The sequence below is a fragment of the Streptomyces sp. NPDC088246 genome (genome assembly GCF_044741025.1).
In the GTDB taxonomy this organism is placed as follows: Bacteria; Actinomycetota; Actinomycetes; order Streptomycetales; family Streptomycetaceae; genus Streptomyces.
In genome coordinates, this window is record NZ_JBIURV010000039.1 from 1 (window position 1) to 55,771 (window position 55,771).

The 55,771-nt window shown below is 69.9% G+C and carries 35 protein-coding genes and 4 pseudogenes; 16 read left to right on the top strand and 23 right to left on the bottom strand.

Annotation, left to right across the window (positions count from 1 at the left end; genetic code table 11):
- The 10 genes and pseudogenes from ACIPEK_RS35690 to eccD form a co-directional block, all read right to left on the bottom strand.
- Positions 1 to 12,551 (bottom strand): annotated as a pseudogene (locus ACIPEK_RS35690) (hypothetical protein); the annotation flags it as partial.
- Positions 12,552 to 12,584: 33 nt separating this feature from the next.
- Entirely contained in the window at positions 12,585 to 12,896 is a 312-nt protein-coding gene (locus ACIPEK_RS35695) for a hypothetical protein (protein ID WP_402004948.1), read from the bottom strand.
- The gene (locus tag ACIPEK_RS35700) at positions 12,889 to 13,347 is read right to left on the bottom strand and encodes a YbaB/EbfC family nucleoid-associated protein (RefSeq protein WP_402004950.1); all 459 of its coding nucleotides are present in this window, start codon (positions 13,345 to 13,347) and stop codon (positions 12,889 to 12,891) included. Before ACIPEK_RS35700 ends, ACIPEK_RS35695 begins: the two co-directional genes overlap by 8 nt.
- Positions 13,347 to 13,928: a type VII secretion system-associated protein gene (locus tag ACIPEK_RS35705; protein WP_402004953.1), complete on the bottom strand. Its 582-nt coding sequence runs from the start codon at positions 13,926 to 13,928 to the stop codon at positions 13,347 to 13,349. The genes ACIPEK_RS35700 and ACIPEK_RS35705 overlap by 1 nt, the downstream gene beginning before the upstream one ends.
- 53 nt (positions 13,929 to 13,981) lie before the next feature.
- Entirely contained in the window at positions 13,982 to 16,156 is a 2,175-nt protein-coding gene (locus tag ACIPEK_RS35710; protein ID WP_402004957.1) for a hypothetical protein, read from the bottom strand.
- A 4-nt stretch (positions 16,157 to 16,160) separates the two neighbouring features.
- Complete coding sequence (locus tag ACIPEK_RS35715) at positions 16,161 to 16,538, bottom strand: hypothetical protein (protein WP_402004960.1); 378 nt, start codon at positions 16,536 to 16,538, stop codon at positions 16,161 to 16,163.
- Between the two features lie 34 nt (positions 16,539 to 16,572).
- Positions 16,573 to 16,872, bottom strand: a complete 300-nt coding sequence (locus ACIPEK_RS35720; protein ID WP_402004963.1) for a hypothetical protein — start codon at positions 16,870 to 16,872, stop codon at positions 16,573 to 16,575.
- A gap of 66 nt (positions 16,873 to 16,938) precedes the next feature.
- Positions 16,939 to 17,286 carry a hypothetical protein gene (locus ACIPEK_RS35725; protein WP_402004966.1) on the bottom strand — a complete coding sequence of 116 codons (348 nt, stop codon included), beginning with the start codon at positions 17,284 to 17,286 and terminating at the stop codon, positions 16,939 to 16,941.
- A gap of 261 nt (positions 17,287 to 17,547) precedes the next feature.
- On the bottom strand, positions 17,548 to 18,993 hold the full coding sequence (gene eccB, locus ACIPEK_RS35730) for a type VII secretion protein EccB (RefSeq protein ID WP_402004969.1): 1,446 nt from the start codon (positions 18,991 to 18,993) through the stop codon (positions 17,548 to 17,550).
- 117 nt (positions 18,994 to 19,110) lie between these two features.
- Positions 19,111 to 20,493 (bottom strand): type VII secretion integral membrane protein EccD, encoded by a 1,383-nt coding sequence (gene eccD / locus ACIPEK_RS35735; protein ID WP_402004972.1) that lies wholly within the window; start codon positions 20,491 to 20,493, stop codon positions 19,111 to 19,113.
- Positions 20,494 to 20,770: 277 nt separating this feature from the next.
- Between eccD and eccCa the strand changes: the two genes are divergently transcribed.
- A complete protein-coding gene (eccCa, locus tag ACIPEK_RS35740) occupies positions 20,771 to 24,700 on the top strand; it encodes a type VII secretion protein EccCa (RefSeq protein WP_402004975.1) in 3,930 nt (1,309 codons plus the stop codon).
- Between the two features lie 277 nt (positions 24,701 to 24,977).
- The gene (locus ACIPEK_RS35745; protein ID WP_402005040.1) at positions 24,978 to 25,901 is read left to right on the top strand and encodes an alpha/beta hydrolase; all 924 of its coding nucleotides are present in this window, start codon (positions 24,978 to 24,980) and stop codon (positions 25,899 to 25,901) included.
- A 93-nt stretch (positions 25,902 to 25,994) separates the two neighbouring features.
- Here the strand turns inward: ACIPEK_RS35745 and ACIPEK_RS35750 are convergent, their stop codons facing one another.
- The gene (locus ACIPEK_RS35750) at positions 25,995 to 27,278 is read right to left on the bottom strand and encodes a S8 family serine peptidase (protein WP_402004978.1); all 1,284 of its coding nucleotides are present in this window, start codon (positions 27,276 to 27,278) and stop codon (positions 25,995 to 25,997) included.
- Positions 27,279 to 27,494: 216 nt separating this feature from the next.
- Between ACIPEK_RS35750 and ACIPEK_RS35755 the strand changes: the two genes are divergently transcribed.
- From ACIPEK_RS35755 to ACIPEK_RS35780, 6 genes are all read left to right on the top strand, one after another.
- On the top strand, positions 27,495 to 30,794 hold the full coding sequence (locus ACIPEK_RS35755) for a right-handed parallel beta-helix repeat-containing protein (RefSeq protein WP_402005043.1): 3,300 nt from the start codon (positions 27,495 to 27,497) through the stop codon (positions 30,792 to 30,794).
- Positions 30,795 to 31,299: 505 nt separating this feature from the next.
- A complete protein-coding gene (locus tag ACIPEK_RS35760; protein ID WP_402004981.1) occupies positions 31,300 to 31,551 on the top strand; it encodes a hypothetical protein in 252 nt (83 codons plus the stop codon).
- Between the two features lie 83 nt (positions 31,552 to 31,634).
- Positions 31,635 to 31,982 (top strand): tail fiber domain-containing protein, encoded by a 348-nt coding sequence (locus tag ACIPEK_RS35765; protein ID WP_402004984.1) that lies wholly within the window; start codon positions 31,635 to 31,637, stop codon positions 31,980 to 31,982.
- Between the two features lie 1,028 nt (positions 31,983 to 33,010).
- Positions 33,011 to 34,000, top strand: a complete 990-nt coding sequence (locus ACIPEK_RS35770; protein ID WP_402004987.1) for an LD-carboxypeptidase — start codon at positions 33,011 to 33,013, stop codon at positions 33,998 to 34,000.
- Positions 34,001 to 34,077: 77 nt separating this feature from the next.
- Positions 34,078 to 34,374: a hypothetical protein gene (locus ACIPEK_RS35775; RefSeq protein ID WP_402005049.1), complete on the top strand. Its 297-nt coding sequence runs from the start codon at positions 34,078 to 34,080 to the stop codon at positions 34,372 to 34,374.
- On the top strand, positions 34,308 to 35,249 hold the full coding sequence (locus ACIPEK_RS35780; protein ID WP_402005046.1) for an IS630 family transposase: 942 nt from the start codon (positions 34,308 to 34,310) through the stop codon (positions 35,247 to 35,249). Before ACIPEK_RS35775 ends, ACIPEK_RS35780 begins: the two co-directional genes overlap by 67 nt.
- A 365-nt stretch (positions 35,250 to 35,614) precedes the next feature.
- Here the strand turns inward: ACIPEK_RS35780 and ACIPEK_RS35785 are convergent, their stop codons facing one another.
- Together ACIPEK_RS35785 and ACIPEK_RS35790 are read right to left on the bottom strand one after the other, a co-directional pair.
- A complete protein-coding gene (locus tag ACIPEK_RS35785; RefSeq protein ID WP_402004990.1) occupies positions 35,615 to 36,295 on the bottom strand; it encodes a sigma-70 family RNA polymerase sigma factor in 681 nt (226 codons plus the stop codon).
- A 135-nt stretch (positions 36,296 to 36,430) separates the two neighbouring features.
- Positions 36,431 to 37,222 (bottom strand): hypothetical protein, encoded by a 792-nt coding sequence (locus ACIPEK_RS35790; RefSeq protein ID WP_402004993.1) that lies wholly within the window; start codon positions 37,220 to 37,222, stop codon positions 36,431 to 36,433.
- A gap of 235 nt (positions 37,223 to 37,457) precedes the next feature.
- On the opposite strand from ACIPEK_RS35790, the gene ACIPEK_RS35795 reads away from it, so the two are divergent.
- Both ACIPEK_RS35795 and ACIPEK_RS35800 read left to right on the top strand, forming a co-directional pair.
- Positions 37,458 to 38,609, top strand: coding sequence for a nitrate/nitrite transporter (locus tag ACIPEK_RS35795; RefSeq protein WP_402004996.1), 1,152 nt, complete (start codon positions 37,458 to 37,460; stop codon positions 38,607 to 38,609).
- Positions 38,564 to 39,685, top strand: a complete 1,122-nt coding sequence (locus ACIPEK_RS35800; RefSeq protein ID WP_402004999.1) for a sugar ABC transporter permease — start codon at positions 38,564 to 38,566, stop codon at positions 39,683 to 39,685. Before ACIPEK_RS35795 ends, ACIPEK_RS35800 begins: the two co-directional genes overlap by 46 nt.
- A gap of 10 nt (positions 39,686 to 39,695) precedes the next feature.
- Here the strand turns inward: ACIPEK_RS35800 and ACIPEK_RS35805 are convergent, their stop codons facing one another.
- On the bottom strand, positions 39,696 to 40,826 hold the full coding sequence (locus ACIPEK_RS35805) for an acyl-CoA dehydrogenase family protein (protein WP_402005001.1): 1,131 nt from the start codon (positions 40,824 to 40,826) through the stop codon (positions 39,696 to 39,698).
- A 191-nt stretch (positions 40,827 to 41,017) separates the two neighbouring features.
- Between ACIPEK_RS35805 and ACIPEK_RS35810 the strand changes: the two genes are divergently transcribed.
- Together ACIPEK_RS35810 and ACIPEK_RS35815 are read left to right on the top strand one after the other, a co-directional pair.
- Positions 41,018 to 42,799: a CoA transferase gene (locus tag ACIPEK_RS35810; RefSeq protein WP_402005004.1), complete on the top strand. Its 1,782-nt coding sequence runs from the start codon at positions 41,018 to 41,020 to the stop codon at positions 42,797 to 42,799.
- The gene (locus ACIPEK_RS35815; protein ID WP_402005007.1) at positions 42,796 to 44,475 is read left to right on the top strand and encodes a class I adenylate-forming enzyme family protein; all 1,680 of its coding nucleotides are present in this window, start codon (positions 42,796 to 42,798) and stop codon (positions 44,473 to 44,475) included. Before ACIPEK_RS35810 ends, ACIPEK_RS35815 begins: the two co-directional genes overlap by 4 nt.
- 114 nt (positions 44,476 to 44,589) lie before the next feature.
- On the opposite strand, the gene ACIPEK_RS35820 is transcribed toward ACIPEK_RS35815, so the two are convergent.
- Genes ACIPEK_RS35820 through ACIPEK_RS35830 form a run of 3 tightly spaced genes read right to left on the bottom strand, consistent with a single transcriptional unit; the run spans position 44,590 to position 46,852 of the window.
- Positions 44,590 to 45,396: an ABC transporter substrate-binding protein gene (locus ACIPEK_RS35820; RefSeq protein WP_402005010.1), complete on the bottom strand. Its 807-nt coding sequence runs from the start codon at positions 45,394 to 45,396 to the stop codon at positions 44,590 to 44,592.
- Positions 45,354 to 46,220 carry a metal ABC transporter permease gene (locus ACIPEK_RS35825; protein ID WP_402005013.1) on the bottom strand — a complete coding sequence of 289 codons (867 nt, stop codon included), beginning with the start codon at positions 46,218 to 46,220 and terminating at the stop codon, positions 45,354 to 45,356. Before ACIPEK_RS35825 ends, ACIPEK_RS35820 begins: the two co-directional genes overlap by 43 nt.
- On the bottom strand, positions 46,217 to 46,852 hold the full coding sequence (locus ACIPEK_RS35830) for an ATP-binding cassette domain-containing protein (RefSeq protein ID WP_402005016.1): 636 nt from the start codon (positions 46,850 to 46,852) through the stop codon (positions 46,217 to 46,219). The genes ACIPEK_RS35825 and ACIPEK_RS35830 overlap by 4 nt, the downstream gene beginning before the upstream one ends.
- 549 nt (positions 46,853 to 47,401) lie before the next feature.
- Between ACIPEK_RS35830 and ACIPEK_RS35835 the strand changes: the two are divergent.
- Positions 47,402 to 47,637 (top strand): annotated as a pseudogene (locus tag ACIPEK_RS35835) (hypothetical protein).
- A gap of 1 nt (position 47,638) precedes the next feature.
- Here the strand turns inward: ACIPEK_RS35835 and ACIPEK_RS35840 are convergent.
- The 4 genes and pseudogenes from ACIPEK_RS35840 to ACIPEK_RS35855 form a co-directional block, all read right to left on the bottom strand.
- Positions 47,639 to 48,166 (bottom strand): copper chaperone PCu(A)C, encoded by a 528-nt coding sequence (locus ACIPEK_RS35840; RefSeq protein ID WP_402005019.1) that lies wholly within the window; start codon positions 48,164 to 48,166, stop codon positions 47,639 to 47,641.
- Entirely contained in the window at positions 48,163 to 50,460 is a 2,298-nt protein-coding gene (locus tag ACIPEK_RS35845; protein WP_402005022.1) for a heavy metal translocating P-type ATPase, read from the bottom strand. Before ACIPEK_RS35845 ends, ACIPEK_RS35840 begins: the two co-directional genes overlap by 4 nt.
- Positions 50,457 to 50,639, bottom strand: coding sequence for a hypothetical protein (locus ACIPEK_RS35850; protein WP_402005025.1), 183 nt, complete (start codon positions 50,637 to 50,639; stop codon positions 50,457 to 50,459). Before ACIPEK_RS35850 ends, ACIPEK_RS35845 begins: the two co-directional genes overlap by 4 nt.
- Positions 50,640 to 50,990: 351 nt before the next feature.
- Positions 50,991 to 51,098, bottom strand: a pseudogene (locus ACIPEK_RS35855) (tRNA (adenosine(37)-N6)-threonylcarbamoyltransferase complex transferase subunit TsaD); the annotation flags it as partial.
- A gap of 205 nt (positions 51,099 to 51,303) precedes the next feature.
- Between ACIPEK_RS35855 and ACIPEK_RS35860 the strand changes: the two are divergent.
- Together ACIPEK_RS35860 and ACIPEK_RS35865 are read left to right on the top strand one after the other, a co-directional pair.
- Positions 51,304 to 51,921, top strand: coding sequence for a TOPRIM nucleotidyl transferase/hydrolase domain-containing protein (locus ACIPEK_RS35860; protein ID WP_402005028.1), 618 nt, complete (start codon positions 51,304 to 51,306; stop codon positions 51,919 to 51,921).
- 207 nt (positions 51,922 to 52,128) lie between these two features.
- Positions 52,129 to 52,356, top strand: a pseudogene (locus tag ACIPEK_RS35865) (transposase); the annotation flags it as partial.
- Positions 52,357 to 52,643: 287 nt separating this feature from the next.
- Here ACIPEK_RS35865 and ACIPEK_RS35870 read toward each other — a convergent pair.
- Positions 52,644 to 54,176 (bottom strand): N,N-dimethylformamidase beta subunit family domain-containing protein, encoded by a 1,533-nt coding sequence (locus ACIPEK_RS35870; protein ID WP_402005031.1) that lies wholly within the window; start codon positions 54,174 to 54,176, stop codon positions 52,644 to 52,646.
- A gap of 238 nt (positions 54,177 to 54,414) precedes the next feature.
- Positions 54,415 to 54,975 carry a transposase gene (locus tag ACIPEK_RS35875; RefSeq protein ID WP_402005034.1) on the bottom strand — a complete coding sequence of 187 codons (561 nt, stop codon included), beginning with the start codon at positions 54,973 to 54,975 and terminating at the stop codon, positions 54,415 to 54,417.
- Between the two features lie 77 nt (positions 54,976 to 55,052).
- Between ACIPEK_RS35875 and ACIPEK_RS35880 the strand changes: the two genes are divergently transcribed.
- Positions 55,053 to 55,661 carry an SMI1/KNR4 family protein gene (locus tag ACIPEK_RS35880; protein WP_402005037.1) on the top strand — a complete coding sequence of 203 codons (609 nt, stop codon included), beginning with the start codon at positions 55,053 to 55,055 and terminating at the stop codon, positions 55,659 to 55,661.
- Positions 55,662 to 55,771 lie beyond the last annotated feature (110 nt).

Genomic DNA, 55,771 nt, shown 5'->3' on the forward strand with positions numbered 1-55,771 from the left:
TCTTCTGCCTTGGCCGCCCATGTCCGGAGGTTGGCGCGGGCACCGTCCGTCAGTTCGCCACCCAGCCAGACGAAATTCAGTTCCTTGGGGACCAGAGCCGACGGACCGAGACCGGCGCCCACGTAGTGGACCGGACCGGCAGGAGGCGCATCGCCAGCCGACACGGTCGCGGTGCTCTGGGACACAACCGTGTCGGCCGGCTGCTGCGTGATCTCCGAGTCGGCGTTGAGCAGCAGGTCGTCCGTCGCGAGAGGCACGGCGAGCCGGTACCGGTCGTCCGCCACGTGCAGCACCACGCCCGACCGCGTGTTCCCTGCCGTGTCCGTTCCAGGAGCGGCGAACGTCAGATGGTTCAGGTCCGGCAGGACGACGGTCACCGGGACCCCGAGGACACGGGCCGCGAGCAGCGCCGCCAGGTCGCCCGCGGAGTGGTTCCAGCCGGTGTCCTTGCGGTCGCCTATCTGCCCGTCGCCGGACCGCAGCAGTGTCGTACGGGCCAGCTCCAGGCGCTGGTCGGGGGTCAGCCCGGCGGCCACGGTGTCTGGGAGGCGGCTGCGCGAGGCGGCGTGTTCGGCGGCTTGTGCCTCGCTGAGCACGATTCCCGCGTCGGCCAGTTCCTGTGCGGTGAACCGCTCCTGGGGATCGATGGCGAGGAACTCCGCGAGTTCGTCGCGGTCCGCCATCAGACGGTCGGCGAGGCGTTGCCTCAAGTGCTCGACATCAGCGGCGGAAAGGCTTCTGCCCTGCGCGTGGAGCCCCAGCTCGGCGAGGAGCCCCGGGTGGGCACGCTCGACCCCGTCGAGGAGGGACCGGTGGAAACTCGTACCGAGGTCGAAGCGCGCGGGTCCGGTGGAGGGGGGCTCCAGGAGGTGAAGGACGCGGCCGTCCGGCGCCTTCAGGGCGACCGGCCGGCCCTCGGTGTCCTCGCCCTGGGTGGTGTACAGGTCGGGGGCGGACTTCGCGTCGGCCGGACGGACGTAGCCGTCGGGTTCCGGCGCGGGGTGCCAGGGGGTGACGACGCGGGGGGCGCTTCCTTCGGGCCGTGGCTCCAGAACCTGGCGCGTGGACGCGTCCACCGATTCGAAGTTCGTCTGGACCAGGGCGAGTTCCCGGTAGTCGGCCGTCAACTGTGCGACTGCACGGTCATACACCGACCGCGCGTTCTCCAGCTCGGTATCGACCGCGTCGAGCCGTCCCTCGGCCTCCGCCCGGTCCGTTGCCTTTCGGGCTCGGGCTTCCTGGAGTTCAGCGACCCTCAGGGGTGACCGCGCGGCCTGCACGGCCTCCAGCGACGACCGGTAAGCGGCGTCCGCCGTCCGCAGGCGCTGCGCCCAGCCCGCCGCCTTGGTCTGCTCCCGGCGTACGACGTCCGTGTCCGACAGCTCTCCGGCGTTGCCGAGCCAGAACTCCGTACGGGCGAGGACGTCCTCCCGTGTGACGAGGTGCGGCAGTCCGGTGAGGTCGGCGGCCGGGCCCGCGTGGGACACCGTGCTTTCCAGGGACACCGGCCCTTCGACGGCTTCGGCGAGCGGGGGGTAGCCGGCGACCGTAACAAGAGCCTGTTCGTCAGCTGCGGCCTTGGCCGGCTCGCTCCAGGTGACCGGCGGCGTATCGGAGGGGCGGGGACCGGTGATCGTGTAGTGCTCGACCGCCTTCCAGGCGGCCTCGGAGGCACCGGCGAGGCCCTGCTCGACGGTCGCGAGGTCGCGGCGATGGTTGGCCAGGTCCTGCTGGGCTTCGGCGTACCGGGAGCGGGCCGTGGCGAGCCTCTCCCGCGCCGCGGCCACGTCCGTGCCGGTGGGAGCCGGCGTCTCCAGGAGGCGCCGGAGCTCCGTGTGGAGGGAGGATGCCTCGCTGTCGAGTGCGCGCAGGCGCCGCTCGGCCGTCTCGACCTTCTTGGCGGCCGTGGTGTACTTCTTGGTCTGCTCCTTGACGGTGTCCGCAGCGGCCTCGACCTCGGGTGGCAGCAGTCCGTGCTCCCGGGCGACGTCGAACGACACCCACATCGTCACCCCGTCCTGCACCGTGTGCTCGACGGTGACCGGCGGTCGGGACCCGGGCCTGAGCATCGACGGGACGACCGGAAGGTCCGCGATGCGGTGCGATGCCTTCGCCGTCTGGAGTACGTGCAGGGGTGCCTGGATGAGTACGGCGCCGCCGGCGAAGGGCTTGAGCGTGGTCAGCGCGGAGGTGCGGCGGTCGGCGGCACCGCCCGCCGCGTCGGAGTCCGCCCAGCCCGGCACGGCGGCCGTGGTCTGGACCAGGGGCTGCGTCTGGAAGCCCGGTCCCGCGGTCATCGCCGGCATGTGCGCTTCGGTGGTGTCACCCGTGTAGGTGTCGTTGTCCATGGTCCGCCGGCTGCCGCCGAGTCCCGCGCCCGGGTCCACGGCCAGCAGCCGGGCCCGCGACAGATCGACGTCGGCGGAGATCTTCAGGGTCGCGTCCGTCCCGCCGATCGTCGACGTGGTGTCGTGCAGCGTGACGGTCAGGCTGTCGCGGATCATCTGCGGAAGGTAGGCGCTCAGCACGTCGGTGCTGATGCCCCCCTTGAGGACTTCACCGGCGGCGGTGCCGGGCCGCGTCAGTACCGTCTTCCGCACATAACGGCCATTGCTGTTCGTGGGCATCTCCGTCGCGGCGTCGGTCGTGGCGCCGCGTCCCTTGACGGCGAGGTCGACGGCGTACGCCGCGGCATCCCGGAGGACGGTGATGCCGCCGACGGTGGTGACGACGACGCTCTCCGGACCGGTGGCGAACAGCTTCCTGCCCGCCGCGTTGCGCTCCCGCAGCGCCACGGCCTGCTGCTGGTCCGGCGGAAGCAGCATCGGGCGTGCGGCTTCCCGGGGTGTGCGTGCCACCGACGGCCCGGTGGTCCGCTGCTCTGCCGTCCGCGGTTCGGCGGTCTGCGGTTCGGGCGTCCGGGGTCGGGCGAGGCTCAGGGGCAGCACCACCTCGGCGTCGCCGACGGGGTACGTGTGACTCACCACTGTCCCGTCGGGCAGCTCAAGGGTGAAGGTGACGTCGAACGTCGTCCGGCCGGTCACCACCGGTCCCTCGAAGGCCACTTGGGCGCTGACGGCGTCGGTGACCGCGTGTGCCAGGGAGGACGAACGGGTGGACCCGACCCGGTCGTCGAGGGTGAAGCCGCCGCTCCGGAGACCCGGTTGGTCCAGGACGGTGGGCGTCGCGCCGAGCCGGTAACCGGCCTCGTACCCGCGCGCCAGCTTCTCCGTGACGGTCTCCGCCGTGGACGTGGGCCGGGTGATCGTGGGCTTCACGTCGTGGCGCAGCGCACCGGCGGTGAAGCCGGACCGTTCCAGGGTCACCGTGAGACTGGCGTCCTTGGCCGGCCCGATCTTGTTCCGGGCCAGACGCAGGGAGGTGCCGCCGTTCTCCATGCCCGTCTGCAGAGCGCGCATGCCGGACGGCGACAAGGTGGTCATCTGCCGTGCCAGGCCGCCGAGCTGGTCGGCCAGCAGACTCTTGGGCCCGAGCCAGCTCTTGTGCTGGGGCAGGTCTTCCATCAGGGTGCCCATGAACCGGCTGACCGCCTCGGACATGTCGATGCGGCCGACCGTGAGCGTGGCGTGCGCGGCCGCATCGACTGCGGTGAAGAGCTGCTGGGGCGTCGGAGCGGTGAGGCCGTCGTCGAAGAGACCGGCCTTCCTCGCCTCGGCGAGCGGCATCCACACGAGCAGGCCGTCGGGGATCTCCACGACCCGGCCCTGGGGCGGCCGTCCGCGCATCAGTTCCATGGGCGCCTGGAGCAGACCGGACGGCTGGGAGCGGGCCGCGAGGTGCCAGGCCACATCGGCGCCGACCAGGACCATCGGTCCGGTGTACTGGACCGTGTGGGCCGGGTTCGCCGAAAAGGTCTCGGCCGAGGTCGCGATGCTGGTGCGCTGGTACGGCGACGCGGGGAAACCGTAGGTGCCGGAGGTCTGGAACGCGTCGGTGTGCTTGGCCCGGAAGGCCAGCAGGGACGAGATGGCGTGACTGCGGACATGGGCGACCGAGTGTCCCGCCCCGCTGGTGCCCGAGCCGATGTTGGAGAGGGCGAGGTCGCTGGAGTCGACGACGGCGAGCACGCGCGTCCCGCGCACCTGGGGCCAGGCGCTGACCGACGCGGTGATGTCGGTGACGGCCGTCCTCCCGAACAGGTCGCTGACATGCTTGCCCGTCTGCGCCGCGTCGCTGAAGTCCGCCTCGTTGCGACCGGTGGTGAACGCCTCGGCCAGCGCGCCGGAGGCGGGGGTCCCGTCGGTCCCGTAGATCCAGGAGTTGCCGGAGACGGAGCCGAGCAGTTCCTTGAGGTGGTGCACCACGACCTCGGGCGAGGTGACGCTCTGCACGGAGTGCAGGCCGCCGAAAAGGGCGTGGGGCGTCCAGTCATCCGTGGAGACGGGTTTCCCGGAGGAGAGCAGTTCGGCCAGAGCCGGGTCCATCGGCACGGACACGGGGGCCGTAACCGTCTCCGGCCGGTTGAGGGGCAGGGTGGAGGGGACGGACAGCGACGCGGGTACGGCAAGGGTGACGCGGCCGGTGACGGGGGCCGGGGCGGTCTGTCCGTCGCCCTGCCCGGTGGCCAGGACGTCGACGCTCCCGGCGGCCTGCTTCACGAACCACCGGGTGCTGAGCAGCTCGCCGGTCATGGTCCGCGCGATCTGGCGCGGCCTGGTGAAACTGGTGGCTTCGGCGGTGAAGGCCAGGTCGTACGACCACAGGTGCTGCGACCCGGAGCTGGTGATGCCGCCGTCCGGGGTCAGCGTCGGGCCGTACGTCATGCCGTAGGCGGTCTGCCTGCCGTACCGGTAGCCGATGCTCCCGGTGCCGCCGAAGCGCTCGATCCCGGTCAGTCCCACGTCGACGCCGACCGACCAGCCGTGGGTACGGGTGGTCGCGCTGTCCGCGCGGCGGGTCGACAGGACGTTGTTCGCCAGACCCAGATCGTGGTGGGCACCCACGAACTGACGGTTCGTCGCCTCCGCGCGCACGGTGAGAACGACGTACCGCTTGCTGACGGAGTCGAGCTGCTCCAGCTGGATCCGCAGTCCGGTGCTCGTCAGGCGGTCGAGGGAGCCTTCAAGCACCGTACGGGAGAGTGCCTGGCGCAGCAGATGGGTGTTGCGCACTGCGGTGTTGTACTTCCGGTCGCCGTCGACCGCGGTGTCCGGCCGGGGCGGAAGCACCAGGTCAGGGTAGGCGCGGTGCAGCCCGGCCTGGATGCGGTCGACCAGTTCGTCCGTCAGGGAGACCTGGGGCGGAACCGTTTCCGAGTCACGGGTCGCGGCGAGGTCCAGGACCGCGTGCAGGCCGAACGTCGCCGGATTCGACGGCGACAGATACGCGGGGGCGGGGGGCGCCTCGGCATCCAGGAGGGGTGCGGTGCCGTCGTCCCAGCCGGCCAGTCTGCGTGCGTCAGCCCGTGGCAACTGCACGGTGGCGGTGAGGAAGGCGCCTTCCTCGTTCGGGCCGTTCGGGTTGGCCTGGGCGGTCGCCCCGGTGGGCTCGGGCGACTCCCATGCGCCGCCCTGCCTGCGCACCTCGATCCGGAAGCGGACGTCGTAGAGCCCCGAGTGGCCGCGGCTGTTGAGCGTCCGCACGGACTCCGCCGTGTTGCCGCTGTAGCTGCTCTCCGCACGCTGGGTCGTCAGGGCTGCCGATCCCCCGATCTGGAGGCTCAGGGTGCCCGCGGGCTGGAGCAGCGCGAACTGAGGACCGGCGGAGATCCCGACCCCGGCGCCCTGGGTGTTCTTCTTCTCCGTGGTGGCGGTGGAGCGCTGTGCGTCGGCCTTCTTGACCTCGGTCTTGTCGGACGCCTGGAGCAGTGTGGCGTCGGCCGGGACCAGCCGGAGCTCGACGGAGCCCAGTGACCGGTTGCCGAGACCGGCGAAGAGCGGGGCGCTGACCACCGTCTCGCCGGAGCTCTGCGCGATCATCGTGCGCAGGCTCTCCTCGCCGAACAGATCGGCCAGTTGGTGGCGGAGGAAGCTGCCGGGGGTCGCCTCGGGAAAGTTCGCGAGCGCCCAGTCCAGCAGCCGGGTCTCCGTGGTGACGCTCAGCGGTGCGAGCAGGTGCGGCCGGGCGCCCGGCGCGAACGCGAAGGCGATGGGCAGCCGGTCCGGGATCGCCGGGTCGGTGACGCTGTCCGGGACCCGCCAGGTGACCCCGTCCTGGATGCGGTAGCGCTGCTGCGCGGCGGTGCCGGGCTGCTGCTGGTCCGGGGACAGCTCACGGCCCTTCTTGTCCCAGACGCTCGAGGACTCGACGACGATGTGCAGGTCGCTCACATGCAGATGACTGCCGTCCTTGCCGACCGCGGTCACACTGCTCTGTGCGCGGCTCTCCTGGGTGTACGTGTAGGAGGCCTCCATACGCCGTGCGCTGAGGGACACCGACCCGAACGCACCGACGGTCCCCGCGGAGGGCCCGAGCGGGACCGCCACTCCGAAGGCGCGGGAGGTGCCGAGGGTCTTGGTCTCCGTCGCACCGGGGCGGGAGCGGAGTTCGGTCTCGATCTTGACGGGGGCGTCGGTGGCCTTGGCCCCGGCGGTCTTCGACGCCTCCTTCTTCGACTCGTCGGTCTCGGACTTGTCCGTCTTGGAGGCGTCCGTCTTCGACTCGTCGGTCGTGGACGCGGCGGACTTGGACCCCTCCGCCTTCGGCTCCTCCGTCTTCGACTCGCCGGTCTTGGACCCTTCAGCCTTCGGCCCCTCCGTCTTCGAGGTGGTCGAACTGCCCTCGTTCCCGTTTCCGTCCTTGTGCAGTACGGACTCGTCCACGTCGTCCACGGCGGCCAACGCCGACGGCTCGGCGTGGCGGCGCCAGTTCCCGTAGCTCTCCATCGAGAGGGAGATCTCCCGGCGGCCGCCGTCCATGGTCGGCAGGATGAAGGTCCGGGGGCTGAGCAGCGTATGCGGACTCTGGACGAGCACGCGCTTCAACTCGTCGAGCCCGTCGGGGCGCAGACTCCATCGCCTCGCGACGGATTCGGCCAGCACGTCGGCACCTCTGATGGTGATCCGTCCGTGCCCGTGGCCCTTCATCGACTTCGGCAGCATCGCGTTGTCGTCGAACGTGACGAATTCACTGGACTGCTCCAGCGGGAGCGGATCCACGTTGTCGCTGAGCAGCGGAGGGGCGAAGGCCGCCTTCTCCACCTTCACGCCCGGGTTCTCGATCCGGCGGAACACCTCGTCGCGGCGTGCCTCCTCTGTCGTCAGGTCCGGACGGTCGCGGCGTACCCGGTACATCCGCTGCTCGTACTCGTCCGCCGAGAGCGCGTTCAGGGCCTGGTCGCGGGCCGTGGGCTGCTGCGCGCCCGACGAGCCTGCCGGTGAGGAGCCGTCACCGCCAGGGCCTCCCGGCGGCTCCTCGTTCTCCTTCACGGGGATGTCGGAGTCCTTGGGCGCGGAAGCCACGGAGTCGGCGTCGTCGTCGGACTTGAGGTCGGACGCGTCATCGGACTTGAAGTCGGACGCGTCGTCGGACTTGAGATCGACGTCGTTGTTCGGTTCGGATTCCGACATGGTCCGCGTGTCGGTGAGGGACTGCGTGTCGTCCTCGGTCTGTGTACGTACACGACGGGCGTTCGGCGACGGCAGGTCGTCCCGCTCCCGCGAGTGGAGGCTGTCCCCGTCCTTCCCCCCGGACTCCGACGCATCGTCCAGATGCCGCGGAGCCTCCATCAGCTGCTCGCCCGGCTGCACCGGAGCCCGCCTGTCCCGTTCGGAGTCGGCCGGCCGCGGGGTCTTCGCCGAGTTGCCGGCACCCTCGTCGACGTTCGTCCGGGAGACCGGATTGCGCACGGTTGCCGACGGTCCGGCATTCGACGGGCCGGACGTGTCCGTCAGATCCGTGTCTGGGACGTCCGTGCGCTTCTGCGACACGGCGTCGTCCACCTTGGGGGTACCGGGCTCATTGCCGGTCGTGACCAGGTTCCGCAGGCGTTCCACCAGCGTGCGGGCGTCGTGGGCAGCCTGTTCGCGTACCTCCTCGGGCAGCTTGTCGAGCGAGCGGTCGATACGGCGGTCGAGGTCCCGCAAGCGGTCCGGAGCACGCAGTTCCTGTTCCAGGCGCTCCTGCCCCTCACGCCTCAGCTCCGCCGTCTCGGCGTCGTAGCTGTCGAGGACCCGGTCGATGGCCTGAGGGTCGCCCGCCGCCTCGTCCAGCCTGTTCTGCCATGCGGCGCGGCGTTCGGTGCCGCGCTCCGCCCCCTCGGGGTCGCCGTCCGAGATGGCCTTCAGCCGCCGGTCGCGCTCCAGCTGTGCCATCCGGTCGAGCTGTTCCCGCTCGATGGCCTGCCTCGCCGTGTCGTCCTCGGCGTTCGCGCGCCGGTCTTCCCACTGCTGCCGCTCCTCGCGCGACATCCCGGTGTCGTCCGTACCCTCGCGCAGCCGGTCGAGCCGCTCCTCCAGGATCCGGTCATTCTCCGCCCGGGAGTCCTCGGTCCGGTCCCGGCCGGGGGTGCCGTCACCGCCGGGACCGCCGTCACCGTCCTGCGGCGGGGGCAGCGGCTCCGAGGACTCCTGCTGGTGGCCGCCCTCGCGCATGGCGTCCAGCCTCGCCCGGAAGGACGCCAGTTCGGCCTCCCTGCCGAGGGTGACCGTACGACGTTCGTACTGCGCGTCGAGGTCGCTTCCCCGCCCCGGTCCTTCGAACCGGTTCTTCCAGGTGGCCAGCTCCGTCTCGGATGCACCGAGATCCCGCAAGGTCGCGAGCCGTCGCGACGTCTCCAGCTCGGCGTCGTAGTCAGCCTGCACTCTGCGGAGATCCTCAGGGGTCGCCGCCTGCTCCCGGCGGTCCTCCCACTCGCGGAACCGCTCGCGGTCCATGCCCGCTTCTTCCGCATCGGCCCGCCGGTTGTCGGCCAACTGCTTCCGGAGCGCCTCGGGGCTGCTGTCGGCGCGGGCGCTCAGCTCGGACCCGAGGGTGCCGAGACGGTTCTCGAAGTCGTCCAGCAACTGGGTCGTCCGACGGGGATCGTTGGCGAGAGCCGACTGCTCGATGTCGAGGGCATGGCGCAGCCACTCCGTGCGGCGCATTCCCAGCTGCGCGGCCCGCGCCTCGTATCCGCCGTCCATATGACTGCGGAACTGCTGGAGGCGTTCACCGAGGCCGTGCACGGCGACGAGGTCGCCGAGTTCCCGCAGGCCGTCGGCGGCGTCGGCGTGCCTGCCCGACCGGGCGTCGTCGCGGATGCGCTCGCTCAGCTGCTGCCGTGTCTCCCTGTCGACGCCCACCCGCCGGGCATCCGCCAGCAGGGCGTCCGTCTCCCGCTCCACTTCCTTGGTCAGCCTGCGCTGCTCCGTGGGGGTCAGGCCCTCGGGCACGTCGGGCAGCTGATCCAGCCGGCTCACCGGGTCGTCGGTGAGGCTGCCCAGCTCGTCGAGGCGCGCGATCAGCGAATCGACATCGCCGTCGTTGTGCCCGTCGAAGCCGTCGCGGAAGGGCAGTTCGTCCTGCGACTCCGTACGGAGGGGATTCGGCGGGTCCTCGGTGGCCGGTCCCTTCCTGTCGCTCTCGGTCCGCTCCGTGTCCGGCCGGTTCCCGGCCGGGGGCTCGGTGCCGGGCGGGGCCTTGGGAACGTCCGGGAACACGAGGTCCGGCTCGTCCCCCGTGAAGGGCTGGGCACCGGGCTCGTTCTGCGGGACATCGGGGAACAGCACATCGAGCCCGTCCGGGGACGGCCCTGTGGGTGTCTGCTGCCGTGGTCCGCCGGGAGCGGTGCCGGCACCCGGCGCCGTTGGCACGGTCGGTACGGGGCGCGGCGGCGGTGCGATGCCGCCCGCGCCGTTGTACGGGAGGACTCCGTCGCCTTCGATACCCGTCGTTGTGCCGTCGGGCTGCAGCCCGACGGCGCCCTCCTCCTCCAGGGCCGCGCGGTACTGCTCACGGAGCTCGTCGACCCGTGCGGGGCGGCCGAGGCCGTCGGGGTCGCCCTCCCGCAGCTTCGCCATCCGTGCCGCCAGGTCGGCGTCGGAGTCCGAGTCGTCGGAATTCTGCCGGTCCTTCAGCCGGTCCAGGCGCTCCTGGAGGCGATCGAGGTCGTTCGCGGTCCGGTTTACCGGCCCGGAGTCGTCGGACCGACTGGACGACCCCACGCCCGCGCCGTCGTCGGACGTCTGCGGAAGGTCGTTCCGCGGTACGTCGGGCAGGTCCGCCAGGAGCCGTTCCGCCTCCGGTGACAGCACCGTGCCCAGCGGGGTATCGGGTACGTCCGGGAGGCCGTCCAGAAGCGTGTTCACGTCCGTGAGCTCCTGCGTCACGTTCTCGTGTACCTGGTCCGGGGAGGGCAGCGTCTCGGGTACGCCAGGGAGGCTGTTCAGCAGGAGGTCCAGCTCCGACACCGAGTCCGGCGGGACGGGGGGCTCGGGTGTGAGGGAGTTGGTGGTCGAGTCGCCGGAGTTGTTCGTCGTGTCGCTGTTGTTCGAGTTGTTGGTCTCGTTCGTGTTGTTCGTGAAGTTGCCGTCGTTCGTGAAGTTCGTGTCGTTCGAACTGGTGGCGAAGGAAGGGGCGGACGCCCCGGACACGTCGTACGGTGCGGCGTTCCCGTCGTCGTCGCTCGAGTACAGCGTCCGGCTGTCCGAGAAGTCGTCCGCGTCCAGGTAGTACAGGCTGTCGCTGTCCGAGGCGTTGTCGTCGCCGCTCCGCAGCGACACGTTGTCCGAACCGGAGTCCGAGGCCGAATCCGTGAGCGTGCGATGGTCGGCGTCGTTCCTCGGGCCGGAGCCGTCGCGCACCGTCGTGCTCGACTCCGTGCTCGGCCGCGACGCGCCGGACGGCGGCGTGGGCGAGTCGGACGAGAAGACCGGGGGGCGCGGCGGCGGCGCGGCCGGGGGGCCCGAGACCGCGTGGTGCACGGCCTGGAAGCCGTGGGCCACTCCCCGGCCCATGACGCCGCCGGCCGCGCCCGCGGCCGCGGTCCAGCCGCTGACCGTGAACTTGTGCTCGGGCCCGAAGATCAGGTTGTACATGCCCTCGGTGACCACGGCGTGGCCCGATTCACCGGCGATCTCACCGACGAAGTTACCGATCCGGAAACCGATGTTCCCTTCGATGTTCCTGCTGATGGTCTGTACGAAGGAGCCGGGCAGGTCGTGCGAGAGCGCACGCACTCCGTTCTCCCCCAGGTCCTTCACGTACGGCTTGAGCGCGTCGTCCAGCGAATGGGTCAGACCCTGCCAGTCGGCCTTGCCGCCCCAGTTCTTGACCAGCGCCTCGCCGTAGTCGCGGCCCAGGTTCCGGGCGGTCTCATTGCCGAGGGAGTCCCCGAGGTTCTTCTCGAAGGCGTTCGCGAAGTCCTTGACGACCTCCCGGCCGACCGCTCCGGCGGCCGCTCCCCTCGCGCCGTCCGCCCCCACGTGATTCAGGGATTCGTTGGTCCGGCCCATGATGTTGCCCAGGCGCTCGCCGAGCTTGCGGGCGGACTCCTCCGAGATCGCCTGGCCCGCGGCGCCCGCACCGGCCCTGCCGCTCGCTCCGGCCGCGCCGTCACCCGCGGCACCCGCCCCCTTGCCCAGGCCCGCTCCTGCGGCACCCGCGCCCTTGCCCGCACCCGCCCCCGCGGCGCCCGCACCCTTTCCGGCACCCGCACCCGCGGCCCCCGCACCCTTGCCCGCGGCACCGGCTCCCGCACCACCGGCGCCCTTGCCGAGACCGCCCGCACCCGCACCACCGGCACCCTTGCCGAGACCGCCCGCGCCCGCACCGCCCGCACCCTTGCCGAGGCCGCCCGCGGCCTTGCCCGCACCGCCGGCGGCACCGCCCGCTCCCTTGCCGCCCCCGGCCAGCCCCTTGCCCAGCACGTTCCCCGCGTCATTGCCGAGGATCTTGCCCAGTCCCTTGCCGGTCATGTTGCCGAGCAGCTTGCCGAGCCCGCCGCCCAGCAGTGCGAACGGCCCGCCGAGCGCACCGCCGATGGCGGCGAACTTCGCGGCGTCCGCGGTGAAGTTCTTGTTCCACTCCGTACGGTCGCCGCGGCCCATCTGGGTGAGCTGGAGAATCGAGTCGAGCAGCAGGCCGCCGACGAGGCCGGTGATGGTCTGCATGATGATCTGGGCCAGCAGGAACTTGAGGATCAGCACCGCCATGGAACGGAACGCGGCGATCGCGGCGGCCGCCCAGATCTCGGACAGCCCGGCCGTCACCGGCATCAGGGCCTGGGCCAGGGCTATCTGTACGACGAGCAGGGCCAGTTGGCCGAAGATCATCCACTTGGTGTACTCGATGTCGGCGGCGGTCGTGTGGGCGTTCTTCGACAGTTTGATGGCGTCCTCGTAGGCCCGCTCAAGGATGCTCTCATTGCCGTTCGTCCTCTCGACGAACTGCCGGGCGTACGTCACGAACCGCGTCGCGGTCTCGCCCTCGAAGTCCTCGTCGACGCGGCCGACGACCTGCCGCAGAAGCTCCTCCACCTCACGGAACTTCTCGGCCATCTGGCGATATTCGTCACTGACCAGCCGCAGAGTGTCCTCGTTCGCCTGCGGGAAGGGCATGCCGGTCAGAGTCTTGAGGAGGGTCGCCCATCCCTCGGAAACCTCAATCGCCATGGTGTGGTGCCGCGTCTTCGGAGTTCGGCCGGCTCAGCCGGCGGCGATGTGGTTGGCGTCGTCCTCGGCGTCGTTCAGGATGACCGAGGCGTTGTTGCCGCTGATGCCGACCATTTCGAGCAGATCGGAGAGGCCTTCGAGGCCGTACGTGAGCCCTTTGCCCGTCGAGTCGACGAACTTGTGGTACTCCTTCGCGTACACATCGTCCTTGCCGCCCGCCGTCCTGTTCTCCAGGTTGATGTGGTCGTTGAGGACGCCCAGTTCACCGACGATTTTGGAAATGGCGCCGAACTGGGTGAACCGGCGCGGGAGATCCCCCGGAACGCTCAGGGTTCCGTCAGCCATAGAACTCGTCCTCCTCACCGCGGTTGCCGGACGGCTTGCGCCCGCCGCCCAGCACCGTCTCCGTCAGCCCCTCGGGCTGCATTGCGCGCAGCGGAGCGAGCAGATCGTCGAGCTCACCACCGCCGAAGAGTCCGCTCGCCAGCTCCTCCTGACTGCCCATCAACGGCCGGACCGTGCCGCTGACCTTGGAGTTCATCTCCGTACGTGCCGCGTTCACGGTGGTCTTCAGTACCTCGGCGAGCTGGGCCCCCGGCATGGTGCGGTAGGCCTCGGTGTGGAACTTGAAGGAGAGGACCTCGCCGTGGGCGTTGACCGAGGCGGTCACCATCCGGTCCTTGGAGGTTGCCGAGGCGGACGCCCTGGCCAGTTCCTCCTGGACCTGCTGGATCTTCTTCGTCTGCTCCGCGAGGCCGGCCATGGCCTCCGCGAGCTGTTCCTGGAACGACACCATCAGTACTGCTCCTCCTTGCCTTCCGCCGCCGCTTCCAGCACGTCGACCGCGCGGGACAGATCGTCCGCGGACAGCCGTAGAGCGACGGGGCCCGTCGGGTTGAGGTACAGGTCCTGGCCTTCGGGTACGAGTGCGAACGCCTCCGAGACGGGCAGCACGCGGTGGGCGAGCGCGCCCGCCCGCTCCAGATGGGCGGGCGCGGTGAACACCGGCACCACCGGGTCGCCGTCCGGGGTGCAGGCGCTGACCGCGCCACCGCCGGGAGCGGTCAGGACGGCCAGTTCGGCCGTGACCACGGCCAGGGCAACGCCCTCGACCGGGCCGTAGCCGGTGGCCGCGAGCTGCATGGCGGCATCCACGTCATCGGTCGGTTCGGGCCAGCCGAGCATGCCCGGAGACGGCCGGTACTTGTCGTTCCGCTGCCATTCGACGATCTCGCCGTCGGCGTCGGAGCGCCACTGCCCGATCACCGCCCACAGCGGCGGCTCACCGTCTCCGCTCCACGCGGGGTCCACCGTGCCGAACCAGTGCTCGGGTGCGGTGCGCGCCGCCGCGCGGATGTCGTCGGGTACCGGCGGCATGGCGGAATCCTCGCCCCCGGGAGGTGTCCCGGCCACCTCAGCACCTGCGGAACTCATCGTCCGATCACGCCCGTTCCGGCGTCGGGCTCGGTGCCCCACACCTCTTCGTCCTCCGAGAGCCATACGTTGCGCTGCCGGTCACCGCCGTTGGCTCCGCCGCCCGGGGCACCACCGCCACCACCCATGCCCATCGGCGGCATGAGCGGCATGCCGCTCCCCGTCCCGCCCCCCGCGCCGCCGCGCCCGAGGGCGCCGAGCGACTGGGTGGACACCTTGCCCTGCGTCGGCGGGACGTTAGGGGTCGCGGGCAGCCCCATGGCCGCACGGGCCCGGTTGCTGAGCCCGGACACCACGGAGGCCGGCTCGCGGATCGCGTTGCCGTTGCTGTCGACCATCCTGCGGAGGTTCTCGGAGCCCCCCTTCGAACCGCCGAAGAGATCGCCGCTCGACGTGGACGGACGACGCTGGCCGTTCAGCAGCTCGTCGAGCGTCTTGGGATTACGGATCTTCAGGTTGTTGCTGCTTTCGGTGATGTGCTTGCCCTGCGGGTCGCTGATGGTTCCGTCGGCGTTGATCCGGGAGCCGGGCGGGACGGTGAGCTTCCCGCCGTACATGTTGGTCAGCGGCTTGCCGTCCGCGCCGATCAGGTTTCCCTGAGCATCCACCCTGGTGCCCTTGGCGACGATGACGTTGCCTTCGGCGTCGACCCGGAAGCCCCGCGTCAGGTCCCCGGAGGTGGAGCCGCCGGGAAGTGTCGGCGGTTTCGGGCCACCGGTCGCGGGGGAAATGATCTTACCTCCGGGGCCGATCGTGGAGCCGGGCGGCACGATCAGGGGCTTGCCGTCCGCGCCGAGGACCGGTTTGCCCTTGGAGTCGGTGACAGCACCGGTCTTGGGGTCGATGCGCGATCCGGCCGGAACCGTCAGGGACCCGCCGCCGCCCGTGCCGGAGGTGCTGCCATTGGGGCCGGTGACCGGATTCGGGCCGAGGCCGAGCTTGTTGGTCTTCGGTAGATTGGTGCCGGAAGTGCTGCCGCTCGGCCCGGTGACCGGAGGCGGGGCGCCGAGGTCGAGATCGCCGCCGCCCGCACCGCCGGAACCGCCTCCGGTGCCGCCGCCCGCACCGCCCGTGCCGTCACCGCCGCCGCCGAACATCTCCTTGAACTTGTTGAGGAAGTCGTCGGCGCCGCCCGTGCCACCGTCACCGCCCGCACCCGTGCCGCCGTAAAAGTTGTTCTGCTCCTCGGGCGTCAGCGAGATGGTGAACGTCGGCTTCACGACGGAGTTCGCGTCGGAGAGCTTTCCGCTTGCCTTGTCATAGGCTGTCGCCAGAGCAAGCATCGTCGGCGCGGACGCTTCATCCAGACCGGACTTGACGTTGGCGAGCCAACTCGTCTTGGCGTCTCTCTCGACGCCGTCCCAGTCGAGACCGTTGACCGTGGCGTCATGGTTCGAATCGACGGTCTTGGTGCCCATCACCCTCAGAAACTCCGCATGGAGGTGGGTGAACGGCATGGAGAGGGGTCCTGCTTCCCGGGGCTTCTGCCCCTCGGGGGCCGTCACCGTCTCCCGCTTTTCGAACCACGTCCAGGCGTTCTGCTTCAGGATGTTGATGGTGCCGGACAACTGGGTACTCACCGCTTTGAGGTCGTCCTTGATGGCGCCACCCATGTAGAAGGACTGCGTTTCCTGGAGGGAACGCTTGACCGCCAGAAGAACGGCCTCGAAGAGTTCTGCGGACTCCCCCTCGAGCTCCTCCGAGCCGTTCCCCACCTTCTCGGCCCATTCGTTGAACTTGGCCGCCCATCCGCCCGTCCACAGATCCATGTTGTGCAGAACGTCGGCCGCAAAGCTCGACTTGAGCGGATTGGCGTCCTTGTTCGTCCCGGACGACACGGAATCCAGAATAGGTCCGGCGGCTCCGGTGAAATCGCTCAACGGGCCCGGGCCGTTGCCGAATTCATCCCAGTTGTACCTGAACCCGAAAACAAGGAACTGCTTGCCTTCCCGATCGGGAAACCAGTACGCCTTGTAGCCGTCAAGCTTCCAGTCGCTGCCGCCGTCTCTGGTGGCGGTATCGGACCAGGCGCCGTTCAACTCCTTGGTGATCCATCTCTTCGATCCCGGGCCGGCCACAAGATTCCGGTCCGGAATCTTGGTGGTGCCGTCGTGAAACATGGCGAGGATGTCCTCCCACTTGGCCGGCATCCCGGGGGGCACCTCAGCCATGGTTTCACTTTCCCTTCGGGGTCAGGATCTCGGAGAACTCGTCGGCGAGGGCACCACCCATGCCTGTGGAGTCGTCCTCGGCGTCCTGGTGCTTGGTCTCCACGTCCCGCAGGCTGGCCGAGAAGTTGTTCATGAGCGTGATGGCCGTTTCGTACCGCGTACGCATACTGGCGCGGTACGTCTCCATCTGGCCCTCGAGTGCCTTCGCCTGCGGGCACTTCTCGGGGTTTCCGACAGCGAGAGGGATCTTCGATCCCAGGCTCACATAGTCCGGCTTGACCGTGAGGTCACGACGGAACGTGGGGAGTTCCTGGTTCGCGTACCTGAGATAGACGCCGTCGGTCGACTGGAACATGTCGCCCGGTTTCTCGTCACCAGCCATGCTCACACCTCACAAGTCGATTCGGTCGGTCGGGTCAGCTGCCCTGAAGGTTGCTCAGACCGCGGCCGCCGTCCAGGTCCCCGTCGATCTGTCGTGCGTGCATCCGCTGGAGAGTCGTCCGGGCGACCCCGTACTGCTCGTCGAGCTGCAGCTTGATCCGCCCCAGCTCCGCCTGGAATTCCTCCCAGGAGGTACGGGTCTGACCGCTCAGGGTGTCGCGCAGCGCGCCGAAGTTCTTCTCCATCCAGGCGAGCGCCTCCTTCATCTCCTGCTGGGCCGAGTCCATGTTCTTGACGGCGTCCAGGACCCCTTGGTGGCTGATCTTGACGGTCATGGCGGAACTCCTCGTAAGACGGTTAAGAGAGCGGGGAAGAAAAGGCAGGGAGAAAGGCGGAGAAGGTCACCCGGGGTTGATCGTGCCGGCGATACCGGCGGCGTAGCCCTTCGCCTCGTGCTCGGCGTCCGTGAGGAGCCGGTTGGCCATCGCGGTGCCTTCGCGGAAGAACTGGGTACGCTCCATGACCCGGCTGTGCGCCCTGAGCCACTCGTCGATGCCCGCCGCGTGGGTCTCCGAGGAAACCGCCTGGTAGGCAGCCCGGACCTGACCCTGGATGGTCCTGACCTTGCGGCCCGCCTCATCCATGTCGCGAAGATGCTGGTCCAGCGTCTTCAGCGTCTCGAGCATCGCTGTTTCATCGTTGGACAGGCCATCGGCCGAGTTGACGTTGAAGCCGGAGACATCAGACATGGGGGTCCTCCTGGACACTGCGGGAACACGGCGGCACCACGGGCGCACGACAGGTCGACCACACCGGAATCACGCCCTCCGGCAGTCGACGGATCATCAGGTTAATACGCCGTACGGGATCTTGGTACGAATGTTCCCCGACAATCTGAGTGTTCATCTGCGATACGTGCGTGAGCTGCGTAAATGCCGGGGAAAGCGCGTGCCTCCCGGCCCTCCTATCCTCAGAGAAACCTCAATTCCCTTAAGGCCGAGGGGAATCGGCTATCGAGGCATCGCGTTCTTCGACGCTTCCACGAGTCCCTGCGTCAGCAGGGCCGTGTCGTCCAGCGCGGGCCCCGACGCAAGCATCCCGAGGACACCGGACGGGACGGGAACGGACTGATCGACTCCGTACCCGAGCCGCTGAAGTCCCTTCTCGCCCCCGGGGACCGGGTACTTGGCGCCCGACTCGGTGACCAGGTAGTAGGCCGTGCCGGTGCCCGCCGAGGAGAGTGCCGTGACGAGGGCACCGCCCTCCGGACGTACGGCGAACAGGTCGGCGGCTCCGGAACCCGCCGTGATTCCCGGCTGGTTGGACACCGCCCGGCCGCCCACCGTGTCCGCGCGGGGCAGGACGACCGATACCGTCGGCCTGCCGTCCGCGGTGCCGACGACGGCACATACGCCCTCGCCCGCGCCGACCGGGCTGGGCCTGGGCAGACCGGTCGGGACCGTACCGCCCGCGGCTCCCACGAGCTGGGTCGCCTTCGGGTCCTGATGGCGCGCCAGGTCGTCCGGACCGATCTTCTGGAGTACGACTGCTCCTCCGGCGTAGGCGGTCCGCTGGGTACGCGGATCGCCCTTCAGCAGTGCCTCCTCCAGCGCGGTGACCTTGGTCAGCCCACGCTCCGTCAGCAGGTAGTGGCCGCCGGAGCCGTCGAAGAGCTGCCCGATCCGTGTCGGGCGGCCGGCCAGCGAGGGGCCCGCCTTGCCGCGTCCGGCCACTTCCGGCACTGCCAGATCCGGGCCCGCCGGCAGGGCGTTGAGGAACGCGTCCGGGACCGGATGCGCCCCGTCGGGGTCGTAACCCAGTGCCTGGACCGCGTAGTTCGCGGTATTCAGCCGCAGCCGGGTGCCGTGCCAGAGGAGGTACGTGGTGCCGCCCGGGACGGTACGGACCAGGGTGGCCCCGTCCGAGGTCACGGGCGTGCCCTTGGCGGTCAGGCCGACGGCCAGGGTGAGGAGCGGCTCCGAGGCGGCGTCGGGCCGGGTGGTGCACACCGACCAGGCCTCGCGGCTGAGCGCGCCCGCCTGCGGCAGCGGATCCGGCGCGCCGACGATGCCCAGGGTCGCGCCGCGCGGGGCGTCCTCGATGGAGGCGGGCTTGACGCTCACCACCTTCATCCGGTCACCCGCCAGCAGTCTGGCCGAGGTCTCGTTGAGGACCGGGTGGAGGACTCCGTCGAGCGTGAGGTAGCGGGCGCCCGAACGTTCGTCGAGCACCAGCGTTCCGGTGGCCTTCCACGCGTTCGAGCCGCCGGGCACCACCAGCCCGTACACCACGACGATGAGCGCGGCCAGGGCCGCGACCACGAGGCCGATGACGAAACCCTTCGTGGTCCGCCGGTGTGCGGACTCGGGGGCGTCCGGGTCGTCCCGGAGCATTCCCAGTGACAGCCGGCTCATGACGAACATGTGCGCGTGGACCTGGTCCCGCCTGGACTGCATTCCTTGCCTTTCCGACCGGGCATCGGCCCGGCGCGCGAGGGCCCGGGATACCGGGGCTTTCGGCCGCCGGACCCCGGGATTCGCCAGCTGTCCGGCGGCGGACGCCGGAGAGCGGGCTCAGCTGTTGAGGCCCCGCAGGTACTGGTAGAGACCGGCGACGAGCAGGGCCAGCGGGACGAGGACGATGGCGAAGAGCAGATGGAGCAGGTCGACGGCGCGCCCCCAGTAGGGCACCAGGCGCCGGCCGGGGAGCGTCCAGCCCGTGATGGCGAGCACGGCCGCGACGGCCAGCAGACCGGCGAGCAGCAGCGGCCGGGACCCGTCGTCGGTCCGCAGGACCAGGTGCACCGTCAGCAGTACGGAACCGTAGGCGGCCGGCAGGACGACGGCGAGCCGCTGCCAGGCGCCGCCGATCGCCCGTGCGTGCGTGAACATCAGCGCGCACAGGACCGCGGCCAGGGTGAGCGGCGCCCAGGAAGTCTCGAACGTCAGCACCGTGAGGCAGCCCGCGGCCACCAGCCCGGTGGCACCGTAGAGGCCCGTGAGGTAGCCGTCGGCGACGGCGCCGCGGGCGGCGATCCGCTCGTCCGGGGTGGGCTCGATGCCCTCCTGGAGCTGGTCCGCGTTGGTGGGCAGCAGCGGCACCTTCAGTCCGGACAGGCGGAACGCCAGGGACGGCAGGAAGTGCCCCAGCAGGACGACCGCCAGGATCAGCGGGGCGGCCGTGCCGGTGGCCGGGACGCCGAAGAGCATCACGGCTCCGCCGACCGCCCCGAGGGCCGCGGCCAGGGCGGCGGCCAGGAACAGCGGTGCGCACGCGCCCACGGCGGCCAGCGCGAGCACGGCGGCGCCGGCCGCCGCGGAGCAGCCCGCGAGCAGCCGGGCGCCCAGTTCCGCGTCGGACGCGGCCCCTTGGGGCACCAGGGCTCCGGCCAGGGCGAGGAAGGGGACGGCCGCCGCGCCGAGCGCACCGCCCGCGTCGACGTCGCCGACCGCCCGTGAGGCTGCCGCCGCACCGGCCAGCAGGAGGATCGCGGTCGCCGCCGCGCAGACCGCCCTGAGCCCCGTGGAACCGGGCAGCAGCAGGAGCAGCAGGCCGGTGGCGAGGGTGCTCAGGGCGAGCGCGGTCATGAGGTGGTGCGACCACACCGGCCGCCAGGAGTCGGGGCGTTCGCGCAGCCGGCTGGAGAGCCCGTCGACGAGGTCGTCGTAGTGGATCTCGGGGAGGGCGTCCCCGCGCAGGCGCAGATGTACCGTTTCGCCGTCGTGCAGGCCCAGGTCGCCGAGGGTGTTCTCGTCGTCGAGGGGTTCCTGGCCGAGGCGCTGGAGCACCCAGCCGCCCGCCTGCGCGCCACGTTCGTAGAGGTCGGTGCCCCCGTGGTCGACGATGGTCGGCATCAGATCGGCGAGCACGATGTCGGACGGTACGGCGAGTTCGACGGAGCGGTCGGGCGTCAGCACCGTGAGGCGGCACAGGGGTGCCGCGGATATGTCGGTCAAGCGCGTTTCATCGCCTTCCAGGACAGTGGTCGACGCGGTCAGATTGATCACATTAACTTGTGCGTGCAGTCTGTACGTTGTGGGGTGCCGCCGAGATCGGCGGCCGCGCCCCCACCCACCCCCCGGCCTGCGTTTCCGCACCGTCGGCTGTACCGCAGGTGTTTGACGTTCTGTCATCCCGAAGACGCGTCACGGCAACCGCCGGCACCCCTCAGGAAGGCGATTCCCTTTGAGCGTGGTCCTCTTCAAGAGGCCTCCCCGGCGTCTTGGCCCCGAGATGCCCCATGGCGAACTGAGCCTCCAGGAGCCGCCCACGGTGCCGGAGACGCAGAGCGCGATGGGCAACATGATCACGTACATGCCGATGGCGCTCAGCTCGCTCGGCATGGTGCTCATCTTCCTGCGTCCCGGCAGCGGCGGCGGCCCCATGATGTACGTCGCCATCGGTCTGATGGCGCTGTCGGCCGTCGGCATGCTGGTCTCGCAGATCGTCCGGGCTTCCGGGGACCGCAAGCGGGCGCTGCTCGGTGAGCGGCGCGACTACATGCGGTACCTGTCGATCAGCCGCAGGCGCATACGCAAGGTGATCACCCAGCAGCGGGAGGCGCAGGCGTGGTCGCATCCGGACCCGGCCTCCCTGTGGAGTCTGGTGCCGACGGCCAGGCTGTGGGAGCGGCGGGCGGCGCACGCGGACTTCGCCGAGGTGCGGATCGCGGTGGGCGAACAGCAGTTGGCGACGAAGCTGACACCGCTGAGCACCAAGCCGGTCGAGGACCTGGAGCCGCTGTCCGCGCACGCCCTGCGGCGCTTCATCAAGGCGTACGGCACGGTGCCCGACCAGCCGGTCGCGGTCTATCTGCGTACCTACGCACGCGTCCTGCTCCAGTCCGAGGAGGAGGAGGCCGCGCACGCGATGGTGCGGGCTCTGCTGGCGCAGCTGAGTGTGTTCCACGCGCCGCAGGACCTGCGGATCGTGGTGCTGGCGGACCATCACCGCCGGGACGCCTGGGAGTGGGTGAAGTGGCTGCCGCACGCACAGCATCCGACGGACGTCGACGGCGGGGGCCCCGTGCGGCTGGTCACCGATTCCGTCCTGGGTCTCGAATCACTGCTCGGCGAGGAACTGACCGGCCGGCCCGCCTTCGAGGCGGACGTCGTCCCGAGCGCCGAGGAGCCCTACTGCGTCGTGGTCCTGGACAGCGCCCGGACGCCCGCCGACTCCCGGCTGGCCACCGACGGCTACCGCAACACGGTGACGCTGGAGGTGTCCGGTTCCCTGCCCTGGCGTCAGTCCCGCCACACGCTGCGGCTGCGGATCGCCGGGCAGCGGCTCGAACTGGTCAGCACCGACCGGTCGGGGAAGGAGACCGCGTCCGTGCTCGGCAGGCCCGATGTGCTGGGTCCCCGGCGGGCCAGGGCACTGGCCACGCTGCTGTCCCCCTATCGGATGGGCATCACCACGGACAACGGTGAGGCGCTCACCTCGGACGTGCAGCTGACGACCCTGCTCGGCCTCCCCGACCTGCACACCGTCGATCTGGACGCCGTGCGCGACGACCGCAGCGAGCGTGCCAGGCTGCGGGTGCCGCTGGGGCTCGCCGGTGACGGCACCCCGGTGGAACTGGACATCAAGGAGGCGGCGCAGGGCGGGATGGGCCCGCACGGCGTGCTGATCGGCGCGACGGGTTCCGGCAAGTCGGAGCTGCTGCGGACCCTGGTGCTGGCGCTGGCGCTCACCCACTCCTCGGAGAAGCTGAACTTCGTCCTGGTCGACTTCAAGGGCGGCGCCACGTTCCTGGGTCTGGACGGTCTGCCGCACACTTCGGCCGTGATCACCAACCTCGCCGACGAGTCCTCCCTGGTGGACCGCATGCAGGATGCCCTGCACGGTGAGCTGATGCGCCGCCAGGAGCTGCTGCGCAGCGCCGGGAACTACACGTCGGCGTTCGAGTACGAGACGGCGCGGGCGGCGGGGACCGACCTGGAGCCGCTGCCGACGCTCTTCGTGGTGGTCGACGAGTTCAGCGAACTCCTTTCCGCGCACCGCGACTTCATGGACCTGTTCGTGATGGTGGGGCGGCTCGGCCGCAGCCTGGGCGTGCATCTGCTGCTCGCCTCGCAGCGGCTGGACGAGGGCCGGATGACCCAGCTGGAGTCGCATCTGTCGTACCGGATCGCCCTGCGGACGTTCTCCTCGATGGAGAGCCGTGGCGTCCTGGGTGTGCCGGACGCCTACCAGCTGCCCTCCGTACCCGGCAGCGCCATCCTCAAGAAGGACACCGGGACCCTGGTCCGGTTCAAGGCCGCGTACGTCTCCGGGCCCTACCAGGGCGTCCGCAGGGTCGGCGCGTCGGCCGTCGCCGGTCAGGTCGTCCCGTACCGCACGGAGTGGACCGCGCCCCGGCTCCCCGCGCCCGACCCGGCCCCGCAGCCGGTGGCGGAGGAGGAGAGCGAGGAGTCCCTGCTCGCGCTGGCCGTGTCCCGGATGCGGGAGGGCGGCAGGCCCGCGCACCGGGTCTGGCTGCCGCCGCTGGACAGCCCGCTGTCGCTGGACGTCCTGCTGATGGGCGTGGAGCCGCACGCCGAGCGGGGTCTCACCACCATCGATCCCGAGCTGCACGGCCGGCTGACGGTGCCGGTGGGCATCATCGACCGGCCCTTCGACCAGAGCCGCGAACCCCTGGTGGCCGAGCTGTCCGGCGCGGGCGGGCACGTCGGTATCGCGGGCGGTCCGCAGAGCGGCAAGTCCACCCTCGTACGCGACCTGATCATGTCGCTCGCGCTCACGCACACTCCGCGCGAAGTCCAGTTCTACTGCCTGGACTTCGGCGGGGGTTCACTCGGTTCGCTCCGCGACCTGCCGCATGTGGGCGGTGTGACGGGCCGACTGGACCTGGAGCGGGTGCAGCGCACACTGGCCGAGGTGCACGGGCTGGTGGCCCGGCGCGAGAAGCAGTTCTCCGAGCTGGGCATCGATTCCATGGCGATGCTGCGCGCCCGCCGGGCCGCCGGTGAGTTGCCGGACGAGCCGTACGGCGATGTGTTCCTCGTCGTCGACGGCTGGGGCACGATCCGCCAGGACTTCATGGACATCATGGACACCTTCACGGCGCTGGCGGCGCGGGGCCTCAACTACGGCGTGCACCTCATCGTGGCGGCGGGCCGCTGGTCGGAGATCCCCACCGCGCTGCGGGACCAGCTCGGCACCCGCTTCGAGCTGCGGCTCGGCGACAGCATGGACTCCGTGATCAACATGCGGGCCGCCGCGACCATCCCCAAGTCGCCCGGCCGCGGCATGACCGATTCCAAGCACCACTTCCTCACGGCTCTGCCCCGGCTGGACGGCGGCGACAGTTCCTCGGACCTCGGGGCGGGCGTCGCCGACGCGGTGGCCCAGGTGGCCGAGCACTGGCAGGGCCCGCCCGCACCCGCGGTCCGCACCCTGCCGGCGGTCCTGGAACCCTCCGAGCTGCCCGACGCCGAGGTCGGCGCGGACGGCGATCTGCGCCTGCCGCTGGGCCTGGAGGGCAACCAGCTCGACGTCATGTGGCACGACTTCGCACAGACGGCGCACCTGGTGGTGGTGGGCGACGCGGAGACCGGCAAGACCAACCTGCTGCGCTCGGTCTGCCAGGCGGTCACCGACCGCTACACCCCCGCCGAGGCGCGGGTGTTGCTGATCGACTACCGGCGCGGGCTGCTGGAGAGCGTCCCCGAGTCGCACCGGCTGGGCTACGCCGTCTCCGTCGACGTACTCAAGCAGGCGGTGGACGGCATCGCACGGGCCATGAAGGAGCGCCTGCCCGGCGCGGACATCTCGCCCGCCCAGCTGAAGCGGCGGGACTGGTGGAGCGGCCCGCGGGTCTTCCTGGTCGTGGACGACTACGACATGGTGTCCGGCGGCAACATGAGCAACCACTTCGGGCCGCTGCTCGACTACCTCGCCCAGGGCGCGGAGCTCGGTCTGCACCTGATCGTGGCACGCAGCGCCAACGGCGCGGCGCGGGCGATGAACGATCCGCTGCTGCGCCGTCTGCTGGAGGTCAACTCACCTGCCGCGCTGCTCTCCTGCCCGCCCTCGGAGGGATATCTGTTCAACGACACCAAGCCGAGGCAGCTGCCGCCCGGCCGGGCACAGCTGATCACGCGCAGGGGTGTGGTGCAGGTGCAGACCCCGCTGCTGCCGGACCCGGAGGGCGAGGCCTAGGCATGTACGCGAAGTCCCGTCCCGCCCACCTCATCTACCGGGCGTACGACGGAACTTCGCGTGCACGGCCGGACGGGGTTCGTCCGGCGCACTGCCCCCGGGTGCTGCCGGCGCGGTCGTGCTGGCAGGCTGTCCCGGTCGGGATGCCGCCGGGCATCCTCCGGTCCGGGGAGGTCCTGTCGTGGATACCGGTGGAAGGCCCTCGGAGCACCGCCCCGACTCGCCGGCGCGGCACGCGCCTCCGTTCGACCCGGAGTTGCGTGCCGCGCTGGCGGCCATGGGGGCGGAGGCACGTGAGCCGCTGACGCCGGAAGGTCTCGCGGCCAGGCAGGAGCGGGATGCCGCCGCCCGCCCCAGACCGGCCCTCGGCGAACTCCGGGCCGACGGCCGGTTCGAGGTGGAGGAGCTGCGGACGCCCGCGGACCGGGACGGGCGGGAGGTCAGGCTCGTCAGCGCACGGCCCGCCGGTGCCGCCGGGCCCCTGCCGCTGCTGTACTACATGCACGGCGGCGGCATGATCATGGGCAACGCCTGGTCCGTACTTCCCCGCCTGCTCCGGGAATGGGCTCTGCCGCTAGGGCTCGCCGTCATCTCCGTCGAGTACCGGCTGGCGCCATGGGCGCCGTACCTCGGTCCCGTGGAGGACTGCTACGCCGGACTCGTCCGGGCGGCCGACGACGCGGCCGCACTGGGCCTCGACACGGACCGCGTCATTCTCGGGGGCAAGAGCGCGGGCGGCGGTCTCGCCGCGGCACTCGCCCTGCTGACCCGCGACCGCGGCGGACCGGTCCCGATCGGTCAGCTGCTCCTGAGCCCGATGCTCGACGACCGCGGCACCACGTTCTCCAGCCACCAGATGGCCGGCCTCGACACCTGGGACCGGACCTCCAACGCGACCGCGTGGCAGGCGGTGCTCGGCGACCGGTACGGCGCTGCCGGCCTGTCGCCCTACGCCGCACCCGCTCGCGCCACGGATCTGTCCGGGCTGCCCCCGGCCTACATCGAGGCCGGGTCGGCCGAAACCTTCAGGGACGAGGCCGTGGCCTACGCCGACGCGATCTGGCGTGCCGGTGGCGAGGCCGAACTGCATGTGTGGCCCGGCGCCTTCCACGGGTTCGACACCCTCGCGCCGCGGGCGGTCCTCAGCCAGGATGCCCGCGATGCCCGTTCCCGGTGGCTGCGGCGGACCGTCGGACGTTGAGGCCGGCCGAGGAGCGGATTCGGCATAGGCTGAGCCAGGGGAGCGGGTCACCGGACGTCGAGGCGCCATGGCCCGGCGGTCATGGCCGGGGGCTCAGTCCGTTTCCGTGACCGGCCCCCCGGCCCGGCCCGCCCGCCATCCCCGGCGGCGCCCTCTGGGCAGCACGAACGCGAGGAAGGCGACGAGCACCGTGACCCCGGCCGCCCCGCCGGCCACGGCCAGCGCCCGGTTACGCGCCTCCGGCGGGTCGAGCGGCGGGACGGCCGGTGCGGAGGCGTTCTCCGTTACGGCGGGGGACTGCGTGTGTTCCTCGGGGAGTACGGCGGAGAGCGCCCGCACCGGATCGACGATCCCCAGCCCGATGCCGGGGTCCGGCGTGTCACCCACGGCCCCGTAGGCGGTGGACTCCAGCCGGTGCGCGACCTGCTCGGCGGTCAGCCGGGGGTGGTAGGAGAAGACCAGGGCCGCCGTACCGGCCACGAAGGCGCCGGCCACCGCGTCGCCGCGGCCGGTGAACTGGCCGCGGCCGCCCGGCCCCGGCCCCATCACCGAGACGCCGGGAGCGCTCAGCCCGGGCTGCGAACGCCGCCCCTTCTCCGTGCCCGGTGCTTCCGGTTCGCCGCCCGGCCCCACCGAGGAAACGGCGAGCACCCCGGGCAGCGCCGCCGGGTAGGCGGGCCCGTTCACCGTCTGCGACGCCGCCGCGCCGCGCTCCCACTCCCGCGCCGAGGCGGGCGCCACCACCAGCGCACCGGCCTTCTGCGCGGCGAGGACGGCGTCCTTCAGCTGCTGTGGCGCGGCAGGGACGCTCAGCGCCACGTGGACGATCCGCGCCCCGGATTCGGTGGCCGCCCTGATCCCCTTGGCCAGCGCCTCGGGTGTCGTCGCGCCATGTTTACTGGTGGCCCGCACCGCGATCACCTCGGCCTCCGGGGCGACCCCGGCCGCTTTGAGACCCTGCTGCTGCCTGCCCGCGACGATGCCGGCGAGGAACGTGCCGTATCCGACGCAGTCGTCCCGCACGGTGCCGCCCGCCACCACATCCGGGCCTCCGGTGACCCGGCCGTCCAGCGCCGGTACCCGGCGCAGATCCGCTCCGGTACTGATGACGGCGACCTTCACCCCCGCGCCCCGGCTGAGTTCCCAGGCCCTGTCGATCCCCAAGAAGCTCTGCGCCCAGGGGACTTGGGCAGATTTCTTGGCGGATCCCGGAGTGCACGGGCGGCCGTCGGCGACAGTGGCGGGCATTCCCGGCAGCGAGGGGCTGTCCGCGTCCCCCGCCGCACCGGCCGGAGCCGCGGTGCCAGGTATCAGGAGCAGGGCGGCCAGTGCTGCCGGCCCGAGTGCGTGGAACACCGAGGACCTCGAAGATCGCATGCGCCGATGGTAACGACGCTCCCCGCACCACCGGTACCTGCCCCGGAACACCCCCGAACCGGTGCTCCGGCGCCCCCGGAACGCCGACCACCATGGCGGGCGACCTGCGGCAACAGGCATGATGGGCACAGCAGTTTCCCACGCCCTACATGCCGCGCGTCTCCGCCCCGTACCTACGGCGCAGGGGTCCGGGAGGTCAGATAAGTGTCACGCCAGATGCTCACCGTCGCCGCCGACGGGACGGGCGACCACCGCACCGTCGGGGAGGCCGTCGCACGGGCCCGTGCCGGAGCGGTCGTCAGCATCGCTCCGGGGCGGTACGAGGAGAGCCTGACGGTCTCGGCCGCGATCACCCTGACCGCCGCCGAGGGCGAGGGGACGGTGGAGCTGGCGCCCCGGCGCGGTACGGCGCTGACACTCACCGGGGACGCGGTGATGGTCAGGGATCTCGTGCTGCGCGGGCACGACGACGAACTGCCCGTGGTCGACGCGCCGCGCGGGCAGCTCGCGATGGACCGGTGCGACATCCACGGTTCGGCCTGGTCGGCGCTCTTCGCGCGGGACGGCGGGTCGCTGGCGCTGCGTCAGTGCCGGATCAGCAACCCGGTGGGCGCCGGTGTGGTGTCCACCTCCTCGGCCGAGAGCTTCCTCGAGAACTGCGTCGTCGAACACCTCGGTACGTCCGCCGTGGTGGCCGGTGAGCAGGGCAGGATCACCGCGCGCTTCAGCCGGCTCAGGGACACCAAGGGCAACGGTGTCCTCACCAACGGGCAGGCGCACGTCCTCCTGGAGGAATGCTCGATATCGGCGACCGGCAAGCCGGGCGTCGCCGTCGAGGAGGAGAGTTCGGTCAGGATGGTGCGCGGCACGGTCCGCAAGGCCGTCGTCGGCGTGTTCGTGAACAGCGCCGGGCCGGTCGTCCTGGAGGACGTAGCCGTCAGCGACGTCACCGGGCACGGATTCGTCCTGGGCGGCGGCAGTTCACCGACGCTGGCCCGGTGCCGTACCGAACGGACCGGCGGGCACGGCCTGTTGGTGACCGAGCGCAGCCGTGGCACGTTCGAGGAGTGCGTGTTCGCCACCGCCGAGGAAGCCGGCGTACGCGTCACCGGCTTCTCCTCACCGGTGCTGACGGACACCGTCGTCCATGACGCCAAGGGCACCGGCGTGCTGCTCGACGAGGAATCGGCCGCCGAGTTCAACCGCCTTGAGGTACGGGACAGCGGCGGGTCCGGAATCGTGATCCGCGGCGGCGCCAACCCGCTGCTGCTGCGGGCCACCGTCACCGGCGCCGGCACGCATGGCGTGGAGGTCGTCAAGGACGGCAGGGGGCGGCTGGAGGAGGGCGTCGTCGAGCGGTCGGGCGACTCGGCGGTCCATGTCTCGGGCCACGGCAACCTGTTCGTGGGCAAGGGCCGGCTGCGCTCCTCCGCCGGGGCCGGAATCCACATCGGGGCGCTCGGCACGCTCACGCTGCGGGACACCGAGGTAGAGGGGTCCGGTGGCGCGGGCATCCACATCGCGGCCGAGGGCGAACTGGCGGCCGTGCGTGCCGTGCTGACGGGGGCCGCTGAGTTCGGCGTACTGGTGTCCGCGGGTGCCCGCGCCTCCCTCAACGGCTGCGAGGTGACCGGTTCGGGCGCCGACGGCATACGGGTGGAGGGCACCGACGCCGTGTCGCTGACCGGCTGCACCGTCCGCGCCAACCGGGGCAGCGGAGTGCGCCAGACGGTGCCCGGCGACCGGCTCGCCGTCGAGGGGCTGGCCAGTACGGAGAACGGTGCCCCGGACGCCTGGGGCACCGCGGAGGACGCGGAGGCGGCGGGCGACGGGCGGCTGCCCGGCGGTGCGGGCCCGGCGGCGGCCGAAACCCGGTCCGGTACGGGCCCGGTGGCCGAGCTGGAATCGCTGATCGGCCTCGACGAGGTCAAACAGCAGGTGCTGAGGCTGATCAACCTCAACCGGATGGCGCAGCGCAGGGCGAGCATCGGAATGCCCGCTCCGCCGATGAGCCGCCACCTGGTCTTCGCGGGCCCGCCCGGCACCGGCAAGACCACCGTCGCCCGGCTGTACGGCTCCATCCTCGCCTCGCTCGGCGTGCTGCGCTCCGGGCACCTGGTGGAGGTGTCGCGTGCGGACCTGGTGGCGCAGATCATCGGCGGGACGGCCATCAAGACCACCGAGACTTTCAACAAGGCGCTGGGCGGGGTGCTGTTCGTCGACGAGGCGTACACCCTGCTCTCCGACGGCGGCGGCAGTGGCGCCGACTTCGGGCGCGAGGCGATCGACACCCTGGTGAAGCTGATGGAGGACCACCGCGAGGACGTGGTGGTGGTGGCGGCCGGCTATCCGAAGGAGATGACGGACTTCCTGGCGTCCAACCCGGGTCTCGCCTCGCGTTTCACCCGCAGCGTCGAGTTCAGCGACTACACCTCGGACGAGCTGGTCACGATCGTGGAGCGGATGTGCACCGGCCACCACTACGAGCTGGATCCGGCGGCGCGGGCGGCACTGCTCACCCGCTTCGAGCGGATTCCCCGCGACGCGGGCTTCGGCAACGGCCGTACCGCCCGCAAGGTCTTCGAGGAGATGGTGGACCGGCAGGCGTCCCGGCTGGCCGCCCTGCCGGAGGCCGGTGAGCGGGAGCTGGCCGTGCTGACCGCGGAGGACGTGGGCGTCCCGGCGGGCGGCGCGCAGGAGGACGGGCAGGACGAGGATCCGCTGCTGCGGCTGGACGCACTGGTGGGCCTCGCGGCCGTCAAGCGCGAGGTGGGCGACCTGGTCAATCTGCTCTCCACCGCGCGTCGGAGGAAGGAGGCCGGGCTGCCCGCGCCCCGGATCAGCAACCATCTCGTCTTCGCGGGCCCGCCAGGCACCGGCAAGACGACGGTGGCGCGGCTCTACGGCGAACTGCTTGCCTCCCTGGGCGTACTGCCGCGCGGCCAGCTCGTCGAGGTCTCGCGTGCGGACCTGGTGGGCCGCTATGTCGGGCACACCGCGCAGCTGACCCGAGAGGTGTTCGAACGGGCTTTGGGAGGCGTCCTGTTCATCGACGAGGCGTACACCCTGACGCCTCGATCGAGCGCCGGTTCCTCAGACTTCGGCCAGGAGGCGGTGGAGACACTGCTGAAGCTGATGGAGGACCACCGCGACGAGGTGGTGGTGATCGTGGCGGGGTACACCGCGGAGATGAACCGGTTCCTGGGCTCCAACCCGGGTCTCGACTCACGCTTCCCGCGGCGTATCGAGTTCCCCGACTACTCCTCGGACGAACTGGTCACGATCGTCCGCATGCACGCGGCCGACAACGGCTACGAGTGCGCGCCCGGCACGGCCAACGCGCTGCGGACCCACTTCGACGGCATCCCCAGGGGGGCGACGTTCGGCAACGCTCGGCTGGCCCGGCAGACGCTGGAGCAGATGATGACCCATCAGGCGGGACGGCTGAGCACCGTCGCGGTACCGAGCCTGGACGACCTGCGGCTGCTCCTCCCCGAGGACCTCTCCCCGCGCTGAGATCGAACGAGGCCCGGGACCGCGGCGGATATGCGAAGCACTCCAGGATCACCGGCAGATCCTCCAGCCACTCCTGGAGGCGGGCCCGCCTGCGTGCGGCGGATTCCTACGGGGCGACCACGGGCGGTGGCGTGGGAGTTTCACCGTCCTGCGGCGTGTTCGCCGGTATGTAGATATGGCTTCTGCGGCCGATGTGGCGCGGACCCGGCAACATGGGACACGGCATCACCCTCAGCGTCCAGGGCAGCAGCCAGGGCCACCCGGCCGCACATCATCCGGCCCCGGCCCGCACGTGCCCTGTGTTTCCAGGCGGGCGGACCGTGTACGCAGCCGTTGTTCACCATCCCGGAACGACTGCCAACAACTTCCTTGCTCGGGCCGTTCGCGAAGCGCTCTGGTTCGGACCGCTGGGTCTGGTCAACGTCTGGTCGTGCTGCTCGTGACCGACGGGGGGCTGTGTCGTTGCCTGATTGATCTGATCTCTGACTAATCCGGAGCGTGCTTCATGTCCCTTACCGCAGCTACCCGACTTGCCGCAGCGTCCTGCGCTGCGATCGCCGCCGTGTCGGTGTGCCTGGGCGCAGCCTCGGCGGCCGAGGCTGAGGCCGCGTCCGCGCAAGCGCGGGCGGTGGAGCAGAGCACCGCCCCGGCCGACGACGACCCCGAGGTCTCCGCTCAGTTCGTCCCGCTGGGCAGTCTGCTGTTCTCCGACCGGGCCGTAAAGACCAACGTGAGTCCGGTTCGATGGGATCGCTGACCGAACGCCTCCACCGCGCCCGGACCGCCGGCATTCGGGCCTACCGGGCGCGCCTGCACCCCGACACACCCAATCCCGCCGGAATGACGTCCACAGCCTCCGGGGAAACTGTCACCGAGGCGGGTGACGGCGTGAACGGGTTCGACGTCCTCGCCCGAGTGGTCCGTCTGCCGGTGAGCACGTGGCGGTACCGGTGGGAGGACGGCGAAGTGCGCCACCTGGGGCCGATGGCACAGGACTGGCGGGCCCACCTCGGTCTGGGAGCCGACGACAAGACGATCTGCTGCACCGATGCCAACGGCGTCGCGATCGTGGCGATTCAGGCACTTCACCGGCAACTCACCGACCTTCAGGCCGAGGTCAGGGAAATCCGGGCGCAGAAGGTCGAACCGGCAGCACACGCACCTCGTGCGGAGACCCCGCGGGTCTGACCACCTCAACCGCTGCGCCTGGCTGTGGCCGGGGGCAGCGGTTGAGGATGGGATGACGCGGGTACGCCCTGCGGCCGCGCCTGCGCTGAGCACTACGCCGACCAGGCAGCGACCGAACCAGTGAACCTGAAACCACGTCAACCCGCTGCGGGTGCTGGAGGGCGGAGCGGTCCTCTCGCTGAGTCTCTCCGCCTTCACTCAGTATCAGAGCGACGACCACAGCGAATACGGGGCCGGTGATGAGCCGGACATCCCTGACCTGTCCCCATACCAATCGGCCATGATCAGCGACATGCGTGACCTGATGTCAAGCCTCAAGCAGTGAGCCTGAGATTCAATCTCTGCGAACATCGACCGGCGTGTCATCAGACCCGGCGGACATTCGTGGTCACCGCACTCGATCCAGTTCGCCCACCCGAACGTGAAGAGATGCGCCTGCTGCGTCGCGTCCAGCCCGTGGGCGCCGCGCAGGAAGCATGACCGTCGGCGTCACGAGGTACAGCGCGGCGAAGGTGCCGGCTACGAGAGGACCGGGGAGGGGCCTGCGAAGCAGCCCACGATCGCACCGGCGACAACCACGATCCCCAAGCCCGATGCGCTGCCGGCAGGTCTGCCCGCACCACCTCACGCAACGCCTTGTGCGTTGCGCACATGTCGGAGTTGTACCGCTCGCGCACCGCTTCCGGATCTGTGCCAGATTCCTCGGGCCACTGCTGCACCATCGTTCCCTAGTTCTGGCGAACCAGTTCCTAGCGATCTCGTCGGTTCCTGCCCATGGCAATTGATCACGAACACAACCGGCACGGCAAATCTGGCTCCTTGCGGTCAATGCGACTTAGTGGTCGAGTTCGAAGTCCTTCGGGGGTTGACATCGGGGCCCGATTCCGCATCGGTCCGTTAGTTGTCCGCGTGGAGGCGGTCGGTGGGCCCGGCCGGGGTTCCGGGGCTTGGCCTGATTACGTCGGGGAGGCGGAATATTTGCGGCACGGGCCTTGTTGCTCGCGGTTGCTGATCAACAAGGAGGCCCCATGCCTGTGATCCTTCGGCCCCGCGCGCTACGTTCCGGGGACCTCGTGGTCGTTACCGCGCCCTCAGGCCAGCTTGAGCCGGGCGAGGAACCACTGCTCGCCCGCGGTGTGGCGATACTGGAGCGGATGGGTTTCCGCGTGCGAGTCAGCCCGATGGTCAACCCAGCGCAGAATCGCTGGTGGGCGTCGGGCACTCCGGCGGAGCAGGCCGCCGAGCTCAACGCTCTGCTCCGGGACCCGGAGGTGCGGGCCATCGTGGCGCACACCGGTGGACAGACGACCATCGGCTATCTCGATCTGATCGATCTGGACGCGATCCGGGCCGACCCGAAGCCGATCCTCGGCTACAGCGACATCTCGCTGCTGCACATGGCGTTGCACGCCAGGACCGGCCTCGTCGGCTTCCACGCCGACATTGCCACCCACGGTTTTGGTAGCGGCTGGTACACGGAGGGCGACGAGGCCCGTCGCTCCGAGCTCGTTGACCTCTACACCCGTGTGCTCACCAAGGCCGAGGCGCCGGGCGTGCTGCCGCCGATGGGGGCTTGGGAAACCTGGCAGCCGGGCCGCGCGCAGGGACCATTGGTCGGCGGTTTGCTGAACCGTCTGATCCAACTGCAGGCGACACCGTTCGCGTTGGCCGCCGAACGGTTCGACGGCGCCGTGTTGTTCTGGGAGGAGGTGCAGCGGCCGGTCACCCGGATCTGGGGCGACCTGCATACTTTGCGGCTGTCCGGTGTGTTGGACCGGATCGCGGGCATGGTGGTCGGCATCCCGACTGAGGTCACGCCCTACGAGGGCGGCGGAGACCGCGCAGGTCTACGCGACGTGGTGCTCGACGTCCTGGCCCAGCGTGACATCCCGGTCCTCGCCCAGGTCGACTTCGGCCACACCGCACCAAACCTGCCGCTGCCGCTCGGCGTCCGCGCGCACGTGGACGCGGACAACCAGACGCTGTCCCTGCTCGATTCGGCGGTCATAGAAAGCTGAGGTTCAGTTGGATATTGCCGCAGGCCCGGAGGGCTGCGGCCCGTAGTGGTCCGCTTCTCGCGATCGGCCCGTCTGCCATGCCCGTTGCGCCGGCCTGCCCGATCGTCCTGACCACCGCCGAGCGCGAGCGACTGAAGAAGATGGCCTATGGCCACAAGACCGAGCACCGGCTGCGGTGCCGTGCGCAGATCGTCCTGCACGCGGCACGGGGACGCTCCAACGCGCGCATCGCCTACGAGACCAGCCTGCACCTCGACACACGGTTCGTGCCTGGCGCGGCCGGTTCGCCCACGGCGGCCTGCCGGCCCTGGCCGACCGTAAACGCTCAGGGCGTCCGGCCCGCTTCACCCCCGTGCAGATCGCCGAGACCCTAGCGCTGGCCTGCCAGTTACCCGCCGAGACCGGTGTGCCACTGTCGCGCCGGTCCTGCCCGGAGCTGGCCGTCGAGCTGACCGCGCGCGGGATCACCGACAGCATCTCCGCGTCCACAGTGCGCCGCTGGCTGCGCGAGGACGTGCTTAAGCCCTGGCAATACCGGTCCTGGATCTTCATCCGCGACCCGGACTTCCGTGCCAAGGCCCGACGTGTTCTTGACCTGTACGCCCGTACGTTCGAGGGTGTCCCGCTCGGGCCGGGCGAGTACGTCATCTCCAGCGACGAGAAAACCTCCGTCCAAGCCCGCTGCCGCTGCCATCCGACCCTTGCCCCCGGCCAAGCCCGCGCGATGCGCGTCAACCACGAGTACGGACGCGGCGGCGCCCTGGCATACCTGGCCGCCTACGACGTCCACCGGGCCGAGATCCACGGCCGCTGCGAGCCGACCACCGGCGTCGTGCCGTTCATGGCCCTGGTCGAACAGGTCATGACGCAGGAGCCCTACGCCAGCGCGAAACGTGTCTTCTGGATCGTCGACAACGGCTCCTCCCACCGCGGCAAGCGCGCCATCGATCGCCTGGCCGGCAGATTTCCGAACGCCGTCATGGTCCACACCCCGGTCGACGCCTCCTGGCTAAACCAGGTGGAGATCTTCTTCCTCATCGTGCAGCGCAAGGTCGTGGCGCCCAACGACTTCACAGACCTCGCCGAGGTCCGGGACCGGCTCCGAGGGTTCGAAGACCGCTACAACGCCACGGCACAGCCGTTCCAGTGGAGGTTCACCACCTCCGACCTGGACGATCTGCCGGACCGACTCGACCGGCACACACCCGCCGACCGACAAGAAGAATCCTCCGCCACTCCGACAGCCTGATCAACCCCCGAAGGACTTCGAAACTCGACCACTCAGCTGGGGACCCGACCCATCGGACAGCACCTGGTTCGGGCAGGGCAGGTGGGATGCTGCCGGCGCTCGCCTGGGCAGGCTCACTCTGCGTACCTGAGCGTTGCTTCGGGCGCGCCGGTGCCGAAGCCGCGTCAACAGCGCCTCCGCCTCGACTGTGCAGGCGATTGACCCGAGGCAGGCGTGCTGGGCGGAACCACACAGCCGTGAGTCGTTTCCTCTGGCACCGCGACAACGCGTACGCGCGTGCTGCCCGGATGAAGGGCAGCGCCGAAGGGCGCCGGCGCGGTTCATCTCTGCGCCGGCGCCCCGTGGTGCCTGTGATCCTTGACTTCTCAGACAGCTGCGGCGAGGAGTGCCGGCACTCGGCCACGAGAGACCGGTCGCACCGGCTCCCTGTGCGCGGCGGGAGTCTCTGCGTCCTTCAGCAGTTCGAGCAGGGTGCCGCGGGCCCGGGCCACACGTGAGCGGACGGTGCCGACAGGGCAACCTATGGCTGCTGCGGCCTCCGCGTAGGGGAGTCCCAGGAGTTGGGTGAGCAGGAACGATTCACGGCGTTCTGCCGGGAGGATCGCCAGGAGTTCGGCGAGTGCGATTCCGTCTTCGAAGCCGGGCAGGTCGCGTGGCTGTGCCCGCTCGGCGGCGGACTGCCAGTCGTCCCGGTCCGCGATTCTGGGTCGAGCGGCGGCATGACGGAGGCTGTCCACGACGGTACGGCGGGCGATCGAGAGTAGCCAGGTACGAGCGGATGAGCGTCCCTCGAACCGGTGAAGGCTGCCGAGTGCACGCAAGAACGTGTCCTGAGTGAGGTCATCGGCCGCTTGGGGGTCGGCGCTGAGGTGGGCCACGTAGCGCCAGACGTCGCGGTGCAGGGCGCGTACGAACCGGTCGACGGCGTCGGGGGAGCCGTCGCGTGCAGCCAGTGCCAGTCGTGTCACCGGTTCGTCGGCGCTATGGGTATGACGTGATGTGCCGTCGTCGGCTGTGGCGTTGTGTGGCGGCAGGGCAGGGGGCATCGCCTGATGTCCTTCCGGGATCCGGGATCCGGTTCCGCGCGTGCGCGGGCCGGTGAGATGTACGGCACCGCACATGGGCGATGCCGAGTCCCGAGGCGTGCGGTGAAGGACACCGGCACGTCGGGAAAACAGCTGTCAGATGACAGCGATCCCGGACGGTGGACCTCGCGAGGTGAGGGCGTGGATGAGGAAGAGTTGCCGCGGTGCGCGGGCTCCGTAGTCGCGGCGAGCACGGATGCGTGGCCGGTCAAGTGGTGTGGGTAGGCGGAAGAGCAGGTGCAGTGGGGCGGTGATCCACCCGGCGAAGGTGCGCAGCAGGCGGAAGGTGGCTCGTTCTCCGTAGGCGAGCCAGAGGCCGCACAGCAGGGCTGCCAGCAGGTGGGCGGCCAGCATCCCGGCCGACGACATGCCTCCCATGTTGTGCCCTGTGGGCATGACCGTCGAGGGGTCGGTCATCGTCTGCATGCCGGCATGGGCGTGCTGCATCCCACCCGGCATGGTCATGTCCGTGGTGCCCGGCGGTGGCTGGTGCAGGCGGCTGCCGAGCCCGGCGGCGGTGACGATGCGTACCGCTTCTGATTCCGAGATCGAGGTGGAGCTTGTCGGGCCACAGAGCAGAGACTGGGCCCATTGCCGGGCGAAGGACGGGGTGTCGGCCACCGAGGGGTGAACGGCTGTCTGAGCCAGTGAGAATCCGGTGTGCAGTGCGGCTTGGGCGGCAACCATCATCGAGGTCACCGCGAGAACGCCGCGCTCGCTGCCACTGAGGAACCAGGCCGTGGCGGCAGTCGCCGCGAAGGCGGCGGCCATGGCCCACCAGGGGACGGCCGTTCCTGACATGAGGACGTGGCCGAGGGCAGCGAGCAGCACGCAGGTCGCTGCGAACACCGCAGCGCGTACCGCGCGACAACATCGGCCTGGAGTCATGGCGGGCCCATCCTTGCACTCCTCCCTCGGTCGCCACGGGTGGGTACGCAAAGTGCGGGTGGCGGCGCTCAGCCTGACGCTTGTGGCGCACGCCACATGAGTCGCCGGGAACTCCAGTGCCGTGCGGTCCGACTCCTGACCTGGCGACAAGGTGAACCAGCAGCGCGGGACGGAGGCACCGGTGCGGACAGGGCGGGGAACATCGGCGGCCCCGGCGGCAGGAGCTGACAGACCGTTGACGGCGCTGCTCACCTGCGCCATGGCATTTTCGATGCTGCAGCTCTTCCTCCTGGGAGCCCTCAGCCCGCGCCTTGTCGACGAACTGGGGATTTCGCCCTCGGTCCTCGGCCTGACGACGACGATCGGCTTCGGGACCGCGGCGGTTCTTTCCCCTGTGGGCGGGCGCATCGTGGACCGGGTCGGCCCCAGGCGATCACTCGTTGCCCTGCTGCTCGTGTCCGCCGGTGCGCTTGCCCTGATCGCCGCGGCGCCCGGCACGGGGTTTCTCCTCGGCGCCGTTGCGCTTGGGGGTCTGCCGCAGGCGTTGGCCAACCCGGCCACGAACAAGGCGATCCTGGCCGCCGTTGTGCCGGCCCGGCAGGGTTCGGTGACCGGAATGAAGCAATCGGGCGTGCAGCTCGGGGCGTTCGTCGCCGGGCTGCCCCTGGCCGCGCTGGCCTCAGGGGTGGGTTGGCGTGGTGCGCTGTGGACGGCTTCCGGCACCGCTTTGGCCGTGGCTGTGTGGGCCACGCGTGCGCTGCCTTCCGATCCACCGGCAAAGGGGGCGCCGCTCCGTGCCTCGCTGGTGCCGCAGGGTGCCATTGCATGGCTGGCGGGATTCTCGTTGCTGCTGGGCTGTGGCATTGCTTCGGTCAACACCTATCTGGCGCTCTTCGGCGCCCAGGAACTCGGAATGAGTCCCTCGACGGCCGGTGCGCTGGTGGCCGTACTGGGCGTGGCAGGGATTGCTGGCCGGGTGGGCTGGTCGAAGGCTGCCCGGCCGGGGCGGGCCGAGTGGCTGCCGGGGTGGCTGGCGGCCGGTGCGGTCGGAGCTGCCCTCTTGCTGGCCGGTGCGCTGCTCGTTCACCCGCTGGCGTGGGTGGCGGCGACAGCCGTCGGTGTGTTCGCCGTGTCGGGCAATGCCGTCTCCATGGTGCTGGTGATGCAGCGCGCCGCCCCCGGCCGTGCGGGGCAGGAATCGGCACTCGTCTCCGCCGGATTCTTCGCCGGCTTCGCCATAGGCCCACCGGTCTTCGGCGTGCTCGCGCAAGCCGGCCACTACGGGCCCGGGTGGCTGCTGGTGGCCGCGGAGTTCGCGGCGGCCTGCGCTGTCGCTTTCGTATGGGCAGCGCAGGAGCGCAGGCGGCGCACGGCGGTTCAGGCGTGACGGTGGCGGGGGACTGGCCCGAACGCGCCCTCGCGGACATCCTGCACCGGGTAGACGTCACCCGAGCCGAAGTCGGCGCAAGATTCCCGCTGTTCGCCGACCCGGATACGGGCCGCTGGAAGACGACCTCTCGCGGATCGTGGACCGGCGGATTCTGGGCGGGTCTGCTGTGGCTGCGGGCCCGGCACACCGGTCACGAGGCCGACAGGGCCGTGGCCTCGGCTTGCACGGCACGGCTGGCGGGATGGGTGGAGGCCGATACTGTCACCCGCGGTCTGATCCTCTGGTACGGAACCGCCCTGGCCGTCAACGACCGGTCGGCGCAAGAGCTGCGTAACCGGGCTGCCCGTGCCTGCCTGGCCGCTCTGGAGCCCGAACTGGGCCTGGTTCCCTGGGGATCCGCGTTCGGTGGTCCCAGACTGCTGGCCCGTGTGGACGGAGTGCCCGGCACGGTGCCGCTGCTGGCTTCGGTGGGCGTCGAGGGCGCCGCGGCAGCCGCGTCCCATCTCCATCGGCATATCGATCTGTGCCGCGTCGATGGTTCTGTTGTGCCCGCCCTGAGGTTCGAGCCGGGCACGGGCTGGCGGCCGTGCGACGACCCACCGCCCGGTTGGAGCCGGGGGCGGCCGTGGCTCTTGCTGGCCGTGGCCGACGCCCTGCATCAGCCCAGGACCACGCAGTGGAACCACCAGCGGCTGGAAGCGACGGCCGCAGGACTGGTCGCCGCCCGGACCGGACTGCCACGGTGGGGTGTTCCGCCGGCTGACGAGGGGCAACCGGACAGCCCGCAGGACACCTCGGCTGCCGCGATCACAGCGGTAGCGCTGCTGAAGCTCTCGCGCGTTGCGGGACCCCGGGCAGCGGAGTACTCCTCCCGTGCACTCGCGATTCTGGACCACCTCGTGGCCTCGCATCTCACCGGGCCGGCCGGCGCTCGGCCTGCCGGGATGCTGCTGAACGGCTGCTACGACGCCGGACGCTCCGTCGCCGTGCGCCACGAACTGATCTGGGGTGACTTCTTCCTGGCTCTCGGACTGGCAGCACTCACCGGACTGATCGACATCCGTACGGTGTAGACATGGCCGCTCAGGTGTCGTGGCCGCGCAGCACGCGGCGTGCGACGGACGTGATGTGCAGCTCGTCCGGGCCGTCCAGGATCCGGGCGGCGCGGCCGGTACGGAAAAGCGCGGGCAGAGGAGTGTCGGGTCCCAGGCCGGCCGCGCCGTGCACCTGAATGGCTGCGTCCGTCACCTGCTGGAGCATGCGGGCGGCGGCGACCTTGGCCAGGCCCACCTCGACGTGCGCGTCCAGCCCGGCATCGATCCGGGTCACGGCCTCGTGGACCAGAGGACGGGTCGTACGCAGCGCGAGCAGCGACTCGAAGACATGCTGCTGCACGAGCTGATGACTGCCGAGCGGACCACGGGAGCCGGCACGGTCGTTGACGCGCTCACACATCAAGTCGAAGGCCCGCTGCGCCTGACCGATCCAGCGCAGGCACCGCAGAGTACGGCCGAGCTGGAGCCGTTCCCCGGCAACGGCCAGAGCACTGCCCCGCCCGCCGATGAGATGGTCGCCGGGGACACGGACACCATTCAGTTCGATCTCCCACTGGCCACCCGCGCCAAGGACCAGAAGCTCGCGTACGACGCGGCAGCCGGGCGCGCCGGCCGGTACCAGGAACAGGGAGAGCCCGCCGCGGTCCGCCGGTGCCCCGTCGGTGCGGGCCAGGACGGTCACCAGGTCGGCTCCGGCGGCTCCGGAGGTGAACCACTTGCGGCCACTGACCCTCCAGCTCCCGTCCGCTTCCTGTACGGCGCGGGTACGGGTCATGGAGGGGTCGGTACCAGGGACGTCCGGTTCGGTCATTGCGTAGCAGGCACGGAGTTCCCCGGCGGTGAGTCGTTTCGGATACTCCTCGCGTATGCGCGCGCTGCCGTGGCGGTGCAGCATCAGCACGTCCAGCAGTGATGCCGACCCCAGGGCGGCAGGTCCGTGGTCGCTTGCTCCTTCCACCTCGGCCACCTGGGCGTACTCGGTCAGGGAGAGTCCCTGACCGCCCAGCTCGGCGGGCAACGGGAGGGCCCATAGACCTTGCTTGTGGGCTTGGTCGTGCAGGTCGCGCATGGTGGCGGTGGAGGCCGGTCCGCCGGCGTCCAGGACTCTTTCGTACGGCATTACCCGCTCGCGTATGAAGCGGTCGACCTGCCCCCTCAACTCAGCTGTTCCGCCTGCACCTTCAGAAACTCGGTCTCGGCTCTCCACCACTTTCCTCCAGTCTGCCGGGAACCCGTGGGAGCGGCAGCCCGACTGCCTCTCCACGGAACTGGTCGGGCGCAAAGGTGCCCTGGTTCCCGCGTTGAGGACATCCCCGGCCCCGGCCATCGCCGGGCGAGGAGAGGAGAGGCATGGCGTCACCAGTCACCACGCAGACGGTCCGCCCACTGGACGGGCTTGATCTGGACACCTCGGGGCAGCCCGAGCTGACCTGCCTTGCTGCGCAGCACCTGCGGCTCCTGGGGGCCCGCACCCGCTCGGAACCGGCCTCGCCGCAACCCGCGACAACTGCGCGGATAGCGCTGAGCGGCGAGGGAATTCTGCCCATCGAAGCCGAGGTGAACTGGGCAGAGCCGGAGAGTGGGATCACCGACGAGGTCACCGTCCAGGCCGCTACCGGGATCATGGCCGTGCACGGGCGACGCGACGGCGGGCCGCGGGGCCTGGCCGTCGACTACGCCACCACCGCCGCCTCCGTTCTCACGGTCCAGGGAATGCTGGCAGGTCTCTTGGGCCAGGCCCGCGGGGGAACCACCGCACGCGTCAGCACGAGCGTCGACCGGGCCGGACTGCTGACCGTCTCCCAGTACCTCGCCGCCGCCGGAGCCGACGAGGGTGAGGTTGCCGAACTCGCTCCGGGGGGACCGCCCTTCACCGACGCGGTCGGCACACTCTTCGAGCTGGAGACCTTGGACCCGGGGGCCTGGGCTGCGTTCTGGCGGGCCCTGGAAGCACCCCCCGAGGCGATACGGGCCGGCTGGCGGCCCTTCCAATTCCGGTACGCCACAGCCTGCGCTCCCTTCCCGCAGGCCCTGCATACGACAACGCGCGCCCAACCCTGGCAGCGCATCCTCCAGGCGGCAGCGGTCTCCGGCGCAGAGGTCTGCCCGCTGGAATCCCTCGCCGGGCGGGCAGCAGAACACGACGGTGCACCGCCCTGGTCACTCACCTCCCACGGGTCCGGCCACCGTGCCCCCACAGTTCTCCCCACGGCGGAACGGCCGCTGGCAGGGCTGACCGTGCTGGAGGCCGGCCGCCGTATCCAGGCACCGCTCACCGCTCACCTCCTGGGACTGCTCGGCGCCGAAGTGATCCGGATCGAGCCGCCGGGCGGGGATCCGCTGCGCGGCATGCCACCGGCCTGCTCCGGCATCTCCGCCCGCTGGCTCGCGCTCAACCGCGGCAAGCAGGCCGTGGAGGTCGACATCAAGGCCGAGACCGGCCGGCTCCGGCTGCGAGAGATGGCGGCAGAGGCCGATGTCTTCCTTCACAACTGGGCCCCGGGAAAAGCCGCCCAGCTCGGTCTCGACGCCGACCATCTGGCCGCGGTGAACCCCGCTCTGGTCTACGCGTACACCAGCGGATGGGCCGACCGGATCCCCGGCGCCCCGATGGGGACCGACTTCATGGTCCAGGCACGCACCGGAGTCGGAGAAGCGGTACACCCGGCAGGCGAAGCGCCCGCGCCGTCCCTGATGACCCTTCTCGACGTCCTGGGCGGTCTCCTGGGAACGGAGGCTGTCCTCGCGGGCCTGCTGCTGCGTGAACGCAACAGACAAGGCGTCCGGGTGGACTCCTCGCTGCTGGGAGCGGCCGATGTCCTCACCGCCCCCGCCCTGCGCCGGGCCGCAACGGGAGGGACCGTGAGAAAGCCGGCCGGGTTCCGTCACCCGCTGCGCACCGCGGACGGCTGGGTCGCTCCCACCGATGCCTCCGCAGAAGCAGCTCGTGCTTACGACCTGAGCGGTCTGTCCACCCACAACGCCCTGGCACAGCTGCGCACGCACGGACTGCCCGCCACCGCGGTCACCAGCGATCTGGCCGCCCTGCCTCGTGATCCGCGTTTCGCCGGCTCGATCATCCGCGACGCGCACGGTGCCCCCACTGTTCCCGACCCCTGGAGCTTCACGTGACCGTCGCCCTCCACGACCTGCTGTCCGCTGACCTCCGCCGCTCATGGGTCATTGACGGGACCTGCCCCGACCTCGACCTCTACAGCCTCTTCCGTGCCCGGCAGATCGCGGACCTCCACCGCACAGTGATCCTTGATGCCAAAGGCAAACTCTGTTACACCGCCCTCGACCGTAAGGTTCGATGTCTGGCCACCGGCCTGAGAGACCTCGGCATACGCCAGGGCGACGTGGTCGGTGTTCAGCTGCCCAACGGCCGCAACGCCGTCATCGCCGATCTCGCCCTGGCCGCCCTCGGCGCGGTGGCGCTGCCCTTCCCGGTCGGCCGCGGCAGCCTGGAAGCCGAATGCCTGCTCCGCCGCGCGGAGGCCGTCGCCGTCGTCGCCGCCATCGAGCACCGGGGCAACCACCACGCCGCCGACCTCCAGGCGTTGGCCCCGGCGCTTCCCTCCCTGCGCCACGTCATCGCCGCCGGCCCCGGCGACACACCCGAAGGAACGATTCCGCTCCCGCAGCTGCTGCGCTCCGACCCCAGTGGATTCGTTCCCGCACGGCCGGACCCCGACAGCGCCGCCCGCATCCTCGTCTCCTCCGGCTCCGAGGCCGAGCCGAAGATGGTCGCCTACTCCCACAACGCACTGGCCGGCGGACGCGGTAACTTCCTCGCCTCGCTCATCCCTGACCGGACTCCGCCCCGCTGCCTGTTCCTCGTGCCGCTCGCCTCAGCCTTCGGCTCCAACGGCACGGCCGTCACCCTCGCCCGGCATGGCGGGACTCTCATACTCCTGGACCACTTCACGCCGGAGGCCGCGCTCGACGCCGTACGCGAACACCAGCCCACCCACATCCTGGGCGTTCCCACCATGGTGCGCATGATGCTCGACCGTCTCGACACCACAGGCGAGAAGCTGCCCGCCCCGACGGCCCTGATCCTGGGTGGTTCCACGCTGGACGAGACCACGGCGGAACTCGCCGCGAGTGTATTCGGCTGTCCTGTAGTCAACCTCTACGGATCGGCCGACGGCGTCAACTGCCACACCGGACTGACCAGTTCCACTCCGGACGCGGACGACCGGGGGGTCGTGGCCGGGCGCCCCGACCCGCGGGTGGCGGACATACGCATCACCGACACCGAGACCCATGAACAGCTGCCGGACGGCGGGATCGGGGAGATCGTGGCGCGGGGCCCCATGACCCCCATGTGTTACGTCGCCTCCCCGGAGCTGGACGCCCGCTACCGCACTCCCGACGGGTGGGTGCGCACCGGGGACCTCGGGTTCCTCGACGGCGACGGCATCCTGCACATCGTCGGACGCCTCAAGGACGTCGTCATCCGCGGCGGCGCCAACATCAGCCCCGCCGAGGTCGAAAGGGAACTGGCCGCCCACCCCTTCGTACGTGATGTCGTGTGCGTCGGGATCCCGGACGCGTTGATGGGAGAGCGGCTGGCGGCGTGCGTCGTGTCCCGCGCCACGGAGCCCCTGACGCTGCAGATGCTGTGCGGGCACCTGACCGAACGGGGACTGGAGCAACGCAAGCACCCTGAGCGCCTCCTGGTCGTGGACGAACTGCCCCTCACCCCTGCAGGCAAGCCCGACCGGGCGGTACTGCGGGACCGTATGACCGAGATCAACCGCCCCCGCGTGAAGAAGGAAGGCCCCCTCGCGCAGGCGAACTGAACGGTGTCACAGCCGGGGGACCGGGACGCTCAGCCGCTCGGTGAATCCTTCTCGGCACATGAACGAGCGAACGTGGGGGCAACCCGGCGCTCCGGACTGCCCCCACGCGGTGCTTCAGGATGCGGGCATGGCCTCTTTCAGCGCGGTTGCTGCGTCGCGGTATACGGGCAACAGGTCGAGGTCATCCCCTGGGTAGTTGACGATCTCGACCTGCTTGGCGCCGGAGTCGGGCAGAACCGTGCCGGTCGACATGTGGGCGTTGTCCAGGACGAGGGCGGGCTTCTCCTTGCCCAGCTTCGCCAGCTGGGCAGGGGTGACGGCTTCGGGCCCGTAGGTGCCGACCAGGTTCGCGCCCGCCAGCTTTGCGGCCCAGGTGGTGAAGACCTGGCTGACGACTACCGGGCTCTTCCCGCCCGGCCACTGCGCCTTGAGATCCTTGGACAACTTGGCGTACTCGCTGTCGAAGCTCGTCTTCCACTTCGCTGCGGCGTCTTCGGTGCCGAACAACTTGCCCAGCTTGGCCACCTCGGCGTCGACCTTGTCCGCGTTGTTGTCGAGGTTCACCTCGACCAGTTCGGCCTTGGAACCGGCGGCATCCTTGATCTTCCCGGCGTACGGTTCGAAGGGGGCGTAGAGCACGAAGTCGGCACCGGCTACGGCCGCGAGGTCGGAGGGCTTCGGGTCGTAGTCGGGTGCGTGCTGCACGGACTGGGGGACGACGACCTGCACGTCCTCGGCGCCCGCAGCTTTCGCCAAGGCCCCTTCCCAGGTCGTGGTGACGACCACCACCGGCTTCCTGTCGTGCTCGTGCTTGTCGCCGCCGCCTTCGGCGGACGACGAGCCGTTTTCGCAGCCGGCCACCAGGGCCAGTGCTGCACTCAGTGCGAGGAGGGAAGTGGTACGGCCGCGGGTGCGCGCCATGAGGCGATTCTCCGTTCGGGGATGAGATGGACGGCGAGGACGGCGGCCCCCGCAGTGAGGACGAGGACCGGCCCGGGGGGCCAGTCCAGCCACAGTGCGATGAGGAACCCGGTCAGGTTCACGACGACGCCGATGGCAACGGCCCAGAGAGTGATCGACTTAAGTGAGGTGCCCAGGCGGCGCGCGGCGAGAGCCGGCAGGAGGGTGAGGGCATCGACCAGTAGCGCGCCCGTGAGCTTGATCGCGCCTGCGACGGCGACCGCGACCACCACCAGCAGCACGAGGGTCAGCACGCGCACGGCAACACCCGAGCACTGGGCGAGCTCCCGGTCGTACAACAGCAGAGCGATATCACGGCGCCGCCACAGGAACAGGCCTATGACGACGACGGCGAGCACGCCGAGCACGACCAGGTCGGCGGTCCCAACAGACAGAATCGACCCCCAGAGCAGGGCGAACGCGCCAGAGGCATTGATCCCTGAAACAGCGAGCACCAACAACGCTGCCGCGATCGCGATGCTCATGAGCAGCCCCATCGCTCCGGACAACCCGTCGGGCGTACGAGCGAGAGGAGCGACGCCGGCCCCGGACAGGGCACACGCCACAAGCGCGCACAGCATGGGGTCGAGGCCGGTCACGATGCCGACCGCGATGCCGAGCAACGCGACGTGCATCATCGCGAACCGCACCGGCATGATGTCGAGACCCACGATGACCACACCGACCACCGGCAGGCCGATAGCAGCGAGCAGCAGCGCGAATCCCGCCCGTTGCACGGGGAGCAGTTGGAGAAGTTCACCGAGATCGGCGGTCGCGAGCGTCACCGGACCTCCCGAAGACGGCCTGCAGCCATTTCCAGCACCCGGTCGCAGCGTTCCGCCAGCGCCCGGTCGTGCGTCACCACGACGAGCGTCACCGGCAAGGAGATGAGGACGTCGGCCGCTTCCTCCTGGCCCCCGAAGTCAAGAGCAGCGGTGGGCTCGTCGGCCAGCAGCACCTGCGCCCCGGCCGCGACACAGCCGATGGCCCGGGCGAGGTACATCCGCTGCAACTGCCCGCCGGACAGGGTGTGCAGAGGCCGCTCGGTCAGCGCCCCTACACCGAGCTGCGCCGCTGCCGAGGCCGCCTTCGCGTGAGCGCTGCTGCTGGCCAGCAGTTCGGTCCCGAGAAGGGGGAAGCGGCCTGCCGCCGGTTTCTGCGGAATCCAGGCGCAGACACGGCGGCGCCACGCCCACTCCGCGGGCGAGCGGGTGCCTCGCCCGCCGACCAGGATCGATCCCGTCACCTGTCGGTGCAGGCCGAGCACCGCACGCAGCAGCGTCGTCTTACCCGAGCCGTTGGTTCCGGTCAGCGCCACCCGTTCACCGGCGGCGATCTCCAGGTCCACGTCGGCGACGGCCTCCAGCCGGCCATGTCGGCAGGCGACCTCCCGCATACACACATCCAGCCCACCCATCACACGCCCTTCGATCGTCAGCCACTGCCGTGCGGATCGGGTGGCTGGTCGGCTTCCCAGCCCCCGGCAGTAGTCGGATGACGGACGGATTCAGTTCCCAGGAGACGAATGCCGCTCGCGGACATGTTGGTGAACAGGCCATGTCGCTCCGGCACTCAGGCAACTGGGTGACGGGACTGCGTGCGTGCTGTGCCGCCATTTCGCATGGTGCTCGTCCGAACGACGTGGAGTGGGCGGGCGACGAGGAGCCGATAGCGACCATTTCCGCTGGGTCCAGGTGGTCCAGGCAGCTGGCGCACGACGACGTTCCAGGCCGCCCCGAGCCGCGTTGGACCCTGTGACGGCCACACGGGGTCGAGCGAGACCCCTGGTGGCCGTCTGGTTTCCACGCTTCACGCGTTGCCGGCGTCATTGGAAGCACGAGCCCACCAGGGCACGCTGCGAGGGCTTGCTTCCCCGGCGCTCGCGGGCTGCGGCGAGCGGGCATTTCCTTTGTGTCCGGTCCGCGGGAGCCGGTTTTGCGGTGGGATGTACGGAGAGGCGGAAGTCATGGCTGATGTCGGTTCCATGGAGCCTGTGGCAACGTTCTGCGGTAAATGCACATGCGGTTGCCCTCGGCTGTTCGTCGATGAGACCGCTCCTGTCGAACGCGGGATCGTGATCACCGCGACTTCGGTCAGCAGGTCCAGATGAGCGCCGACCAGTTCGGCTCCATCGTCGAGGACGCCAAGGCCGGCAAGCCGGACACCGTTGTTGCGGGTGAAGTGGCCCTGTTCAGAGGCTGATTCAGCCACCGGGGCGAACAACGACTGCCAGGGCCTCGACTGGATCGCTGTGGCGGAAGTGCAGGACGAAGGGAAGCATGTCGCCGACTTGCCGGCGGTCCTTCACTCTCACCATGACGTCCACCGTGCTTGCCGACATGGCCAGGGTCTCTCCCGCCGGTAGACCGACTGAGCTGACCATGCTCATGGAGCCGGCACCGCTGTCGTGACGTACGTGCCGGCTGAGCATGGCGCTGTCTGCGGCTGCGGAAGTGACGGAGACGAGCCGGTCGTCGGCTCCGCCGCTGTTGGTGATCCGGAAGAACGCTGCGGTGCCCACGTTGCCGTTGTAGGGCAGGAAGACCCGCCCGTCGCTGATCTCCAGTCGCGGTGGGGTCCCGGCGGCCCCCGATGCGGTCCAAGCGGTCAATCCGCCCAGGGCCACCGAGAAGGCTGCCAAGGGGGCGACCACGGCGAGCAGCCCGTCGTGCAGGCGACGGCGCGTCGGAATCCAGCCTTCGGCAGCGGCCCGTCGGGCGGGGTTCGTCACAGCGGCATCCTTCCTCGGTGCAGCGAAAGCCGCGACGCGGGGTGGCGCGCGGGCGAGGGCTGCCAGGCCCGCAGGCGCAGGCTGTTGCCCACCACCAGGAGTGAACTGACGGACATGGCTGCGGCAGCGAACATCGGATTGAGCAATCCGACCGCGGCCAGTGGCACGGTGACCGCGTTGTAACCGAACGCCCACATCAGATTGATGCGGATCGTCCCCAGCGTGCGACGCGCGAGGCGGACGGCGTCGGTGACCGCCTCGATGTCACCGCGAACCAGCGTCACATCCGCGGCGCCGATGGCCACATCCGTTCCGGTGCCCATGGCGATTCCGAGATCCGCGCCGGCCAGGGCGGCGGCGTCGTTCACACCGTCACCGATCACGGCGACCCTGCGGCCCTCGCCTTTCAACTGCCGCACCAGATCCCCTTTGCTCTCGGGGCTGCATCGGGCGTGCACCTGGATGATGCCGAGTTCACCGGCTACGGCGTGGGCGGTGAACTCGTGGTCGCCGGTGGCAAGAACCGGTTCCACGCCCAGGCGCCTGAGCTTGTGCACGGCCCGGTAACTCCCCGGCCGCAGCACATCCCCGACCGCGATGAGAGCCTCGTCGACGCCGTCCACGCGCACCAGGACTGGAGTGTGCGCGGCCGCTTCGGCTTCGGCCAAAGACCGCGCCAGGGTCTCTGGAAGATCACCTTGTGCGGCGCACACCTCCACCTGGCGGCCCTCGACACAACCCGCGATGCCCACCCCGGGTGTCGCCCTGAATGCGGAGACGTCAGGCAGAGGGCGCTCGGGCAGTGCGCGTTGCGCGTACGCGGTGACTGCTCGACCCACCGGGTGTTCCGATCCCTGCTCGGCTGCACCTGCCAGCCGCAGCACGGCCTCCTGCCCGATTCCCTCCGCTGCTACGGTGATGTGGGAGACGGTCATGTGACCGCTGGTGAGGGTGCCGGTCTTGTCCAGCACGACCGTGTCGATGTGACGCAGTGTCTCCAGGGCCTGCGGCCCGTTCACCAGAACCCCGAGCTGAGCACCTCGGCCGGTGGCGGCGAGAAGGGCGGTCGGGGTTGCCAGCCCCAGTGCGCAAGGGCAGGCGACGACCAGGATCGCCACGCACGCGGTGATGGCCGCCTGCGGGTCCGCTCCAGCACCGAGCCAGAATCCGAGGACGGTGACGGCCAGCGCCAATACAGCCGGTACGAAAACGCCGGCCACCAGGTCCGCCAGACGCTGAGCACGGGCCTTCCCCACCTGAGCTTCGGTGACCATGCGCGTGATCCGGGCAAGCTGGGTGTCCGCGCCGACTGCCGTGGCACGCACCAGCAACATGCCGCCGGCGTTGACAGCGGCCCCGACCACGGCCTGGCCCGGGCCGACTTCGGCCGGGTCGCTTTCCCCGGTGACCAGAGACAGATCAAGAGCCGAGCTGCCGGAGACCACCACTCCGTCGGTGGCGACCCGCTCCCCGGGCCGGACGACGAACTCCTGCCCGACGCGGAGCTGTTCGACAGGAATCCTTCGCTCCTGGCCGCTGTCCCGCAGGGTCACGTCCTTGGCGGCCAGACCGGCCAGCGAGCGCAGAGCCTCACCTGTGCCGTGCCGGGCACGCGCTTCGAGAAACCGGCCGGTGAGAACGAACAGCGGAACCGCGACAGCGGCTTCCAGATAGACGTGCGCAATGCCTCCGCCGACGGAGGGAAGCAGGGTGAACGGCATGCGCATGTCCGCAGCGCCCGCCCCGCCGAGGAACAGGGCATACACCGACCAGGCGAAAGACGAGATGACGCCGAGCGAAACCAGAGTGTCCATGGTGGCGGACGACTGGCGAAGCCCGCGCAACGCGCGCAGGTGGAAGGGCCAGGCACTCCACAGGACCACCGGAGCGGACAGAGCGAAGCACAGCCACTGCCAGTTGCGGAACTGCAGAGAGGGCACCATGGAAAGCACCACCACGGGGACGGCGAGCAGGGCGGTGATCACGAGCCGATCGCGTTCCGGCGTGGTCTCGTGCCGTGTCCGTTCCGACTGACCGGCCGCTTTGAGGGGTTCGGGCACCGAGGGGAGTTCGGCTGTGTAGCCCGCGCGTTCGACAACGGCCACGAGAGCCTGCGCTGTGACCTCAGGGGGGTGGCTCACCCTCGCCTGTCCGGTGGCGAGGTTGACCGTGGCGGTCACCCCGTCGAGCTTGGCCAAGCGCTTCTCCACGCGGGTCGCACAGGCCGCGCAGGTCATACCACCGACGACCAGGTCGGTGGTCGCCGGCGTGCTCTCCGACCGTGCTGCCGTCATCCTGCATCACTTGAGTGCATGTCACCCATGTCACCGTGCGGATCGGACTGGCCGCCGCCACCCGTACCGGTGGAGTGCATCCCGGGTGCGACCGGGCCCACGACATCACCGATCTTGTACGAGACGGCGAACATCGACACAAGCAGCACAAGGAAGCCGATCAGCCCGGGGGGCGGCACCCATCGGGGGAACCCCCCAACGGTGCGTGGGGATCGTTGCTGTACGTGCATCGCCGCTCCAGACAGGGAATCACGCTGATGACGCAGCGCGGGGACGGAGAATCGCCAGAGGGTCCGGCAGTCGGTTCCGCTCGGCCCACGGGTCTCATGCTGGCACTGACAGAGCGCCAGCAATCCCCATATGGGCGTCTGTTCACGCGTGACTCTTCTCGCGGCATTTCATCGGAACTCAACCCATGGTTGCCACGACTTCCTCAGGACGGATCGCCGGGCGGAGGTGTCGACGGCGCCGCCGGATTTGCGGGCCCGGGCGTCGGCGCGGGCCTGCTCGCGCTGGGCCTTCATCAGCGGTGAAGCACTCACGCCCACCTGGAGCGCGCCCGAGAGGCCGGGGCCGGTGGTGACGGCCACCGCGCCGATGTCCGCCATCCGCAGTCCGGCCCGGTCCGGGGCTCGGCGGTTGCGGGTCGCTGAAGTGCACACATGGTCTTTCCGCTGTTTCACGCTCGTGTCCGTTGATGCAGCGGGAAGTCCCAGAAAAGTCCCAGGAGACTCTTATGCTGCGCGACCGCGTTCGACCGTCGCCCCCGACTGCTCACCGCCGGGCGACGCGCTGCCGGAAATTCCCTGGTGTGATGGCCGGGAAGGGGGGAGACTCGGCCTCATGGCTGACATGAGGTCGTTCCTGGAGGCGGTCACCGCGTGGGCGGCCGGCGGCCCCAGCGACCTCCCGCGCGAGCTGGCCGCGCGGGTGTCCGTCCGGGCAGCCGTCCTGCTCGAGGGGCAGAGCGACGCCGCAGCGGTCAGCGCGCTGGCCGCCAGCCGCGGCCGGAACCTGGCGGCTGAAGGAGTCTGCGTCCTGCCGATGGGCGGTGCGATGAGCGTCGGGCGCTTCGCCCGCCTCCTCGGGCCACCCGGCCTGGGCCTCCGCCTCACGGGACTGTGCGACGAGGCGGAGCGTGGCTACTACGCCCGCGGCTTGGAGCGGGCCGGCGCAGCACAGCAAGGGTTCTTCGTCTGCGCGGCGGATCTGGAAGACGAGCTCATCCGCGCGCTGGGCGTGACGCGGGTGAAGGAGCTCGTCCGGGCAGAGGGCGACCTGCGCCCCTTGGAGACCTTCCTGCGCCAGCCCGCACAGCGGGGCCGCACCTCACAGCAGCAGTTGCGGCGCTTCCTCGGCACGAAGAAAGGGCGCAAGATCCACTACGGCCGCGTCCTCGTCGAGGCCCTCGACCCCCACCGCATACCCGCCCCACTCGACGGCCTGCTCAGCAGCCTCTGACCGCTGGGCGACGCCCGACATGTGAAGCGACAGCCAGGAGCACGGTCCGGCTCGCCTCCGGACATGCGGCCGTGATCCTGCTGCACGTGGCGCGCCGGTCCGCACCTGGTGCGGTAGCGAGGCGAGCCGTGCTGTGACTACGGAACGCTCAACGACATTGGCAGTTGGGTGTTATGTCGGCAGGATCTGCCGTCGTCCGCTGATCTTGTGCCGGATGACCTGTGGGAACGTATAGCCCCGCTGTTGCCGACTTGTCCGCCTCGGCGGCATCGGTATCCCGGGCGGTTGCCGACCGATGACCGTGCTGTACTGCGGGGCATCGTTCACGGGCTGTGGAAGAGCGTGAGCCGGCGGGACGTTCCCGCGGAACGGGGCGACTGCAGTGGGGTGACGCCCTGGCGACGTCTGTGGAACTGGACCGATGCCGACGTATGGCCCCGCCTGCACGAGGTCCTTCTGGCGGAACTACGCGAGGGCCTCCTGAAGATGGATGACGCCGCGATCGACGGCTTGCGCGTCCGCACGATCAGGGCGGGCTCACACCGGACCTTCGCCGGTCGGCCGCGCCTGGTCCGGCAGCAAGCACCATCTCATCGTCGACCAGCACGGGACTCCGCTCGTCGTCTCCCTGACCAGCGGAGACGTCACGACGTCACCCAGCTCAAGACTGTTCCCCGCACCCGACCTCGGCTCTTCGAGATCTGGTTTCCTCCCCGCCGCGCTCAGGTTCGTGGGGTGTGGGTCACCATCCGGTTGAAGAGATTGCTGGTGGCGGTCCGTATTCGGCTGTCAAGGTGGTCGGGGGCGATCAGGGCCAGCGGCCAAAAGAAGGTGCCGGCGACGAAAACCATGGTGCCGTCGGGGTGCTGGAGCAGGCTGGTGTTCTGGATGCGTTCGCCGCGTCCCATGCTGTCCGAGTAGGGGGACTCAGACAGCAGTCGCTGGACGGCTTTGGCGGGCAGCCGTGTCTTGTGGTCGTAGCCGTCGGCCTCGACGCCTATGAGGCCGGGTATCTTGTCGCCATCGGTGAGGCCGGTGCCCTTCCACAGCCAGTGGCCGGATTCCCGGACGACTAGAGGGACGGGCTTGGCGAGCATGCCGTTGTACTGCACGCCGAGCAGGCGCTGTTCGGCGTGCTTGCGCTTCTTCTCCAGGTCCCGCCAACGCACGGTCGGCCCGTTCTCGTCGGGAGTCGGGTCGGGGTCCTGCTTGTAGCAGGCAACAACGCGGTTGTCGGTGCCCGCAGGCGACTTCTCCATGCGGATGTGGAAGTAGATGTTGTTCGCGCCGAGGTAGGCGAGGTGCGTTCGGGCGGCGATGGCTTCCTCGGCCACGGTGCGCATCTGCCGTGACCAGTACTCGTCGTGCCCGGGGAAGACCATGGCTGCGTACTTCGACGGGTCGATTCGTCCCTCGTGCAGGTCGAGGCTGGTGGCGTAGGTAACGTCGTAACCCGACATCTCCGCCCACCGGGCGAGACTGCAGTCCATCTCGAACCAGGAAGGAGTGCCTCCGTGGGAGTACGGACGGTCGAAGGACACTTTGAACGCGCGTGCCGCGTTGCCGGCGTTTCTTCCTTGGGCGTCGAAGCCTTTGTAGAGGTTCTTTCCGGTCCGGCCGTCCTGGGGCCAGGCGTTGTAGGCCTGATATGTCGTGAAGGGCAGGACCACCAACAGATCCGAGGGCCGTTGGGTCTCCCGGACTACGAAGGGGGTCGAGCTTCGATGCCCGTCCTTGGTTGTGAAGAGCGCGAGGTAGACGCCAGAGGTCCAGTCTTCGGGTATATCGAGCGTCCATGAGACCGGCCATTGGCAGTCGATCATTCCGTGTTCCGGGTGCGCTTCTGGTACGGGGTGTGTGACACCGTGCAGGCTGGGGCTCCGGGAAACTTCTCGCCCGCCCTGGTCGTTGTAGTAGCCCAGCCGGTGCACGGTCACGGTGAAGTCCTGAGCGGGACGTACCGAGACGTGGAAGTGTACTGAGTCCCCGGCTGCCGCAGAGGTCGTTGAGGCATATCCCTGGATCTGTCTGTCTCGGTCGTTGGCGGCGCGGATCCCCTTGCCCTCGATCTGCCAGGTCCGGGTGCCCGTGCGGGCGTTCTCAGTTACGACAGGGTTCTTTCCGGTCCTGCTTTCACCGCGTACCGGCTGTTCGTTTCGGGGCCCGTCGTGCAGATAGTTGTAGACGAGTCCAGTGGTTCCGACCGCCCCTGCTCCGAAGATCCCGAGGGCAGCGCGACGTGAGACGTGAGACATGTGGAAACCCCGAGCCTGGACGCCAGACATCGCGCCTGACGCGTCGTTACGTATGGGACTGGTGCCGCCCAAAGGAATCTGTGCCGATCCTTTCAACGAACGTTCATCATGTGGATGTTAGGTGTAGGGGAAGACGGCGGGCAACTTGTCACACCATCCTCACAAGGTTCGATTCCCCACGGCGAAGCACTCACAACCCGACCATCCGAAGTTCCCCCTGATCGTGGACACCGGGTGCCTACGCTGCGGGGATGAACTCGTACTGCAGCCCGGCTCGGGTTTCGAGCGGGGTCAGGTACCCGAACTCGGGGTGCCTGCGGAGCCTGGTGCGGTTGTACTCGACCTCGATGAAGCGGAAGACGTCGGCGTGGGCCGCTTTGTGGCTCTCCCGGACAGTGGTGCCGATCTCCGCTTTCAGCAGACCGAAGAAGCTCTCGGCTGTGGCGATATCGCAAAATATACCGGTTCGCCCCATGCTCTGCCTCAGGTTCAACTCCCTTATGGTCCCGGCGGAATTCGCTGCTGGTGTAGTCCCCGGGCCCAATCCGTCGTCGCAACCGCGGTCGGTGTGCATGATGCAGCCCGGCTGCAGGCCACCGCGGTCGGCTCCCATGCGCAGGGCGTCGGTGACCAGCCAGGCGCGGTGGCGGTCGGTCATCGCGTACCCGAGCACCTCGCGGGTCGCCAGGTCGACGACGGTCGCCAGGTACCACCAGCCCTCGATCGTCGACAGAAACATGATGTCGCCGACGAGCTGCGTGCCGGGCTTTACGCCACCCCTGCCCCGCCGGACTGCCACGTCTCTGGATGGGTCCGGTCCGCAGTGGTGACACGGGGCCTCATAGGATTGCCGGCGAATGGGCAAAGGGGGACGTGGTGGGGTACTTCGAGGGCTTCGACGGCACCGGATTCTGGCAGGATTCGTCGTACGCGCTGGAGAACTATGTCGAGGCCCCGCCCTCGCAGGAACTGATCGCCTCGCTGGAGGAGGAACTCGGCGGATACCGTCTGCCCGGCTCCTACGTCGCTCTGATGCGCGCGCACAATGGCGGCATCCCGGCTCGAGACTGCTTCCCCATGGCTGAGCCGACGTCCTGGGCCGAGGACCACATCGCCATCACCGGGATCCTGGGCATCGGACGGACGAAGCCGAACTCGCTCGGCGGCGAGTTCGGCAGCCGGTTCTGGATCGACATGTGGGAATACCCCGACATCGGCGTCTACTTCGCTGACACGCCCTCGGCGGGCCACGACATGCTGGCCCTCGACTACCGCGCGTGCGGCAAGGGCGGCGAGCCGTCGGTGGTGCACGTTGATCAGGAGGACGACTTCGCGATCACCCTGGTTGCGGAGAACTTCGAGGCGTTCGTCGGGGGTCTGGTCGACGATTTTGTCTACGATACGTCGGAGGAGGACCGGCTCGCCGCCCTGGCCACGGTGCGCGAGGGCAGCTTCTCGCCGGTCCTGCTAGTAGGACTTTGTTAGGTACCCCAAGTGATCCTCGTTGGATAGATTGTGATCTTCTTTCAGTTGTGACTCCTGAGGAGATGGAAGAGGTCCGTCCGCGTCTGGAGGCGTTCGCGGCCGAGATGCTG

Bases quoted from the DNA above. Each gene is read 5' to 3' on its own strand.
- ACIPEK_RS35695 (WP_402004948.1), bottom strand. From the start codon at position 12,896: ATGGCTGACGGAACCCTGAGCGTTCCGGGGGATCTCCCGCGCCGGTTC.
- ACIPEK_RS35700 (WP_402004950.1), bottom strand. From the start codon at position 13,347: ATGGTGTCGTTCCAGGAACAGCTCGCGGAGGCCATGGCCGGCCTCGCG.
- ACIPEK_RS35705 (WP_402004953.1), bottom strand. From the start codon at position 13,928: ATGCCGCCGGTACCCGACGACATCCGCGCGGCGGCGCGCACCGCACCC.
- ACIPEK_RS35710 (WP_402004957.1), bottom strand. From the start codon at position 16,156: ATGGCTGAGGTGCCCCCCGGGATGCCGGCCAAGTGGGAGGACATCCTC.
- ACIPEK_RS35715 (WP_402004960.1), bottom strand. From the start codon at position 16,538: ATGGCTGGTGACGAGAAACCGGGCGACATGTTCCAGTCGACCGACGGC.
- ACIPEK_RS35720 (WP_402004963.1), bottom strand. From the start codon at position 16,872: ATGACCGTCAAGATCAGCCACCAAGGGGTCCTGGACGCCGTCAAGAAC.
- ACIPEK_RS35725 (WP_402004966.1), bottom strand. From the start codon at position 17,286: ATGTCTGATGTCTCCGGCTTCAACGTCAACTCGGCCGATGGCCTGTCC.
- eccB (WP_402004969.1), bottom strand. From the start codon at position 18,993: ATGCAGTCCAGGCGGGACCAGGTCCACGCGCACATGTTCGTCATGAGC.
- eccCa (WP_402004975.1), top strand. From the start codon at position 20,771: ATGCCCCATGGCGAACTGAGCCTCCAGGAGCCGCCCACGGTGCCGGAG.
- ACIPEK_RS35745 (WP_402005040.1), top strand. From the start codon at position 24,978: ATGGGGGCGGAGGCACGTGAGCCGCTGACGCCGGAAGGTCTCGCGGCC.
- ACIPEK_RS35750 (WP_402004978.1), bottom strand. From the start codon at position 27,278: ATGCGATCTTCGAGGTCCTCGGTGTTCCACGCACTCGGGCCGGCAGCA.
- ACIPEK_RS35755 (WP_402005043.1), top strand. From the start codon at position 27,495: ATGCTCACCGTCGCCGCCGACGGGACGGGCGACCACCGCACCGTCGGG.
- ACIPEK_RS35760 (WP_402004981.1), top strand. From the start codon at position 31,300: ATGTCCCTTACCGCAGCTACCCGACTTGCCGCAGCGTCCTGCGCTGCG.
- ACIPEK_RS35765 (WP_402004984.1), top strand. From the start codon at position 31,635: ATGACGTCCACAGCCTCCGGGGAAACTGTCACCGAGGCGGGTGACGGC.
- ACIPEK_RS35770 (WP_402004987.1), top strand. From the start codon at position 33,011: ATGCCTGTGATCCTTCGGCCCCGCGCGCTACGTTCCGGGGACCTCGTG.
- ACIPEK_RS35775 (WP_402005049.1), top strand. From the start codon at position 34,078: ATGCCCGTTGCGCCGGCCTGCCCGATCGTCCTGACCACCGCCGAGCGC.
- ACIPEK_RS35785 (WP_402004990.1), bottom strand. From the start codon at position 36,295: ATGCCCCCTGCCCTGCCGCCACACAACGCCACAGCCGACGACGGCACA.
- ACIPEK_RS35790 (WP_402004993.1), bottom strand. From the start codon at position 37,222: ATGACTCCAGGCCGATGTTGTCGCGCGGTACGCGCTGCGGTGTTCGCA.
- ACIPEK_RS35800 (WP_402004999.1), top strand. From the start codon at position 38,564: ATGGGCAGCGCAGGAGCGCAGGCGGCGCACGGCGGTTCAGGCGTGACG.
- ACIPEK_RS35810 (WP_402005004.1), top strand. From the start codon at position 41,018: ATGGCGTCACCAGTCACCACGCAGACGGTCCGCCCACTGGACGGGCTT.
- ACIPEK_RS35820 (WP_402005010.1), bottom strand. From the start codon at position 45,396: ATGGCGCGCACCCGCGGCCGTACCACTTCCCTCCTCGCACTGAGTGCA.
- ACIPEK_RS35830 (WP_402005016.1), bottom strand. From the start codon at position 46,852: ATGGGTGGGCTGGATGTGTGTATGCGGGAGGTCGCCTGCCGACATGGC.
- ACIPEK_RS35845 (WP_402005022.1), bottom strand. From the start codon at position 50,460: ATGACGGCAGCACGGTCGGAGAGCACGCCGGCGACCACCGACCTGGTC.
- ACIPEK_RS35860 (WP_402005028.1), top strand. From the start codon at position 51,304: ATGGCTGACATGAGGTCGTTCCTGGAGGCGGTCACCGCGTGGGCGGCC.
- ACIPEK_RS35870 (WP_402005031.1), bottom strand. From the start codon at position 54,176: ATGTCTCACGTCTCACGTCGCGCTGCCCTCGGGATCTTCGGAGCAGGG.